47 protein-coding genes (2 of these 47 cut by a window edge) are annotated in these 57,671 nt (G+C 63.4%); 14 read left to right on the top strand and 33 right to left on the bottom strand.

Annotation, left to right across the window (positions count from 1 at the left end; translation table 11 throughout):
* The 4 genes from L0U81_RS07750 to nirB all read right to left on the bottom strand — a co-directional run.
* Positions 1-1,011, bottom strand: partial view of an MFS transporter gene (locus tag L0U81_RS07750; protein ID WP_233801413.1) — the 5' portion only. The gene continues 357 nt to the left of window position 1, outside the view; 1,011 of the gene's 1,368 nt are visible here — the first part of the coding sequence; the start codon lies at positions 1,009-1,011; its stop codon lies off the left edge, out of view.
* Between the two features lie 160 nt (positions 1,012-1,171).
* Positions 1,172-5,356 carry a bifunctional nitrate reductase/sulfite reductase flavoprotein subunit alpha gene (locus L0U81_RS07745; protein ID WP_233801411.1) on the bottom strand — a complete coding sequence of 1,395 codons (4,185 nt, stop codon included), beginning with the start codon at positions 5,354-5,356 and terminating at the stop codon, positions 1,172-1,174.
* A gap of 64 nt (positions 5,357-5,420) precedes the next feature.
* The gene (gene nirD, locus L0U81_RS07740; protein WP_233801409.1) at positions 5,421-5,786 is read right to left on the bottom strand and encodes a nitrite reductase small subunit NirD; all 366 of its coding nucleotides are present in this window, start codon (positions 5,784-5,786) and stop codon (positions 5,421-5,423) included.
* Between the two features lie 38 nt (positions 5,787-5,824).
* Positions 5,825-8,365 carry a nitrite reductase large subunit NirB gene (nirB, locus tag L0U81_RS07735; RefSeq protein WP_233801407.1) on the bottom strand — a complete coding sequence of 847 codons (2,541 nt, stop codon included), beginning with the start codon at positions 8,363-8,365 and terminating at the stop codon, positions 5,825-5,827.
* A 603-nt stretch (positions 8,366-8,968) separates the two neighbouring features.
* On the opposite strand from nirB, the gene cobA reads away from it, so the two are divergent.
* Positions 8,969-9,775, top strand: a complete 807-nt coding sequence (cobA, locus tag L0U81_RS07730) for a uroporphyrinogen-III C-methyltransferase (protein ID WP_233801405.1) — start codon at positions 8,969-8,971, stop codon at positions 9,773-9,775.
* 5 nt (positions 9,776-9,780) lie between these two features.
* Here the strand turns inward: cobA and L0U81_RS07725 are convergent, their stop codons facing one another.
* Complete coding sequence (locus L0U81_RS07725) at positions 9,781-10,662, bottom strand: MOSC domain-containing protein (RefSeq protein WP_233801403.1); 882 nt, start codon at positions 10,660-10,662, stop codon at positions 9,781-9,783.
* Positions 10,663-10,871: 209 nt separating this feature from the next.
* On the opposite strand from L0U81_RS07725, the gene L0U81_RS07720 reads away from it, so the two are divergent.
* Both L0U81_RS07720 and L0U81_RS07715 read left to right on the top strand, forming a co-directional pair.
* Positions 10,872-11,276, top strand: coding sequence for a heme-binding protein (locus L0U81_RS07720; protein ID WP_233801401.1), 405 nt, complete (start codon positions 10,872-10,874; stop codon positions 11,274-11,276).
* 80 nt (positions 11,277-11,356) lie between these two features.
* Positions 11,357-13,531 carry a malate synthase G gene (locus L0U81_RS07715; protein WP_233801399.1) on the top strand — a complete coding sequence of 725 codons (2,175 nt, stop codon included), beginning with the start codon at positions 11,357-11,359 and terminating at the stop codon, positions 13,529-13,531.
* A 78-nt stretch (positions 13,532-13,609) separates the two neighbouring features.
* On the opposite strand, the gene galU is transcribed toward L0U81_RS07715, so the two are convergent.
* Both galU and L0U81_RS07705 read right to left on the bottom strand, forming a co-directional pair.
* The gene (gene galU, locus L0U81_RS07710; protein ID WP_233801397.1) at positions 13,610-14,527 is read right to left on the bottom strand and encodes a UTP--glucose-1-phosphate uridylyltransferase GalU; all 918 of its coding nucleotides are present in this window, start codon (positions 14,525-14,527) and stop codon (positions 13,610-13,612) included.
* A gap of 284 nt (positions 14,528-14,811) precedes the next feature.
* Entirely contained in the window at positions 14,812-14,955 is a 144-nt protein-coding gene (locus L0U81_RS07705) for a hypothetical protein (protein ID WP_013089470.1), read from the bottom strand.
* Positions 14,956-15,213: 258 nt separating this feature from the next.
* Between L0U81_RS07705 and L0U81_RS07700 the strand changes: the two genes are divergently transcribed.
* A complete protein-coding gene (locus L0U81_RS07700; protein WP_233801395.1) occupies positions 15,214-16,461 on the top strand; it encodes an acyltransferase family protein in 1,248 nt (415 codons plus the stop codon).
* A 257-nt stretch (positions 16,462-16,718) separates the two neighbouring features.
* On the opposite strand, the gene L0U81_RS07695 is transcribed toward L0U81_RS07700, so the two are convergent.
* Both L0U81_RS07695 and L0U81_RS33670 read right to left on the bottom strand, forming a co-directional pair.
* Positions 16,719-17,204, bottom strand: a complete 486-nt coding sequence (locus L0U81_RS07695; RefSeq protein WP_233801393.1) for a lysozyme inhibitor LprI family protein — start codon at positions 17,202-17,204, stop codon at positions 16,719-16,721.
* A 373-nt stretch (positions 17,205-17,577) separates the two neighbouring features.
* The gene (locus tag L0U81_RS33670; RefSeq protein WP_326489815.1) at positions 17,578-17,778 is read right to left on the bottom strand and encodes a hypothetical protein; all 201 of its coding nucleotides are present in this window, start codon (positions 17,776-17,778) and stop codon (positions 17,578-17,580) included.
* Between the two features lie 636 nt (positions 17,779-18,414).
* On the opposite strand from L0U81_RS33670, the gene L0U81_RS07685 reads away from it, so the two are divergent.
* Positions 18,415-18,759, top strand: a complete 345-nt coding sequence (locus tag L0U81_RS07685; RefSeq protein ID WP_233801391.1) for a glycoside hydrolase family protein — start codon at positions 18,415-18,417, stop codon at positions 18,757-18,759.
* Positions 18,760-18,838: 79 nt separating this feature from the next.
* Positions 18,839-19,477 carry a lysozyme inhibitor LprI family protein gene (locus L0U81_RS07680; protein ID WP_233801389.1) on the top strand — a complete coding sequence of 213 codons (639 nt, stop codon included), beginning with the start codon at positions 18,839-18,841 and terminating at the stop codon, positions 19,475-19,477.
* 96 nt (positions 19,478-19,573) lie between these two features.
* Here L0U81_RS07680 and L0U81_RS07675 read toward each other — a convergent pair whose 3' ends face one another.
* The 3 genes from L0U81_RS07675 to L0U81_RS07665 form a co-directional block, all read right to left on the bottom strand.
* Positions 19,574-22,027: a glycosyltransferase family 4 protein gene (locus L0U81_RS07675; protein WP_233801387.1), complete on the bottom strand. Its 2,454-nt coding sequence runs from the start codon at positions 22,025-22,027 to the stop codon at positions 19,574-19,576.
* Complete coding sequence (locus tag L0U81_RS07670; protein WP_233801385.1) at positions 22,024-23,490, bottom strand: flippase; 1,467 nt, start codon at positions 23,488-23,490, stop codon at positions 22,024-22,026. The genes L0U81_RS07675 and L0U81_RS07670 overlap by 4 nt, the downstream gene beginning before the upstream one ends.
* 62 nt (positions 23,491-23,552) lie before the next feature.
* On the bottom strand, positions 23,553-25,754 hold the full coding sequence (locus L0U81_RS07665) for a hypothetical protein (protein ID WP_233801383.1): 2,202 nt from the start codon (positions 25,752-25,754) through the stop codon (positions 23,553-23,555).
* 39 nt (positions 25,755-25,793) lie between these two features.
* Here L0U81_RS07665 and L0U81_RS07660 point away from each other — a divergent pair, with 39 nt between their 5' ends.
* The 4 genes from L0U81_RS07660 (at position 25,794) to gmd (ending at position 29,290) form a co-directional block, all read left to right on the top strand.
* Positions 25,794-26,009 (top strand): hypothetical protein, encoded by a 216-nt coding sequence (locus tag L0U81_RS07660; RefSeq protein WP_233801381.1) that lies wholly within the window; start codon positions 25,794-25,796, stop codon positions 26,007-26,009.
* 354 nt (positions 26,010-26,363) lie between these two features.
* Positions 26,364-27,446: an acyltransferase family protein gene (locus L0U81_RS07655; RefSeq protein WP_233801379.1), complete on the top strand. Its 1,083-nt coding sequence runs from the start codon at positions 26,364-26,366 to the stop codon at positions 27,444-27,446.
* Positions 27,443-28,192 (top strand): SGNH/GDSL hydrolase family protein, encoded by a 750-nt coding sequence (locus L0U81_RS07650; protein WP_233801377.1) that lies wholly within the window; start codon positions 27,443-27,445, stop codon positions 28,190-28,192. Before L0U81_RS07655 ends, L0U81_RS07650 begins: the two co-directional genes overlap by 4 nt.
* A gap of 54 nt (positions 28,193-28,246) precedes the next feature.
* Entirely contained in the window at positions 28,247-29,290 is a 1,044-nt protein-coding gene (gene gmd, locus L0U81_RS07645) for a GDP-mannose 4,6-dehydratase (RefSeq protein WP_233801375.1), read from the top strand.
* A gap of 60 nt (positions 29,291-29,350) precedes the next feature.
* Here gmd and L0U81_RS07640 read toward each other — a convergent pair whose 3' ends face one another.
* The 15 genes from L0U81_RS07640 to L0U81_RS07570 form a co-directional block, all read right to left on the bottom strand.
* Entirely contained in the window at positions 29,351-29,716 is a 366-nt protein-coding gene (locus tag L0U81_RS07640; RefSeq protein WP_233801373.1) for a response regulator, read from the bottom strand.
* Positions 29,717-29,747: 31 nt separating this feature from the next.
* Positions 29,748-30,728 (bottom strand): chemotaxis protein CheX, encoded by a 981-nt coding sequence (locus L0U81_RS07635; RefSeq protein ID WP_233801371.1) that lies wholly within the window; start codon positions 30,726-30,728, stop codon positions 29,748-29,750.
* A gap of 27 nt (positions 30,729-30,755) precedes the next feature.
* Complete coding sequence (locus tag L0U81_RS07630; RefSeq protein ID WP_233801369.1) at positions 30,756-31,295, bottom strand: hypothetical protein; 540 nt, start codon at positions 31,293-31,295, stop codon at positions 30,756-30,758.
* A complete protein-coding gene (locus L0U81_RS07625; RefSeq protein ID WP_233801367.1) occupies positions 31,292-32,023 on the bottom strand; it encodes a methyl-accepting chemotaxis protein in 732 nt (243 codons plus the stop codon). Before L0U81_RS07625 ends, L0U81_RS07630 begins: the two co-directional genes overlap by 4 nt.
* Before the next feature lie 37 nt (positions 32,024-32,060).
* The gene (locus L0U81_RS07620; RefSeq protein WP_233801364.1) at positions 32,061-34,439 is read right to left on the bottom strand and encodes an ATP-binding protein; all 2,379 of its coding nucleotides are present in this window, start codon (positions 34,437-34,439) and stop codon (positions 32,061-32,063) included.
* A gap of 277 nt (positions 34,440-34,716) precedes the next feature.
* On the bottom strand, positions 34,717-35,883 hold the full coding sequence (locus L0U81_RS07615; RefSeq protein WP_233801362.1) for a glycosyltransferase family 4 protein: 1,167 nt from the start codon (positions 35,881-35,883) through the stop codon (positions 34,717-34,719).
* Positions 35,884-35,953: 70 nt separating this feature from the next.
* The gene (locus L0U81_RS07610; protein WP_233801360.1) at positions 35,954-37,183 is read right to left on the bottom strand and encodes a glycosyltransferase family 4 protein; all 1,230 of its coding nucleotides are present in this window, start codon (positions 37,181-37,183) and stop codon (positions 35,954-35,956) included.
* Positions 37,180-38,682 (bottom strand): glucose-6-phosphate isomerase, encoded by a 1,503-nt coding sequence (locus tag L0U81_RS07605; protein ID WP_233801358.1) that lies wholly within the window; start codon positions 38,680-38,682, stop codon positions 37,180-37,182. The genes L0U81_RS07610 and L0U81_RS07605 overlap by 4 nt, the downstream gene beginning before the upstream one ends.
* 3 nt (positions 38,683-38,685) lie before the next feature.
* On the bottom strand, positions 38,686-39,852 hold the full coding sequence (locus tag L0U81_RS07600) for a glycosyltransferase family 4 protein (protein ID WP_233801356.1): 1,167 nt from the start codon (positions 39,850-39,852) through the stop codon (positions 38,686-38,688).
* A gap of 49 nt (positions 39,853-39,901) precedes the next feature.
* Positions 39,902-40,825 carry a glycosyltransferase gene (locus L0U81_RS07595; RefSeq protein WP_233801354.1) on the bottom strand — a complete coding sequence of 308 codons (924 nt, stop codon included), beginning with the start codon at positions 40,823-40,825 and terminating at the stop codon, positions 39,902-39,904.
* Between the two features lie 32 nt (positions 40,826-40,857).
* Entirely contained in the window at positions 40,858-43,056 is a 2,199-nt protein-coding gene (locus tag L0U81_RS07590; protein WP_233804258.1) for a polysaccharide biosynthesis tyrosine autokinase, read from the bottom strand.
* A gap of 139 nt (positions 43,057-43,195) precedes the next feature.
* On the bottom strand, positions 43,196-44,401 hold the full coding sequence (locus L0U81_RS07585; RefSeq protein WP_233801352.1) for a polysaccharide biosynthesis/export family protein: 1,206 nt from the start codon (positions 44,399-44,401) through the stop codon (positions 43,196-43,198).
* On the bottom strand, positions 44,395-44,850 hold the full coding sequence (locus tag L0U81_RS07580; RefSeq protein WP_233801350.1) for an arsenate reductase/protein-tyrosine-phosphatase family protein: 456 nt from the start codon (positions 44,848-44,850) through the stop codon (positions 44,395-44,397). Before L0U81_RS07580 ends, L0U81_RS07585 begins: the two co-directional genes overlap by 7 nt.
* Positions 44,851-44,923: 73 nt before the next feature.
* Positions 44,924-46,354 (bottom strand): UDP-glucose dehydrogenase family protein, encoded by a 1,431-nt coding sequence (locus L0U81_RS07575; protein ID WP_233801347.1) that lies wholly within the window; start codon positions 46,352-46,354, stop codon positions 44,924-44,926.
* A gap of 81 nt (positions 46,355-46,435) precedes the next feature.
* Positions 46,436-47,827 (bottom strand): undecaprenyl-phosphate glucose phosphotransferase, encoded by a 1,392-nt coding sequence (locus tag L0U81_RS07570; RefSeq protein ID WP_233801345.1) that lies wholly within the window; start codon positions 47,825-47,827, stop codon positions 46,436-46,438.
* A 596-nt stretch (positions 47,828-48,423) separates the two neighbouring features.
* On the opposite strand from L0U81_RS07570, the gene L0U81_RS07565 reads away from it, so the two are divergent.
* Entirely contained in the window at positions 48,424-49,995 is a 1,572-nt protein-coding gene (locus L0U81_RS07565; protein WP_442793393.1) for a mannose-1-phosphate guanylyltransferase/mannose-6-phosphate isomerase, read from the top strand.
* A 57-nt stretch (positions 49,996-50,052) separates the two neighbouring features.
* On the opposite strand, the gene L0U81_RS07560 is transcribed toward L0U81_RS07565, so the two are convergent.
* A complete protein-coding gene (locus L0U81_RS07560; protein WP_233801343.1) occupies positions 50,053-51,300 on the bottom strand; it encodes a transposase in 1,248 nt (415 codons plus the stop codon).
* A gap of 572 nt (positions 51,301-51,872) precedes the next feature.
* The gene (locus tag L0U81_RS07555) at positions 51,873-52,172 is read right to left on the bottom strand and encodes a YciI-like protein (RefSeq protein WP_233801341.1); all 300 of its coding nucleotides are present in this window, start codon (positions 52,170-52,172) and stop codon (positions 51,873-51,875) included.
* Positions 52,173-52,624: 452 nt separating this feature from the next.
* Here L0U81_RS07555 and L0U81_RS07550 point away from each other — a divergent pair, with 452 nt between their 5' ends.
* A complete protein-coding gene (locus tag L0U81_RS07550) occupies positions 52,625-52,921 on the top strand; it encodes a PsiF family protein (protein ID WP_233801339.1) in 297 nt (98 codons plus the stop codon).
* Between the two features lie 234 nt (positions 52,922-53,155).
* Positions 53,156-53,605, top strand: a complete 450-nt coding sequence (locus L0U81_RS07545) for a hypothetical protein (protein ID WP_233801337.1) — start codon at positions 53,156-53,158, stop codon at positions 53,603-53,605.
* On the opposite strand, the gene L0U81_RS33520 is transcribed toward L0U81_RS07545, so the two are convergent.
* Positions 53,596-53,721, bottom strand: a complete 126-nt coding sequence (locus L0U81_RS33520; protein ID WP_267956606.1) for a hypothetical protein — start codon at positions 53,719-53,721, stop codon at positions 53,596-53,598. The genes L0U81_RS07545 and L0U81_RS33520 overlap by 10 nt on opposite strands.
* 114 nt (positions 53,722-53,835) lie before the next feature.
* Here L0U81_RS33520 and L0U81_RS07540 point away from each other — a divergent pair, with 114 nt between their 5' ends.
* Positions 53,836-54,423 carry a BPSL1445 family SYLF domain-containing lipoprotein gene (locus L0U81_RS07540; protein WP_233801335.1) on the top strand — a complete coding sequence of 196 codons (588 nt, stop codon included), beginning with the start codon at positions 53,836-53,838 and terminating at the stop codon, positions 54,421-54,423.
* Positions 54,424-54,546: 123 nt separating this feature from the next.
* Here L0U81_RS07540 and L0U81_RS07535 read toward each other — a convergent pair whose 3' ends face one another.
* From L0U81_RS07535 to L0U81_RS07525, 3 genes are all read right to left on the bottom strand, one after another.
* Positions 54,547-55,614, bottom strand: a complete 1,068-nt coding sequence (locus L0U81_RS07535) for a glycosyltransferase family 4 protein (RefSeq protein ID WP_233801333.1) — start codon at positions 55,612-55,614, stop codon at positions 54,547-54,549.
* Positions 55,615-55,836: 222 nt separating this feature from the next.
* A complete protein-coding gene (gene otsA / locus L0U81_RS07530; protein ID WP_233801331.1) occupies positions 55,837-57,249 on the bottom strand; it encodes an alpha,alpha-trehalose-phosphate synthase (UDP-forming) in 1,413 nt (470 codons plus the stop codon).
* Positions 57,250-57,335: 86 nt separating this feature from the next.
* Positions 57,336-57,671, bottom strand: partial view of a mechanosensitive ion channel family protein gene (locus L0U81_RS07525; protein WP_233801329.1) — the final stretch only. It continues 888 nt past the right edge of the window; 336 of the gene's 1,224 nt are visible here — the last part of the coding sequence; its start codon lies beyond the right edge, outside the window; it ends in the stop codon at positions 57,336-57,338.

The raw sequence follows: 57,671 nt of genomic DNA, 5'->3' as shown, positions 1-57,671 counted from the left end.
GATCGCGATCACCGCGAGAAGCACGGTCAGCGCGCGTACGCCCGACACGCGGTCGGCAACCAGCCCGCCGAGCGGACGCACAATCGCGCCGGTCGCGGCGAGCAGCGCCATGAACAGACCCGCGTCGATTTTCGACAGCTGGTACAGATTGGTGAGCAGCAGCGACACATACGAGGACATGCCGACGAAACCGCCGAACGTGATGCTATAGACGAGCATGATGACCCACGTATCGCGCTCGGCGAGCACCGAGCGGTAGCGTTGGGGCAGCACCGCGATCGCGAGCAGCGCGCCGACCACCGGCAACAGCAACACGCCGGTCTTGCCCGCGCCGAATAGCCCCGCTTCGACGAGCAGCACGAGCACGATCAGGCCCACGAACGTCGTCGCAAAGCTGCCGAAGGCGCGCAGCACGCTGCCGGTTTTGACGCCCGCGTCGTTGGCCCAGAAGTACAGCGTGATCGCAGCGATCGCGAGCAGCGGCAAGGCGCCGCCGGCCGCGAATTGCCAACCGTAGCGCGTCGCCAGTTGCGGGAACAGGAAGCCGTCGAGCACCGCCCCGATATTGCCGGCCGCGGCCAGCCCCAACACAAGCCCCTGCACTTTCGGCGGATAGTTGCTGCCGGCCATCGGCAGCGCGACCGCGAAGCTGGCGCCGCCCACGCCGAGGAACACGCCGAGCACCAGTAGCATTTCGTACGACGGCACCGCTTGCAGCAACGGCAGCACGATCGTCGGCACCGCCGATAGCAGCACGCCCATCAACGCGATGCGTTTGCCGTGCGCCGACTGATACAGATTGCCGAGCGTCACGCGCAGAATCGCCGCGGACAACACCGGCACCGCGACGAGCAGACCCTGCTGCGCGGGCGTCATCGTGATGCTCTTGCTGATGAACGGCGCGAGCGGCCCGTACAGCACCCAGACAGTGAAGCCCGTGTCGAAATACAGGAAGCAGGCGACGAGTGCGCGCCAGTCACCGCTCCGCAGAGATTGCATCACGTTTTTCATCAGATATCCTCACTAAACAAGTTGCCTGGTAATCCGGTTTCTGCGTTACTAATCTTTTGCACCGGCATGTCGCCCAGATTTTTTCATCAGGGTTCAACATGCAAGCGTCATGCCATCTCGCCGCTCATTTCGCTGCTTTCCAGCCGCATGAGTCCACGGCTCAATACACGTCGCGTGCATAGCGCTTTTCGCGCGTCAAACGACTCACGTATTCGTGTGCTTTCTCTTCGCTCATGCCGCCGTGTGTCGAGATCACATCCTTCAATGCCGCATCGACGTCGCGCGCCATCCGGTTTGCGTCGCCGCACACATAGAAATGCGCACCGTCTTCGAGCCATGCCCACAGTTGCGCACCGTGTTCGCGCATGCGGTCCTGCACGTAGATCTTGTCGGCCTGGTCGCGTGAGAACGCGACGTCGAGTCGGCTCAGCAGACCGCTCGCGCGCATCGCTTCGAGTTCGTCGCGATAGTAGAAGTCGGTCGCGGCATGCTGTTCGCCGAAGAACAGCCAGTTGCGTCCGCGTTCGCCACGTGCCTGCCGTTCGTGCAGAAAGCCGCGAAACGGTGCAACGCCGGTGCCTGGTCCGACCATGATCATCGGCGTGTCCGATTGATGAGGAGGACGAAAGTGTGCCGACTTCTGCACGAACACGGGCACGTCAATGTCGCCGGCGCGATCCGCGAGAAACGTGGACGACACGCCCTTGCGATGCCGTCGCCCATTGTTGTAACGCACCGCCGATACCGTCAGATGCACTTCGCCCAGATGTGCCTTGGGGCTCGATGCGATCGAATACAGACGCGGCTGCAGGCGCTTGAGCATGCCCGTCAGCTCGGCGGCCGTCAGGCTCACCGGGAATTCGTGCAACACATCGGCGAGCTGCTGTCCCCACAGCCATTGCTTCAGATCGGCCTTGCGTTCGGGCGCAAGCAGATCGCGCAGCGTGCTGTTACTGCTGCGAGCGGCAACGAGCCCGAGCGCTTCGGCGCTCGGCCGCGCGATCTCGTAGTGCTTGCCGAGCGCATCGGCGAGCCGCATCTCGCCGATGCCCGCTACGTGCACCGGCGCCTCTGCGTGCAGACCGCTCAGCGCGATCAGTTCGTCGACGAGTTCGGGGCAGTTGCTGGGCCACACGCCGAGCGCATCGCCGGCTTCGTATTCGAGGTTCGTCTCGCCCGTTTGCAGCGACACGCAGCGCGTATCCTTCGCGGTGCCCTGCCGGTTCAGGCGCAGATTGCCGACGACGCGCGACGCGGCCGGCCGCGCCTTCGTCGGCACAGCGCCCACCACCGCGTTGATCATGCCGCCCGGGGGCACCGCATGCAGCGCGACGTCCGCTTCCTTGATGCACACGATCACGCGTTCGAGCCACGCGTCGGCACTCTGTTGATATTCGCTATCGCAATCGACGCGCCCGATCAGACGCAGCGCGCCCTGCGCGGCGAGACGCTCGTCGAGACGGCGACCGTGACCGCAGAACTGATCGTAGTTGCGATCGCCGAGCGCAAGCACCGCGAAGCGCACGCCGTCGAGGCGCGGCGCCGTATCGGCGTTCAGTTGGGTCCAGAAATCCTGCGCGTTGTCGGGCGCATCGCCGTCGCCGAACGTGCTCGTCATCAGCAGCACGTATTGCGCTTTCGCGAGCGTCGCGAACGGAAAGTCGGCCATGCACGCGGTGCGGATCTCGAAGCCCGATTCCATCAGACGCGTCGCGTAACGCTCCGTCAGCGATTCGGTGTTGCCCGTTTGCGAGGCCCACAACAGCGTGACCTTCGGCCGTGCGCGCACGATGCGCACGCCGGATTCGCGTGATGCTTCCGCTTGCGCGACGCTCGGCAATGCAGTGGCTGAGCTCGGGACCGCTGTCGGGCTGCGGCTATACAGCCCGGCGAGCAGGCCATCGACAAAGAGCCGCTTCGCCGCATCGATCGGCGCGCTGTGCGGCAGCACCGGCACGCTGTCGAGGCCTTGTGTTTCGGCAGACCGCAGGCCATTGACGAAGCCCGCCAGATACGCGCGCTCAGCATCGCTGAGCGACGGCGCGACCACAGGCTCCGGCGACAATTGCAGCAAACTCGTGAGGGCTTCGATACGAGGCATGGCTTGATCCTTGGCGCTGAGCGTTAATGCCGCTGCGTCGGCAGGGGGAGAGAGTGCGTCGTGTTCATCGGGCGTGTCAGCGAGCCGATCGGTTCTCACCGGACTCAGCGCGACGGCGCAGACCTTCAGTTCGGGCTGCTGCGAAACCGGATCGACCGCGTCGTTGGTCACCGCATTGATGCACAGGTCGTCGCCGAACACGTCGTTCCAGTGCATCGGCGCGAAGCACTGGCCCGCACTCACGCGATCGGTGACGACGGCGGGCAGGATCGCGCGACCGCGCCGAGAACGGATCTCGACCGCGTCTTTCGCACGAATGCCGAGCTCGGCCGCGTCGTCCGGATGAACCTCGACGAACGGTCCGGGGTTCAGCTTGTTCAGCATCGCGACCTTGCCGGTCTTGGTCATCGTGTGCCATTGATGCTGCACGCGGCCCGTGTTCAGGACGATCGGGAACTCGCGATCGGGCAACTCGGCCGCCGGCGCATACGCGCGTGCGAAAAACTTCGCCCGGCCGCTGGCGGTCGGAAAAGCAAGGCGCGCCCGGCTGCCATCGCCGGATTCCCTAAGCGTCTGACTCACGCCGTCATTCAGGTAGCGAACCGGATTGCGGTCGGACGAATCGGCCGACGCGACCGGCCATTGCAACGGCGTGTCCTTCAGTCGGCGATGGCTCGCGCCGCGCAGGTCGTAGCCCGTCGCCGGGTTCGCCGCGCGCGTGAGTTCGGCGAACACTTCGTCGGCGCTCGCATAGCTGAACGCATCGGCAAAGCCCATTTCACACGCGATGCGCGCGATGATCTGCCAGTCGGGCAACGCCGCACCGGGCGGCTCGACCGCCTGCTGCATCAGCGTCAGATTGCGCTCCGAGTTAACCATCACGCCTTCGGCTTCGGCCCACAGCGCACCGGGCAACAGCACGTCGGCGTAGCGGTTCGTTTCGGTGTCGAGAAACGCGTCCTGCGCGATCACGAGGTCGGCCGCCCGCAAACCGGCGATCGCGGTCTGCCGGTTCGGGACCGTCGCCACCGGATTGGTGCAGATGATCCAGCACGCCTTGATGTCGCCCGCGGCCATGCGCGCGAACAGGTCGATCGTGCCGTTGCCCGCGTCTGCTTTCAGCGTTCCTGGTGCAATGCCCCACAGTTCTTCGACGAACGCCCGGTCTTCGGCGACCAGCGCCGAACGCTGCCCCGGCAGACCCGGGCCCATGTAGCCCATTTCCCGGCCGCCCATCGCGTTCGGCTGACCGGTCAGCGAGAACGGTCCGCTGCCGCGGCGGCAAATGCGGCCCGTTGCCAGATGCAGATTGCACAGCGCGTTCGTGTGCCACGTACCGTGCGTGCTCTGGTTAAGGCCCATCGTCCAGCAGCTCATCCAGTCTTTGGCCGACGCGATCATTTGCGCGGCGCGGCGGATGTCGTCGGCGGCGAGGCCCGTGATGCGGGCGACGTTCTCCGGCGTGTACTCCGCGAGGACCGCGGGCATCGCGTCCCAGCCTTCGGTGTGTTCAGCGATAAAGGCCGCATCCGTTGCGCCGTTTTCATGCAGCAGATGCAGCAGGCCGTTCAGCAGCGCGAGGTCGGTGCCGGGTTTGATTTGCAGGAACAGGTCGGCTTTCTCGGCGGTCGTGTTGCGGCGCGGATCGACGACGATCAGCTTCGCGCCCGCTTTCACGCGATCCATCATGCGCAGGAACAGAATCGGATGACAGTCGGCCATATTCGCGCCGCTGACGAAGAACAGATCCGCGTGATCGAAGTCTTCGTACGAGCCGGGCGGGCCGTCCGCGCCGAGCGACAGCTTGTAGCCGCTCGCCGCGCTTGCCATGCACAACCGTGAGTTCGCTTCGATATTGTTCGTGCCGATAAAGCCCTTCGCGAGCTTGTTGACCAGATACTGCGCTTCGAGCGACATCTGCCCCGACACATAAAACGACAGCGCATCGGGACCATGCTCGTCGAGCAGATGCCGCAGTCGCGCAGCCGCGCTGCTCAACGCCTGCGCCATCGGCAGCGGTACCGGGTCTTCGTCGCGCGCGTGACGCACGAACGCGCCTTCGAGACGGCCCGACCTGCGCAGCGCGACGTGAGCCGACTGCCCCTTCGTGCAAAGCCTGCCGAAGTTGGCCGGATGCTCCTTGTCGCCGGCGATCTTCACGACCTGGCCGTCCTCGACGTGCAGCACCATGCCGCAGCCGACGCCGCAATAAGGACACACGCTTTTTACGCTGGTAGCAGACATGCGCAAATGATCTGGTTAGGAATCGGAACGATGAAGCGCGGAACGATGAAGCGAGCCCGTTAGGTCAAACCGCGACCCACACCTGGCCGTTTTCGACGCGCGTGGCGAACGCGCTGACCGAATACGACGGCGTCTCGAGGCATTCGCCCGTGCGCAGATCGAAGTGATGCTTGTAGATCGGCGAGGCCACCACGACGCGCTCGCCGAGACTGCCGACCAGCCCGCGCGAGAGCACCGCCGCGTGCGAGCCCGGATCGAAGTTTTCGATCGCGTAGACTGTGGGCGCGACAGGCGACTCCGCTTCGCCGCCCTCCACGTGAAAGACGGCTACCTGTTCACCGTTGACGAGCGCGCAGACGCCGGTGTTCGGCACGATGTCGTCGATCGCGCAGATCGCGGTCCAGGCGCGAGGCAAGTGTTCGTTCTTCATGACTGGGCTCCTTTGAGTTAAGCGGGAATCGAATCAGATCAAACCGTCTCGACGACAACGGGAATCGCGATGCGCTGCACCTGCCGCTCGGCGGACGTCGCCGGCCGGATCTGTCCGCGCTCCTCGACGAACGCGACGTTGCTGTCGGACTCGCTGCTGTTGACGAAATGCCGGAAGCGCTTGCGTGTTTCGGGGTCGGTCACGGCCTTCTTCCATTCGCACTCGTACGTGTCGACCACCTGCTGCATCTCCACTTCGAGTTCCGCGGCGACGCCAAGACGGTCGTTGACGATCACGTCGATCAGATAGTCAAGGCCGCCTTCGAGGTTGTCGCGCCACACGCTGGTGCGTTGCAGCCTGTCGGCGGTGCGCACATAGAACATCAGGAAGCGGTCGATATAGCGCACGAGCGTGGCCTTATCGAGGTCCGCGGCGAGCAGTTCCGCGTGACGCGGCTTCATGCCGCCGTTGCCGCACACGTACAGGTTCCAGCCCTTCTCGGTGGCGATCACGCCGACATCCTTGCCCTGCGCTTCCGCGCATTCGCGTGTGCAGCCCGACACGCCGAACTTGATCTTGTGCGGCGTACGCAGGCCCTTGTAGCGATTCTCGAGTTCGACCGCGAGGCCGACCGAATCGCCGACGCCATAGCGGCACCACGTCGAACCGACGCACGACTTCACGGTGCGCAGCGATTTGCCATACGCGTGGCCCGATTCGAAACCGGCCGCGATCAGCTCTTCCCAGATCAATGGCAGCTGTTCGACGCGTGCGCCGAACAGATCGACGCGCTGACCGCCGGTGATCTTCGTATAGAGGCCGTATTTCTTCGCGACCTGTGCGACCGCGATCAGTCCGTCGGGCGTCACTTCGCCGCCCGCCATGCGGGGCACGACCGAATAGGTGCCGTCGCGCTGGATGTTCGCGAGGTAGTAGTCGTTGGTGTCCTGCAGCGACGCGTGCTCCTTCTTCAGCACGAATTCGTTCCAGCACGACGCGAGAATGCTCGCGACCGCGGGCTTGCAGATATCGCAACCGAGGCCGCGGCCATGCTTCGCGAGCAGCGCGCCGAAACTGCGCAGCCCCTCGACGCGCACGAGGTGGTACAGCTCCTGGCGCGAGTACGGGAAGTGCTCGCAGACGTGATTGTTCACCGCGAGGCCCTGCTTTTTCATCTCGGCCTTCATCACCTGCGTGACGAGCGGCACGCAACCGCCGCACGAGGTGCCCGCACTGGTCGCGCTCTTCAACGCGCCGATGTCGGTCGCGCCCGCGCAGACCGCTGCGCACAACGCGCCCTTCGACACGTTGTTGCACGAGCAGATCTGCGCGGCCGCGGGCAACGCCTCGACGCCGAGCGCCGGCTTCGCGTGACCGTCCGCCTGCGGCAGAATCAGGAATTCGGGGGACTCGGGCAGCTCGATGCGGTTCAGCATCATCTGCAGCAGCGTGCCGTATTCGCTCGCGTCGCCGACCATCACGCCGCCGAGCAGATACTTGCCGCAGTCGGAGACGACGAGCTTCTTGTAGATTTGCTTGCGTTCGTCGCTGAACTGATAGGTGCGGGCACCCGGCGTATTGCCGTGCGCGTCGCCGATGCTCGCGACGTCCACGCCCATCAGCTTCAGCTTGGTGCTCATGTCGGCGCCCGCGAATTCGGCGGTTTCGCCGAGCAACTGCTTCGCGACCACGCGCGCCATCTCGTAGCCGGGCGCGACGAGCCCGAACAGCTGGCCGTGCCATAGCGCGCATTCGCCGATCGCGTAGATGTGCGGATCGCTGGTGCGGCACGCGTCGTCGACCACGATGCCACCGCGCGCGCCGAGTTCGAGGCCGCACGCGCGCGCCAGATCGTCGCGCGGACGGATGCCGGCGGAGAACACGATCATGTCGGTGTCGAGATGGCTGCCGTCGGCGAACTGCATGCGGTGCGTGCCCGCTTCGCCGTCGACGATCGCCGTCGTGTTCTTCTGCGTGTGCACCGTGACGCCAAGCTCCTCGATCCGGCTGCGCAGGACGCGGCCACCACCGTCGTCGACCTGTACCGCCATCAGGCGCGGCGCGAATTCGACCACGTGCGTTTGCAGACCCATGTCGCGCAGCGCCTTCGCGCATTCGAGCCCGAGCAGGCCGCCGCCGACGACCGTGCCTGTTTTTGAGCGCGCGCCGCATTCGCGCATCGCTTCGAGATCGTCGATAGTTCGGTACACGAAGCAATCGCCGCGCTCGCGACCGGGCACCGGCGGCACGAACGGATAAGAGCCGGTTGCGAACACGAGGCGGTCGTACGACAGCGTTTCGCCGTTCGAGACCGTCACCGTGCGTGCGTCGCGATCGACCGTGACGGCCCGCGCGTTCAGTTTCAGTTGCACGCCGTGGCGCTCGAAAAAGCCAGGTTCGACGAGCGACAGATCGTCGGCGGTCTTGCCCGCGAAAAACTCGGACAGATGCACACGATCGTAGGCCGGTCGCGATTCTTCGCACAGCACCGTGATGTCAAGATCGTCCGCAGCCTGTTGCGCGAGGCTCTCGATCAGTTTGTGGCCGACCATCCCGTGACCGATAACGATGATTTTCATGAGCGCGCTGTCCTCTGGTGTCTGGCGAAAGCGGTTGCGGAAATAAAAACGGCGTCCCGCGAACCCAGCCGAGGGCTGAATCCGGGGGACGCCGTTGTCCTGTTTGGTGCTGCGGGGCGCGTGCAGTTGTGTTGCATGCGCGACGGACCTACGTTGGTCCGATGGCAACGCTTATCGCAAAGGCTGTGCCAATTGAGAGAAATGCGCTGCAAAGCGCTGTGCGGTGGGGCTTTGCGGCACGTCGCGCCGCTTCGCGCCGCACGCCGCGCGCGACGCGTTTTGATGCGGCAAAGCACAAGGATGGTGCGACGCAGCACTGTGGACGTGCGAGACGGGAGCACACGCAGGTACGGTCGAAACCGCGTTTTCCGCGTGAATCGCACCGCGTGGCAACGACTTGCGCACCTTCATTCGAGCGATGGCGCGGTCCTTGCGTTGACCCTGCACAACATCATCGCGGCAACGTCGTCGCGATGAGAAGACTCAACGCGTCATACGCGTCAATATGCAATGCAATGGACAACGGCGTCCCCTCGTGATCACCACGAGCGGACGCCGTTTTCGTTTCGAGCCGCGGGAAACAGACAGCACAAGGACACGCACATGAACACCACCACCACCACCGGCAAGGTCACGCTGCTGAGCGCAGGCCCGGGCGACCTCGATCTGCTGACGCTGAAGGCCGTCAAGGCGCTCGCTGCCGCCGACGTCGTGCTTCTCGACGATCTCGCGAATCCCGAGATCGTCACGCTCGCTCCACAAGCGCGCGTGATTCGCGTCGGCAAACGCGGTGGCTGCCGTTCGACGCCACAGGCGTTCATCGAACGGCTGATGCGGCGTTATGCGCTTAAGGGATTGCACGTGGTGCGCGTCAAAGGCGGCGAAGCGCTGCTATTCGGCCGCGCGGGCGAGGAACTCGCGATGCTGCGCGATGCAGGCCTCGCGGTCGATATCGTCAGCGGCATCTCGTCGGGCTTCGCGGCCGCGGCGGGGCTCGGCATGTCGCTCACGCATCGGCGGCATTGCCACGGCGTGAGCTTCGTCACCGCGCACACGGAAGATCACGGCGAGCCGGACTGGGCCGCGCTCGCCGCGACGCGCACGACGCTCGCGATCTATATGGGCATGCGCCGCGTCGACAGCATCGCCACGGCGTTGCTCGCGCATCTGCCGGCCGATACGCCGGCCGCGGTCGTGCAATGGGCGGGCGGCAGCGACGAGCGGCGCCTGTTGACGCGGCTCGATCGGCTCGCCGCCGATGCGCTGGGCGCGGGCTTCGGCAGTCCGGCGGTGATTCTGGTGGGCAGTGCGGTTGGCGAGAGTGCTGAAGCGCCTTGCTGGGAACGCGAACCTCACGGTGCTCAAGGGGGTGATACGCTGCCCGCGCCAGCCATTGCGCGAGCAGCCTGACAGGCTCAGTCGCCGAACCCCAACTCCGCGTCGACCTGCTGCCCGACTCGCAGCCAGGCTCCCGCCCCGCTGGCCACTAGCGCGTTGTTGCCGAACGTGACTGCGCCGTTGAAGCGTTCGCTCACGCGATAGCCGAGCATCGTGTCAGTCGGCTCATTAGGCCAGTCGGGATCGGGCGCGCCGCGTGCCTGATCGATGGTCGGCATCGGGCAGCGCGAGCACAGCTTGACCAGACGCAACTCGACGCGCGCGCTTGCTTCCGCGTTCGCGTCGACAGCGAGCGTCTCGACATAGTCCTCTTCATACGCATCGAGACCGGCGAGCACGATGTTGGGCCGAAAGCGATCGATCTTGATCGACGGCGCCCCCTTGCCGTTCAGGCGCGCGTTCAGATCGTCGAGCGAGGCCTGGCCGACCACCAGCAGCGGAAAGGCATCGGCAAAAAACGTCGTGGCGCCGCCCGTGCTGTCCGTATAGCCGGGATCGACGATGCGTTCACGCTCGGGATCGAAGCGCAGCAGGCGCGCGGGCAGACCGAGGAACTCCGTGAACCACGCGGCGGTTTCTTCACCGGTATCGAGCCCGTAGGCCGCGTCGCTCCAGACCTCCGTATCGACCCTCGGCGCCGCGGCGAGCCGCGCGGCATCGAGCGGCGTGCGCAGCTCGCGCATGCCCGGCGCACGCACGATCAGATCCTGCTCGCCGAGTTCAACCTTGATCAGGGCCATGCGCGGATACGCGCGCTGCGTGAACATCGCGCCTTCGGGATCGGTAATCATCCAGTTGCGGTCGTATTCGAGGCCCGTCGCCAGCAGGCGCGCCTCACCCAGCGCGATGCCCGCGCAGGATTTGATCGGATAGACGAATAGTTCGCTGATGGTGGGCATGATCTGAGGTCTCTCGGGAACGCAGTTTTGGGTGAAGACACGATTGTAAAGCTCTGCGCGTGCGCGGTTCCAGCACTGGCTTCGCGTAGAACGGAGACGGTCGACCCGTGACGCCGCCGTTTCGTCCTGGGGGTGCCTGGAAGTAGAATCGACGGATCTGATAGAAGCCGTAGAAGCCACTCACCCATCACCGAGACAGGAAACTCATTATGCTGAGCAAACCCGTGTTGACCGTCACCGAGACGACCCGCATTGTCGATGCAGCCCGCGCGGAAGCCGAGAAAAACAAATGGCCTGTCGCGATCGTGGTTGCCGACGACGGCGGTCATCCGCTCGCGGTGCTGCGTCTGGACGGCGCGGCGCCCTCCACCTCGTATATCGCCACCGAGAAAGCCCGCACCGCGGCACTCGGCCGGCGCGAAACCAAGGTTTATGAAGACATGATCAACAACGGCCGCACCGCGTTCCTCAGCGCGCCGCTGCAGGGCACGCTCGAAGGCGGCGTGCCGGTGATCGTCGACGGCCAGGTGGTCGGCGCGGTCGGCGTGTCGGGCGTCAAGTCGGAGCAGGATGCGCAGATCGCGAAGGCCGGCATTCACGCGCTCGGCATTTGAGGCGCCGAGCGCGCAAGCAACTCCGTGGCACAACGCGGACCGGTGCCCCCTCACCGGTCCAATAACAGATGGAGCAGTCGATGACTCAGATGAACCCGCGCGGCGGACTGCAGGTCGCCGCCAACCTCGACCAGTTCGTCGAAACCGAAGCCCTGCCCGGCACCGGAATCGACAGCGCCGCCTTCTGGTCGGGTTTCGACGCCCTCGTGCACGAACTGGCGCCAAAAAACCGTGCGTTGCTCGCCGAGCGCGACCGCCTGCAAAGCGAACTCGACAACTGGCACCGGGCCAATCCCGGCCCGGTGCGGGATCTGCGCGCATTCCGGGCGTTTCTCGAAGACATCGGCTACATCGTGCCCGCGCCCGCCAGCGTCAAAGCCACGACCGACCACGTGGACAGCGAAATCGCCGAGCAGGCTGGCCCGCAGCTCGTCGTGCCGCTGTCGAACCAGCGTTATGCGCTGAACGCCGCGAACGCGCGCTGGGGCAGCCTGTACGACGCGTTGTACGGGACCGATGCGATTCCCGAGACCGCTGGCGCGGAAAAGCAGAAAGGCTTCAACCCTGTGCGCGGCGCCGCGGTAATCGCGTATGCGCGCAAGTTCCTCGACCAGGCCGCGCCGCTCGCGAACGGCTCGCATGCGGATGCGACGCGCTATAGCGTCGAGAACGGCCAACTGGTCGTCGCGCTGAAGAGCGGCACGAGCGCGCTCGCCACGCCGGCGCAGTTCGTCGGCTATCAGGGTGACCCGATCGCTCCGTCGGTGGTGCTCGTCAAGCACAACGGCCTGCACGTCGAGATCCAGATCGATGCGAACGATCCGATCGGCAAGACCGACGCCGCCGATGTGAAGGACGTCGTCGTCGAAGCGGCGGTCAGCACGATCATCGATTGCGAGGACTCGGTCGCGGCCGTCGATGCCGACGACAAGGTGCAGCTCTATCGCAACTGGCTCGGCCTGATGAACGGCGACCTGACCGAAGAGGTCACGAAGAACGGCAAGACCTTCACGCGCCGGCTCAACGCCGACCGTGAGTACACTGCTGCGGACGGCAAATCGCAGCTCAAGCTGCATGGCCGCTCACTGCTGTTCATCCGCAACGTCGGCCATCTGATGACGAACCCCGCCGTGCTGACCCAGGACGGCCACGAGATTCCGGAAGGCATTCTCGATGCGGTCATCACGACGCTGTGCGCGCTGCGCGACCGCCAGAACAAACTGAACTCGCGCACCGGCTCGATCTATATCGTGAAGCCGAAGATGCACGGTCCGGCCGAAGTCGCGTTCGCGAGCGAGCTGTTCGCCCGCGTCGAAGACCTGCTGAAGCTGCCGCGCAACACGATCAAGATGGGCATCATGGACGAGGAGCGCCGCACCAGCGTGAACCTGCTCGCCTGTATCGCCGAAGCGTCGGCGCGCGTCGCCTTCATCAACACGGGCTTCCTCGATCGCACCGGCGACGAAATGCACTCGGCGATGGAAGCCGGCCCGATGATACGCAAGGGCGACATGAAGTCGAGCAAGTGGATCACGTCGTACGAGCGCAGCAACGTGCTGGTCGGCTTGAGCGCGGGGCTGCGCGGCCGCTCGCAGATCGGCAAGGGCATGTGGGCGATGCCCGATCTCATGCACGCGATGCTCGAGCAGAAGATCGCGCACCCGAAGGCCGGCGCGAACACCGCGTGGGTGCCCTCGCCGACCGCCGCGACGCTGCACGCGCTGCACTACCACCAGGTCGACGTGCAGGCGGTCCAGCAGGAGCTCGAACGGACGGACTACGCGAAGGTGCGCGACGAACTGCTCGATGGCCTGCTGACGATTCCGGTCGTCGAAAAGGCGCAATGGAACGACGACGAAATCCGCGCCGAAGTCGACAACAACGCACAGGGCATTCTTGGCTACGTGGTGCGCTGGATCGACCAGGGCGTCGGCTGCTCGAAGGTGCCGGACATTCACAACGTCGGCCTGATGGAAGACCGCGCGACGCTGCGCATTTCGAGCCAGCACATCGCCAACTGGCTGTATCACGGCGTGATTGAACGCGAGCTCGTCGAGGAGACGTTCAAGCGCATGGCGAGGGTGGTCGATGCGCAGAACGCGGGCGATCCGCTCTACCAGCCGATGGCGCCGGGCTTCGACACGATCGCGTTCAAGGCCGCGCAGGCGCTTGTATTCGAGGGGCGTCAGCAGCCGAGCGGTTATACAGAACCGCTGCTGCACAAGTTCCGGCTCGAAGTGAAGAAGCGGGGCTGAGGCCGCCGGGGGGGCGGCTCAAACGACAACGGGCGCCGCGTCACGCGGCGCCCGTTCTTCATTCAGGGCCTTGTCACTTTACGCGGCTTCAGCCGTCAATTGCCCCGGCTCGACGCCTGACGCTTCGGTCTGCATATACGCCTGCAGATACGCCTCGAATTCCGCCTTCACCTCGGGATGGCGCAGCGCAAATTCGACGGTCGCCTTCAGGTAACCGAGCTTGCTGCCGCAATCGAAGCGCGTGCCAAAGTAGCGGTACGCGAGCACCTGCTCTTCGGCCAGCAGCGACTGCACCGCGTCGGTCAGTTGCAACTCGCCGCCCGCGCCCGGCTTCAGCGCGCGAATATGCTTGAAGATCGTCGGCATCAGCACGTAGCGGCCCACCACGCCGAGGTTCGACGGCGCCTTGTCCGGCGCCGGCTTCTCGACGATGCCCGACATCTTGATCACGTTGTCCTCCCACTCGCGGCCGTCGACCACGCCGTACGAGCGGCTGTCCTCGCGCGCGATCGTTTCGACGCCGATCACCGAGCTGTGATAGTGGTTGAACGTATCGACGAGCTGGCTCATCACCGGCTTCGTGCTATGCAGCAGGTCGTCGGCGAGAATCACCGCGAACGGGCTGTCGCCCACCAGTTTTTCGGCGCACAGCACCGCATGGCCGAGACCGAGCGCTTCGGCCTGGCGCACGTAAAAGCAATCGACATTGGCCGGCTTGATGCTGCGCACGAGATCGAGCAGCTTCTGCTTGTTGCGCGCTTCGAGCTCGGATTCGATCTCGTAGGATTTGTCGAAGTGATCTTCGATCGCGCGCTTGCTGCGGCCCGTCACGAAGATCATCTCGGTGATGCCGGCGGCGATCGCTTCTTCAACCGCGTACTGGATCAGCGGCTTGTCGACGATCGGCAGCATTTCCTTCGGACTTGCCTTGGTAGCCGGCAGGAATCGTGTCCCGAGGCCCGCTACGGGAAACACGGCTTTGGTGACTTTCAGCATGGTAGGCATTCCCACATCGGTTAGAAATTGGTGTGTTCGCGGACCTGGCGGCCGATCGATGCCGGCGCAAGACTAGCAAAAAAACTGCGAGATTCACGCAAGCGTTTTTCTCCAATTTAATTCGAATAATTCGACCCATTAATATGTGGGCCATATCTCTGAAAATTGAGGAAATTATTACATGTATCGCATAAAACAATGATCAACAAATCCGAAAGTCTTACCTTTCGGGCGGCCGCCGAGTCGCCCTGCCCGGCGACCTGACGACCGAGTCCGGCATCGCGTCATTCCTGTTCGTCGACCGGCGGCAGCTTGCCCGGGTTCATGCGAAAGCGCCGGATCGGCTCGTTGCGCAAGGCATCGCGGTAGGCGGAGGCGGCCACCAGGATCAGCAGTACGGCCACGCCGGCGAGTAAATGCAGGTTCATGACTTCACCTCAGGTCAGAGAATCCGTGCCTTAAATTAGCACGACAAAAGCGACAAATAATTCGACGTTGCATATGCCAACGCACAATTACAATTCGTCACACAATTGAGGTTTTAATTAATTTGAAATGCAATTTTTTATTCATTTTTTGAAGCTGTGGTGCTCTAGCATGGATGCGTCGCGGGTGCGCGAGGCGCCCGGCCAGATGCATATTCCGCTTCGATCTTTTCTCATTTCCGATTCAGATAAGGACCGCGTATGAGCGACCCCGCACTGGATGCCGCTGGCTCATCCCTGCCCCTTTCTCCGCTGTCACGGCTGGAGAAAGCCACTGCTGCGGCGCATGCGCGCAGCGATGCGCGTATCGATAGCGCGGGTAAGGAATACGTGATCGATGCGATGCGAGGCTTCGCTGCGCTGCTGGTCGCCTATTTTCATTGCCGCCAGATCGCGTGGGTGGGCATGCAGGCGTTTCATCAGAGCGTCGGACATTCGTTGAGCCTGAGCGCCCTCGCCGCGTATCTGACGTTTCCGATCGCGTGGGGCTCGGCCGGTGTGCCACTTTTCTTCGTGATCAGCGGCTACTGTATTCATCGCGGCGGCGCGCTGCGGCTCGCGGACAATCCCGCTTACCGGCTCGATGCGGGCAACTTCTGGTTGCGGCGCTTCGCGCGCATCTATCCGGTGCTGCTCGCGGCGCTCGTGCTGACGTTCGCGCTCGATTCGTTGAGCCTGCAATTGCCGCCCGTCAGTCACAAGATTCGCGACATCGGCTGGCAGCCGTTTCTGGTCAACCTGTTCTCGCTGCAGGGCGTGGCGGGAAAAACGTATGGCTCGAACGGCGCGTTGTGGACGCTGTCGCTCGAAGTGCAGTTCTATGCGATCTACCCGCTGCTATTTGCGCTGCGGCGACGCATCGGCATGAATACCGCGCTGGCGCTCGTCGCCGCGATCAACGTCGCGTCCGCATACGTTCTCGAACGCCACGATCTGCAGTTCTTCACGTCGTACTGGTTCTCGTGGATGCTCGGCGCGTGGATCGCCGACACGAAAGCGCGCAGCGCGCGCGACGCGCGTGCGCCCGCTTTGCTTTTTGTGCTCGCGGCGGTATTGATTGCGGGCGGCTGCTTCGCGTTTCATTTCGGCCAGTACGGTGCGTTCCAGATCTGGGCGCTCGGTTTCGCGTGCTATCTGTACAAGGCGCTCGATGCGCGTGATGGCTCGCGACGTGAAGCGAGCGGTCTGCTCGCGCTGCTTCGCGCCGGCTCGGATGCGATGGCGCGCTTGCTGTCCCGCTGCGGTGACTTCAGCTTCTCGCTGTATCTGATCCATCTGCCGATCTTCGTAATGCTGTCGTCGTGGCTGTTCCGCTCGTCGCTGCAGATGTCGATCTGGCCGTCGTTCGGCTATATGCTGGTTGCCGTGCCGGCCGCCTATGTGTTCTATCGGGTCGTCGAGCTGCCCGCGATGAAGTGGTCGGCGAGCCTCAAGCCTAAAAGGCGCTGACAGAACCTGGACATCGAGCCATGCCCACCGTATCCACGGCGGCATGGTGAGACGAGAAATCGGCAACGAGCTATGGGCGGCGCTGAAGCCGTTGAGTTCCGTGTTCACGCTGTCGCCCTGAGGGGGCTCTCCTCGCACAAAGCTGACGAGCACACAGCATCGAACAGCATCCTCTGTGTTCTGCAAAGAGACTCTTGCCTGTGTGCCTTGGCTTTGCGGGGCCCCGCCGAAGCGAGGCCTTTCTCGCGAACTGCCAATCAATTCTTTAGCAGTTCCTCTAGCTCTTTTACACGGCTATCTGTGATATTCGCCATACATTCCCAAAAGAATATCTCGCGTTCAGCTGCTTCGCCCATCGCGTAGGCTTCGCTATAACATTCGTTGTCACGATACGATGCCCACGCGCTTTGCGCCTTTTCGAAGTAAGGCGACGCTAGCGGATCGCCACTAGCCTTAAGTGACTTGTCGCCTCTCTCATTCATCAACCGTACTGCCTTAAGTTTTTTTTCGAGTTGGCTATTCGCCTTGTTGAACTTCAAATGCGAGCATTGTGCTAAATCTTCGTTATTCGCGTGCTCGCCAGAGTCACAAATCCGCGTAACTTCAGCAGCAGATCGCCCGGGAAAGTACGCTTCGGGCGATTTGAAGTAGTGGTAATCGAATTCCCCGGAGTAGACGGTCTTCGCGCTCGCAACGATCGGGAGCAGCGTGAGCATACATAGAATTTTAGTGCGATGAATCATAGACCCCCGCCTCAAACATTTCGGCCTCGCGGTGGCGACGTCTAAACAATCCTTTAACGGGATGCCTCTTTGATGTTGCATACCGCATCGATACGCATTCGTGCAGGGCACTAGTCATGTCAGGTCTGTAATGGGAATTGCGATGATGGACGAATCGTTATACCGATTCACGATGTCCGAGGTAGACGAGTAGACGTTGCGCGCCGTTTGTTCCGCATCGCTGAGTACGTCCTAACGAATCAGTAACACCGTGGATTAGCGACCTTCGCAACTCGATGGTGTAGGACGTGCTGCCGGGCGGCGAGCCGTTCGCATCGCGAAGCGTGAACCGTTGCTTGTACCGCTTAGGGGCGCGCTCGCGACAATTGCACGCTCATGCGTAGCCCAAGGCCTCGGCCAGGTGGTGACCGGTTGAATACGAACGAAGCTTCTCCAGCGGAAAGAATTCGCCGGTTTCGACATTCAAAGCCATTGCGGACGGCATTGGCGGGAAAGCGGAGAAGGTTGAATATGTGATCCGGCAAAGATGGCACTGTTCCTTGCCTCCGTTGCCTTTCTGTTTCTGCTGCCCCATTTGGCCTCTCCTTATCTACCAGACAACATCGGACGAATTAACCATTCTGACGAATCACAGTCAACAAATTTAAATTGAGATAAAGCCGTTTTGACGAATATTGACGATAAGTGTCAATTTCTGTCAAAACTAACTTATATCGAGTTAAAGATATTGACATCAGCTCGTTTAGATGATTAATTCGCTCGTCGCTTCCTTCAAACTCAGAAAAGTTTCAATGGGGTCACAGAAATTGAAGATTACCGGGACATGTATGGCGAGCGAGGAGAATTGCCTGCTCTGCCGCGTGACATATTCAATATTCTCCACTTATCCACCAATGCCGTACGCAATGGCTTTGAATGTCGAAACCGGCAATTTATTTCCGTTTGATACGCTTCGCTCGTATTCAACTGGACGGGAGATGGTCGAGGCCTTGGGCACCGCATGGGCGTGTCAGTGCAGCAGAGGCTGGTTCCATCAGCAATTCGTGCTCCACGATAGTCAGGGGAAGGTACTTAGCGATACCTACTACACAGTTCGATTTTCCGACAGTCGCCTCGCACATGGCACGACTGACGGGGAAGGGCGAACCCGGCGATACCGGACTAACGACGCGCGACAAATTGTCATCTACCTTGGTCACAAGGATGCGTAATGCCTGATGCACTTGGAACAGCACTAACAAACACAGACCCGAATTCATCCGTGACAGTCCAATCGGATAGGCTCGGCAAACCGTGGCAAATTTCCGAACAGGGATTGCAATTTATAGCCATATGGGAAAGTGGAATTATGAACGGAAAATTTAAAGGTCGACGAGTAGTAGACGGTTTCGTCTTGACCGTCTACGACGATGGCTACGGCATTCCGACAGTAGGATTAGGCCACCGTGTCAATCCCGGCGACAATCTCAGGATTGGCGATACGGTATCTGTTGGGCGGTGTCAGGAGTACATGCGCCAAACATTGGCGGAATTCGAAGGGGTCATTAACCGGTAAATTAAGGTCACCCTATTTCAATATGAATATGACGCCATTGTTTCTGTTATATGGAATACTGGTCCATACCACGCAAAGCATGACCGATGGCCTGAAACTCGTGTTGCGCACGTTACAAAGGTTCTTAACAGTGGAGACTATCGCGGCATGCCCGATACAATACGCGGGTTTCTTGCGGGGCGAGTTGGTAATCGCCGGGAAAGCGAGGCGCGACTCTTTGCAACCGGAGTGTATGATGCGCGTCATTAGTTCATTTTTTATGCTTATATTTTTCGCGCCTGTAGTTTTTGCGGATTCAATCTATTCTGGTGAATTCGATTATTCAAAAGCTCATTCTTATAAAGCATATTTTTTGAACAAAACCGATTCGGAAATCGCAATTTATTGCAAGAGAGATTCAATGAGCACGGAGGATTTGTGGCAGTGCTCTCACTTCTACTTTGAGAAATCCGACGAAAGTCTAACCAGGCTTGTTTCGGAAATTTCCAGGAAACTTCAAAATAACGATATGGATTTAAAGGCGAACGGCGAACCACCTGCCCTACCTTATTTCGAAGCGGCCCAGCAACATTGGAAGGCGTTTCGCGATAACGAGTGTTACTCCGATACGTACTCGCTAGGTCAGGCGTCAATGCGTTATATGGTTTTTTGGGACTGCATGACCCGAATAACAAAAGACAGGTTCAATGAGCTCACCAGGCCTGACGCTGACGAATAACGGCAAAAAAAGAGCGAAGGTCTTTCGACCTTCGCTCAGTTGCGCCACACAAGGACTGATCAAACCCCTGGCTACCTTCGGATAAAAAGCACCGCTTTACCCCGTTGCCACCCCCTTCAGAATCCCCGCCACCCCATCCACATAGCTACGCGTACCAAACCGCTCCTGCGCGGTCCGATATCCGTTCGTAACTAGCTTGTCGCGCAAGCCGTCGTTCGAGCGCAATTCGGCGAGCGTATCGGCGAGCGCATGCGCATCGCCCGGCGTGCACAGCACGCCGTTTTCATAGTCGTCGATGATTTCGAGCACACCGCCCGCGCGCGACGCCACGACCGGCCGCTGCGCGAGCATCCCCTCGACGATCACGCGGCCGAACGGCTCCGGAGTGATCGACGTATGCACGACCGCATCAACCGCGCACATGCACGCGGGGATATCGTGCTGAAAGCCCAGAAAATGCACACGCGAACCAAGCTTGTGCGCGGCGACGAACGCACGCAGCTCGATCTCGTACTGATCTTCGCCAAACAACGGCGCGCCGACCAGCACCGCATGCATCTGCGGATTGAGCACCATCGCTTCGAGCAGCACATGCTGCCCCTTCCAACGCGCGAGCCGGCTGAACGAGCCGACGAGGAACGCGTCGCGCGGCAGATTCAGGCGCTCGCGCAGCACCGCTTGCGGCACCGTGCGCAATGCATCGAAAGGCTCCGCGGCAATCCCATTGAACACGACGTCGATGCGTCTGCTGTCGAACCGCGTGAGTTTCGCGAACGCTTGCGCCGATGCCGCAGAATTGGCGATCACATGCGTGAGGCCCAGCCGCGCGCACCACTTGATGATCGCGAGCTGCTTGCCGCCGAAATGCTCGGCGCTGACGATATCGCGCAGATGCCAGACCACCGGGCGTCTCGCGAGCTTGCCCGCCAGTGCGCCAATCACCATCGCGCGCTGCGTGTTCGCATAGATCACGTCCACCTTGCGCGCGCGTTTCGCGGTTTCGCGCACGAGCGATATCAGCCCTTTCAACGCCTGGCCTTTCGGCAGCGAACCGCCCTGCTTGCGCACGTTTTTCAGCGCGCCCGCATCGAGTACGGTGACTTCGACGCCGGTCTTCGCGAGCGCGGTGTTAAACGGCCCATCGTCGAACAGCACGACCTCGATGCGCGAGCGCAGCGCCTTGACGATTTCGAGCAATGACAGTTCGGCGCCGCCGAGCACGCCGCTCTGATCTACGGCGAGAATGCGCGGCACGTTCGTGGCGCTCTGGTCGGCCGACCGATACGGAACGTATGCCGGCAGCGTCGCCGTGCGCAGTGCGGGCACCGACGCCCGCACATGCGCGAAGAAGCGTTCGCGGAAATGCCCCGCCGAAAACTGCTCGGCGTTGGCGCGGCAATTCTCGGGCAGGAGCCGGTGCGCAAGCTCGTCGAAGCGATTGACCGCCCCGACGATCGAATCGGTGTTCTGTTCATCGAAGAACATGCCGGTTGGCTTCGGCTCGGACAGATCACGCACGGTTTCGAGCGCTCCGCCCTTGCCGTATGCAATGACCGGCGTACCGCAGGCCTGCGCCTCGACCACCGAAATGCCGAAGTCCTCCTCGGCCGCGAACACGAAAGCCTTCGCGCGGCTCATGCGGTCCTTCAGCACCTTGAACGGCTGATAGCCCATGATCTCGACGTTCGGTCCTGCCTTGGCGCGAATCTTCGCCATGTCGGGTCCGTCGCCGATCACGACGAGCTTGCGCCCGGGCATGCGCGCAAACGCCTCGACGATCAGATCGATCTTCTTGTACGGCACCATGCGCGACGCGGTCAGATAAAAGTCTTCCTTCTGCGTGCACAGCGAAAAAGCCTCGACGTCGACCGGTGGAAAGATCACCTGCGCGTCGCGCTGATACACCTTTTTTATCCGTCGCGCGATGAACGCCGAGTTCGCCACGAAGCCGTCGACCGAATTCGAGGTGCGGATATCCCAATTGCGCATGTAATGCAGAATCAGCCGCGCGAGCGCCGACTTCGGTCCGTTGGTCAGCTTCGACTGCTGCAGATACTGGTGCTGCAAATCCCACGCATAGCGGATCGGCGAATGCACGTAGCTGATATGCACCTGGTCAGGGCCCGTCAGAATGCCCTTCGCGACCGCATGGCTGCTCGAGATCACGACGTCGTACGCGGACACGTCGAGCTGCTCGATGGCGAGCGGCATCAGCGGCAGATACGAGCGGTACTTGCTGCGGGCGAGCGGCAGCCTCTGGATGAACGACGTCGTCACCGGCTTGCCGCGCAGGAAGCTGCGGTCGTCGAGAAAGTCCACGAGGCTGAACAGGTCCGCATCCGGAAAGCAGGCGATGATCTGCTCGAGCACTTTCTCCGCGCCCGCATAGGTGACGAGCCAGTCGTGCACGATCGCGATGCGCACGTCTTTGCTCGCGCGTAGCGCGGTGCGACGCGGTGCCGGCTGCACGCCGGGCACGCTCGTGAGTTCGTCGAGCGCGCTGCGCGTCGCGGGCCTCAACAGGGTTTTTTCAAGGACGTCGTGATTCATGCGCTTTTCCTCGGATTCAGTCGCAACAGCAGTGAACGCGCAAGATTGCGCAAGGCGGGCGTCATCGTGAGCGACCACGCGACGTTCGCACCGACCATCAACACGCCCGCGGCGATCGCAAGCGCGAGGCTCGGCAGGAAACTCGCGAGCCACAGGCTGGCGAGCAGAAAGGCGAGATGGGCGAGCATGTCGAGCACGATCTGGCGCGCGCGGATCGCGGCGAAATGCAGCAGCACCGCGTAGTCGAACAGTGCGCGAGCGGCGACCGCGACCGCCGCGCCCGTCAGCCCGAAATGCGTGATGCCGAGCCACAACGCGCCGGCGAAAAACGGCAACTCGACGAGGCCGACGCGCGCGGCGGTAGCGGGATTGACCTGCGACTGGATCAGGATGCGGGTCACGTTGGCCTGGCCTACGAGCCACACGGCGACGATCATGATGCGACCCACGGGCGCCGCGACCGTCGCGATCTCGCTGCCGACCCACAGATGCAGGAACGGTTCGAGCACCAGCATGGCGACGAGCGCGACCGGCGTGAACACACCGTTAAGGAATTCGAGCGACTGCTGCGTGATCGTGTCGGCATCCGCGCGGCCGACCGCGGACAAGCGCGGAAACAGCGTACGCACCATCGCGGTCGGCACGATGTTCAGGCGCGTGACGAGATTCTGCGGCACCGTGTAGTACGTGACGAAACGCGCGCCGAGCCGCGAGCCGAGCATCACGCGATCGAGCGAATCGGCGACCATCGTCGTCACGCTCGCAATCAGCATCCAGCCGCCAAAGTTGAACAACCCCTTCGCGACGCCGAGCTGCGGCGGCAGAATGCTGCGTATTTCAAGCACTTTCAGCGCCGAGCGGCCAAGCAGCGCCGCTGCGAGAATCCGCGCAATCACCGCCGCGGCGAGCACGTTCTGCAAGTTCGCGCCGAGCCACATCGCGGCACCGAGCGGCAGCAGCTGGAACAGGAACGTGCCGATCGTCTGGTTCGTGTTGTAGACGCCGAAGCGTTCCGCGCCGTTGATCGCGCCCGCGAATACCCACGACACATTCGCGAGCGGAATCGCGACCGCGAGCCACGGCAGCGCCATATAAACCTCGTGCTGCAGCTCGGGCGACACCTTCGTGAAATACGCGGTGTAGAGGAAGGCGCCGAAGTAGATGATCAGACCGCCGATCACGCCGGTTGTCAGATTGAGCCAGGTCGCGCTCCAGAACACGCGCGCGCTCTCGTGCTGATCGCCCGACGCGCGCGCTTTCGAAATATGGTTCTGCGCGGCCATGCTCATGCCGAGATCGAGAATCCCGAAGTAGCCGATCAGCGTCCACACGAGACTGATCACGCCGTAGCGCTCGACGCCGAGCAGCCGGATATACGACGGCACGGTCACGAGCGACACGAACGTCGGCAGCACGAGCCCGAAAAAATTGATCGCTACGTTCCTGAGAATGCCTTTGTCCATCGAATCCCTTGGGTTTTGCGGTTAGGTTGCGTGCGCGGCCGCCTCATTGACGTCGGCGGCCATCAGGGCTTCCAGCGGTACATCAGCACCTTGCCGCGCGCGTCTTCCTCGACGAACACCAGGTACTCGCCATCGGTGCGTTTTGCGGCGCTGATTCCGTTCGGCACGTCGACCCAGCCCGACGCGCGCCCTACTTCGGGGCCCGGCCGGATCACGCCGAGTTCCTTGCCGCTGTCCTTGTCCCACACGTGCACCGCGCCGACCGGCTCGACGCCGAACACGTATTGCCCCTCGACGGTGAGGCCGATGATCGTCGCGATGGGCTTGCTCTGGGTCTGCCACGGCAAGAGAATCGTGTAGCGCTGCACCGGCTTGCCGCTCGACCATTTGTCATAGCGCACCAGCACGCGCCCCACTTCTTTCCAGAAGCCCTGCGCGGTCGGCATGTCGGCCGTGTAGCCGCTCACGTACATCGTGTCGGTCTCGGGTTCGTAGATGGCGCGATGCAGCTCGGTGAACGGTGGCGGCACCGGGTACTGGGTCAGGCTCGAATACGAGTAGACCGGGTTGCCCTTCGCATCGAGTCCGCCGAAACGAAACCGGTAGATGCCCTTCGCATCGCGTGTGCGCCAGATGTCGCCTTCCGTATCGACCCACCAGCCCCAGCCGCCCGCGAGCTTCGTGCCGCTCGTGTTCAGCGTAAATTCGTCGCGATCGAAGCGGCCGTCGCCATTCGTATCGCGCCAGATCCAGTCACCGCCCGGCGGCGCATTGGGCACCTTCGCGACCGCGCGCTCGCGGCCTGCGATAAGGCCGGAAGGAATCGCGGTCTCGCCGTCGTGCTGCGGATCGAAGCGATAGATCTTCAGATGGTCCGCATACATGTCGGTCAGATAGAGGAACGTGCGCCCCTTGAGCCGCCGCGCGATCGGCAGGCCCGGATACTGGTCGGTGTGAAACACCGGATCGTCGGGGTATCTGAAGCGATTCGACAGAAATCCCGCATATTTCCAGTCCTGTCCCGGCGGCTTCGACAGATCGAGTTCGAAACGCTTGTTGCCGCTATAAACGCTGTCGGGCCTGGCCGGATCGATCCACGCGCCGTCGACGAACAGCAGCCCCTCGACCCCCCAGTTGCGCTTGCCGTTCGGCGCATAGCTTTCGAGCGTCGCGCCGAGACCCGCGCCGATCGGCTCGTAACGCGGACCGATGCCGTTGGTCGACACATAGACATTGCCGCGCGCATCGACACCGACGCCGGTCAACCCATTGAAGCGCAACGGCCCCGGCTTGCCCGCGACGCCGCTGAAAATGCCGCCGCGCTCGCCGAGCGTGCCCGACTCCGCGTAACGGCCGTCATGCTTCGTGAAGAACAGCACCTGCTGGCGCGGACCGTTGTCGGCGATCAGGATGCGGCCTTGTGCATCGACGGCGACGTCGACCGCGACCGTATCGGCCGGCAGCGTGAAGTTCTCGTCGAGGCGCTGGCCCGTCGCCGTGTAATGCTCGATGCCCGGCGCGCGTTCGCTGCGTGCGCCGCTCAGCACCCACAATGTGCCGTCGGGCGCGAGCGCGATACGTCCCGGCTCGTGCACGCTCCACGTCGCCTTCTGCTGCATCGACTCGGCATCGTAGACTTCGATGCGATTGCGCGCGGTATTGGCCGCGAACAGCGTCGTGTCGTTCGCGGCGAGCCCGCCGATCGCCGCGTCCGTGCCGGTCGGCACTTCGTTCATCATCAGAAAACCGGCCGCGAGCTGCGCCTGCGGATCCGCGCTTTTCGCGGCGGGCTGAAACGGCGCGACGCGTTTCGGATCGCTGATCAGGCGCCGCGATATGCCGAACCATTGCTGGCCCTTCTCGGGCCACACGCCCGGCTCGACCAGATGCCCCTTCTCATTGCCGACTGCGATCGCGACAAACGCGTACTTGTGATTGACCGCGACCGCATTGCCCCCGGCGTTGCCCCAGCCGTGCGTGCCGCCCGCGAAGCCGAGCATCTTGCCGTCCTGGTAGACGCTCGCTTCGGCGCCGCTTTCATCCCACGGCGCGTTCGTATATACCTTGCCATCGGGCGTGACCGCGATCGCGGTGATATTGATCTGTGTCCACGTACCATCGCCAAAGCCGAAGCTGTTGCCGATCCATGACGTCTTCGCGTTCAACGCGGTTTCGGCGCAAACCGGCCTCACGGCCGATGCCGCGATCAGTGCGGCACCGCACGCGGTTAGCGCGAACCAGGTTCTGAACGTGAAACGGGGCAAGGCGGATCCTCCAGTCGATGTCCGGTCAACGCGATGCGCGTGGACCTGCGCCCGCGCGGGGTGAAATTCGGTGATGTGGCAAAGCGAATCGAAGCGCAACTGATTGAAGTGCAGCGCCTGAAACCACCCGAGCGAGCAAGTGGACGTGCGGCCACGATGCGCGGCCCGGCTGGACAGCCTTCCACACGGCTACGTTACGCGGAAAAAATGCAACGACGAAAATCAAAAATAATTCAAAAATATTCGTCGACTTAAACGTCAATAAAGAAACGTTTTTGAAAATCGATAAAAACGCGATCCAGGCCGGCGTCCGCTTCTGGTGCATCCGTTCCGCCTTCTTTACCGATGCGATATCACGCAATCCGCATTTATTACGGCGCACCCGATTCCCCCAGCATAAGCATATAAATCCCGCGTGAATGGCTAAAGAAATACCCTGTTTCAATCTGATTCATTTAGCCAATTGATACTGGTTTTTTCGCGAATTTCTTTTCCCTAGAATCGATTGCACCTCCGTTGCGACGCGAAGCGCGCGCCTGTTCGTCAGTCATCGCTTGCGAACCGCGCGGCCCTTCGCCCGGCCCATCCGCTTTACACCATGGACGGTTCATGACAGCCAGCGCATTGCCCCTCGCGCCCTCCCATTCCCGCATCGTGCAACTCGATGGCCTGCGCGCGATCGCCGTGCTCGCCGTGTTCGCGCAACACGCGCTGAAAGCGCCGCTGTGGATGGGCGTCGATCTGTTTTTCGTACTGAGCGGATTTCTGATCAGCGGCATCCTGCTCGATCGCAAGTCGCGTCAGCAGTCGTATTTCCGCTATTTCTATGCACGCCGCGCGCGCCGGATTCTGCCGCCGTACCTGCTGTTGATGGTCGTGTCGTCGGTGCTGTTCGGCCTCGCGTGGGCGCAGCACTGGTACTGGTACGCGTTTTTCGCGACCAATATCGGCGATGCGCTCAATCAAAGCGGTCACGACAGCCTCAATGTGCTGTGGTCGCTCGCGGTCGAAGAGCAGTTCTATATCTTCTGGCCGTTCGTGATCCTGCTCGTGCCGGAGCGTCTGCTTGGGCTAGTAGCGGCGGCGCTGATCGTGCTGGTGCCGCTGCTGCGCGCGCTCGCGACGCCGTGGTTCGATTCGTTCTGGCCGATCTATTACCTGACGCCGTTCCGCATGGATCTGCTCGCGGCTGGCGCGTTGCTCGCGGTTGCCGTGCGGCGCGATCGCAATGCGCTCGAACCGTTCAAGGGACTCGCGGTGCTCGGCGCGCTGGCCGCGCTCGCGGTGCTGGCGTGGCTGCATCTGCACTTCCCGCGTTTTCGCGCGGCGAATACGCCGCTGTCGAATGCGGGACTTTATAGCGTGTCGTTGGTGCTGTGTACGTCGATCGTCGTGCTCGCGCTGCAAAGCAAGGGCATCGTGAAGCGCTTCCTGTGCAATCGCGTGCTCGTTTATATCGGCACCATCAGCTACACGATCTATCTGATCCACCTGAGCGTGCTGTACATGGTGTGGCCGCTGCATCTGAATCGCTATCTGAGCGCCGCGATCGCGCTCACGATCACGCTGGTGTACGCGAGCATCACGTGGTTCGCCTTCGAAAAGCGCCTGATTTTCGGCGCGCGCGGTGCGAGAACGACAGCCAGCGCCGGTGCGCACGTTGCGCGGCCAGCGCCGCAAAGCCGCGCATGAGCCGGCGGGCTGCTACTGCTGCCTGCGTGCTCGGCGTCGTGTCGGCGCTGACGCTGCTCGCGCCGGCAACGAGCGCGGCCACGGCTGAAACGCGAATGTCATCGCCCACGCAAGTGCTGATCGACGCCTACGGCGATTCGACCACGCTCGGCATCACCTGCGGCGACGGCCACTGCGCTCCTCAGACAGGCAACGCCGTGACGTATCTCCAGTTGGCTTTGCAGGCGCACGACGGCGAGCGCGTGCGCGTCACGAACTACGGTGTCGGCGGCACGATGGCCACGCAGTTGCGCGACGGCACCGGCAATCGGCGCGCGGGCCCGACGGCGGGCCTGCCGTGGCGCGAACGCCTCGCGGCGTCGCCCGCGCGGATCGTGCTGATCAACTACGGCATCAACGAAGTGATGCAGAACCAGACGCCCGAGCAGTTCTACACGGCCGAAACGACGCTCGTAGAAACCGCGCGCGCGCTTGGCAAGGAGCCGGTTTTGCAGACCTCGAACCCGATGCCCGACAACCGGCTCAATGCGAGGCTCGCCGCGATGGTCGCGATGACGCGGCGCGTCGCCGCCGAGCAGCAGGTGCCGCTCGTCGATCAGTACGCCTATGTGAGCAGCCTGCCGGACTGGAAGACGCTGATGTCGGACGGCGCGCATCCAAAGCCGGATCTGTACCGGCTGAAGGCCGAACAGGATTATCGGGTCGTCGAACCGCTGGTGCGGCGGCTGCTGGACAACCCGCATTGAGCGAATTTTTTAGACGCGTTCTGCTTTTTCCATTAACAAACTAGAAGGCAAGCTATGAGCCAACCACGCAAAGCGATCATCACCGGCGTATCCGGACAGGACGGCGCCTATCTGACCCGGCTGCTGCTCGACAAGGGCTATCACGTGACCGGCACCTATCGGCGCACCAGTTCGGTCAACTTCTGGCGCATGCGTGAGCTTGGTGTGCTCGATCATCCGAATCTGCGTCTGGTCGAACACGACCTGACCGACCTCGGCTCGACGCTGCGCCTGCTCGACGGCACCCAGGCCGACGAGTTGTACAACCTCGCCGCGCAGAGCTTCGTCGGCGTGTCGTTCGATCAGCCCGCGACCACCGCCGAAGTGACCGGCATCGGCGCGCTCAATCTGCTCGAAGGGCTGCGTATCCTGAGCCCGAAGACGCGCTTTTACCAGGCGTCGACCTCCGAGATGTTCGGCCTCGTGCAAGCGGTGCCGCAACGCGAGAGCACGCCGTTCTATCCGCGCAGCCCGTATGGCGTCGCCAAGCTGTTCGCGCACTGGTCGACGATCAACTATCGCGAGTCGTACAACCTGTTCGCGAGCAGCGGCATTCTGTTCAATCACGAATCACCGCTACGTGGCCGCGAATTCGTCACGCGCAAGATTACCGACACGGTCGCGAAGATCAAGCTCGGCAAGCAGGACGTGCTCGAACTCGGCAACCTGAGCGCGCAGCGCGACTGGGGCTTTGCGCTGGAATATGTCGAAGGCATGTGGCGCATGTTGCAGGCCGACGCGCCCGACACCTTCGTGCTCGCGACCGGCCGCACCGAAACCGTTCGCGATTTCGTGCGCATGGCGTTCACGGCGGCGGGCTTCCAGCTCGAATGGTCGGGCAAGGATGAGCGCGAGACCGGTATCGACGTCGCGACCGGCAAGACGCTCGTGCGCGTGAATCCGAAGTTCTATCGGCCGGCCGAAGTGGACCTGCTGATCGGCTGCTCGGACAAGGCGCGCGATACGCTCGGCTGGCAGCCGCAGACCTCGCTCGAACAGCTGTGCCAGATGATGGTGCAGGCGGACATCGCGCGCAACGATCATCACGAAACGTTCTGACGCGGCATCCGTGTGCGGCGGCGTTCGCCGCGCACGGCCCCGCCGAAGCATCGCCGGCGATCAGACCGCCAGTTTTCTGAACGTTTCGAGCACCGCGTCGCCTTTGAACGGCTTGACGATCCAGCCCTTCACGCCGGCTGCCTTGCCGCGCTCTTTCATCGCCGGGCTGCTTTCGGTCGTCAGCATGATCACGTTGACGGTCTTGTTCGCGAGTTCGCCGCGGATTTTTTCGACCATTGTCAGGCCGTCCATGTTCGGCATATTCACGTCGCTGACGATCAGGCGGATACCGGAATCCGTCTTCAGTTTGGCAAGGCCGTCCTTGCCATCGATGGCCGTTGCGACATCGAGACCGTTTCTCGCCAGGAAACCCGCGACTTCGTCGCGTACCGTGCTCGAATCGTCCACCACGAGAATCTTTGCCATACTCATTCCCCTGCGTCACTGACGCGTTCTATCAAAACATTTCCAGTTCACCGGACTCGACGAGATCGTCGAGATCCACCGTGTTTTCAGAAAAATCTTCAGGCGACCAGCTCAGGTTGAAAACGAAGCGCTGGTCGATCGACACCGACTGCCCGCTCGCCTCGTCGTTCAATCGATATTGAAACCGCAACTGCGGATTGTCCGAGCCGAACGAGATGTAGCGATGCTTGTGATTGACCAGCAGAGGCACCTGCACCTGGTTCGCTTCGCGAGCGTTCTGCTGAACGAGGAACCGGTCCTTGAACGCCCCCCAGATCAGATTGGTCAATTCGCCGAGCACGTTGTTGAGGTCGCGAAAGCCTGCTCGCGCCGCATCCATGCCGATCTGGCGTGCCGCGCGATCGCGTTCGATCATGCCGAGCAGCGGCTCCTCTTCGGCCTGCATCAACATATAACCGCGGCACCATGTGCCTTCGAGCGGAATCAGGCTGAATACCTCGCCGAAGATGATGCGATCCCGCACGACACTGGGCGTGTCCCGTTGCACCGTGACGCCGTCGAACAACGTGGCTAGCCGCGCTTGCGTGATCTCCGCGATACCGCGCACGAGCGCGTTCGGGAAGTCGAGGCTGAAGATGTATCGCTCGACGGCCGCGCGCAATGCCGTCATGTCCGCGGCACCGAAATTCGCGCACGCCGCGTTCGTCAACGTGCGCGGGAGCGAATCGGCCGGCGCGTTGCCGCTCGAGCGCAGGATCACCGGCAATTCGGGGCGCAAGGTGTTGATCCGCGCCGCGACCGTTGCGGCCTGCTCGACCGAGCCACCGTAGTCGTCCGCCAGCAGAACGCCGCCGAGATCGATATTGCTGGCCAGTACCGAGGCGAGGCGGCTGCTCTCGCGCACCTTCAGTGCAATCAGGTTGTGCTCGTCGAAAAAGAGCTTCAGCAATTGCGCGTGTGCTGGACAGTCGTCGAGCACGAGCAGCTTGCTAACGGGCTTGCTGGTATTCATGTATTTCAGTCTGCAAATGCAGTGTTGCTAGAAGAGTTCGAGTTCGCCTTCAGCCTCGTCTGCCGTGGCGAGATCAGCTTTGAAATCGAGCGGTGCCTGAGCGCACAGACATAAGGTGACGCCCAGGCGGACCGCCCCGCCGATCATCAGCTCGTACGCCCATACATGATCAGGCCGCAATTCGTCCAGATACTCGACACAGGTGCTATTCAACTCATACGGCGTCGACATGCCGAGATCGGGGAAATAATTCACCAGTTGCTGATTCATGTAGCCGCAGCACAGATTGCCGAGCTCCATCAGCGTTTCCGACAGCGAACGGGTCGTGTTGCCGCTCGCGTAGTACGCGTGCGTCGCATCGTCCTTGCTGAAGTGCAGCACGAACAGCAGACGGAAACCGATCGACGAGATCGTCAGTGCCACCGCGCAAGGTCCGGCCGGATGATCGTGATCCCATCTCGGCACCGCGGTGATATCGCATGGGTCGCCCTGCGTGGCGGGCAGTCGTGCGCGAGCCGCGTGACAGAAAATGTCCGCGATGCTTTGCTTCGCCTGATCGGTAATCACGCTGCGACCTGTTCGAGCCGGGATTGCAATTGCGTGGCCAGCACTTCGACGCCGCCGAGCGACGCGGTGATCATCTTGCCGCCGGCCTGAATATCCTGGAACGTAGCAGCCGTCGTCAGATCATTGCGATGCAGACTCTCTTGATAGCTCTTCGACAACTCCTGCGAGCGCGATGCCAGTGAGCGCACTTCGCCCGCGACGATCGAAAAGCCACGGCCCGCCGTGCCGGCGCGCGCCGCTTCGATCGACGCATTCAGCGAAACGATCAGGACGTGCTGCACAATCGACGACAGTTCCTGATTCTTCTTATGCATGTCGCGGTTCTGCGACATCAGCGAAATCATCTGCTCGTGCCAGCGCTCGAACGTGATGGTCAGCGTCTTCAGACGGGCCGCTTCCTGCGCGATCCGCGCGGCATGCTGCAACCATTCGTCGTTTCGCGCGGTCGTGGCATCGAGCGACGCCTGCAACGCGTCGCGATCTTGCGCGCACTGCCCGGCCTGCGCGCGTAGATCGGCGAGCATCGCTTCGAGGGTGGCGCGCTCGCTGTTTGCCTGCGCGAGAAGCCCGTTCGCTTCGTGCAGCTGCTTGTCGAGGGCCTGCCGCGCGAGCGCGCCGGCACGCTGCGCTTCTTCGCCAACGCGAACCTTCCGCCGATAATAAATTCCTGCGGTCAGTGCGGCGACGATGCCACCGACCCCTGCCGCCAGAAGATAACTTTCAAGCACGACCTGCTCCCATCGCTTTCATCAACTCACCGGGCCATTAGCCCGCGACCGCATCCGCGTCACGCTCCCGCGCTTCATTGGCCGACGCGTCCAGACTGTCCACAGCCCAATCCTCGGGGAACGACACGACGGTCTGAAAGCCGCGATAGTCGGCGCCGCGACGCTCGTCGGTGAAACGCAGTTCGATGCGGCCATGCTCGCGCCGCACGAAGTCCCGCACGGCGTCCATGCCCACTCCGCGGCCTGAAATTTCGCTGACGGTCTGCGCCGTCGAGAAGCCGGAACGGAAGATCAACTCGGCAATCGCTTCGTCGCTCAGCTCGGCATGGGCGTCGATCCAGCCGCGTTCGATCGCGGCAGCACGGATTTTCGCGAGCGCGAGACCGCGGCCGTCGTCGCTGAGGGTGATCTGCAGCGCGTGATTGTCGACGCCCACTTCCAGCTCGATGACGCCGGCTGCGGGCTTGCCCTTCGCGAGACGCTCGGCGGCAGGCTCGATGCCGTGGTCGACCGAATTGCGCAGCAGATGCGTGAACACGTGGCGCAATGTGCCGCTGACCTCGCTGCGCACGCGGTAGCCGTTGTTGTCGATGCTGACCACCGGCGCTTGCTTGCCGAGTTCGGCCGCCAGCGACGGCAGCGATTCGAGCACGCCCGCGAGCGCTTCGTAGATCGATTCGGTGCCGAGCAAACGCAACTCACGCTGCAACGAGTCGCGCATCGACACCAGTGCTTGCGGGTCGGCCGGATCGGCGCTGTCGAGCAGGTCCAGCTGCTTCTGGATCAACTCGCGATCGACCATCAGGTAGCCATCCACCGCGCCGCGCCGGCCCGGACCCTTGCGGCCAAGGCTCACTTCGTTGATCGTCGCGTAGGTCTCGAGCGCCGCCTTCACACGGTGCAGATCCTCGATCAGAAGCTGCTGGTCCCACGCTTCGCTGCTGTTCGCGCGGCGCAATGCCTCGTAGCGCTGTTCGGTTTCGTGCACGATGCCGGTCAGATGCTGCAGGCTGTACGTGCGCGCATTGCCCTTGACGGTGTGCATGTTGCGGAACAGCTCGGCGACGGCTTCGTGACTCGGCTCGTGATGCTGACGGATGATCCGCTCGTTCTCGCTGATAAAGCCGGTTGCGCTTTCGACGAAGTGATGGAACTTCTCCTGGCTCACCGCGAGGATCTCGCCGATCATTTCCAGACGGCGTTTCTGTTCGCCGGCCTCGGCGGCCAGCGCGCGAAGTTCGGTCACGTCACGCACGCACAGCATCAGGCGCAGCACGACGTCGTTTTCGTCGGTGATGGCCGACCAGCTCAGATCGAGCGTCTTCACGCGGCCATCGGCCATCGGCTTTGCAATCTCGTTGACGAGCAGGTGCTGATTGAACTCGAAGTTCATGCCGTCTTCGCCGATGCATGCCTGTAATGCCGCTTCGATCTGCGCGAGCGTATCGCTGCTGAGATCGGTGCCGCCAAACACGAGATCGAGCAACGGACGGCCCGCGATATCCCGCGTCTCGAAGATCGCCTCGAGATACGCCGAGTACTCCGGATGCACGACCACGCCTTCGACCACCGTCAGAATCCCCTGCTGCATGTTTTGCAGCATCGCCTGGATATCGGCGGTCTTCTGCTTCAGTTGCAGCGAGCTTTGCTGGATCTTCTCGATCATGCCGTTGAACGCGACGATCGAATGGCCGATCTCGTCCATGCGGCCGACCGGCACGCGGCGCGTGAAGTCCTGGCTCGTCGCGATCTCGCTCATCTCCACTTGCATACGGCTCAGCGGACGCGTGATCTGGCGATACAGCAGCGCGCTGATCAACACGAGCACGACGATGGCCGCGCCGGTGGCGGCGCCGATCGCCGTCGTCGTGGTGGCGAGCGCGCTGTTCAGCGTGTCGATCGCGGCGTCCTTCTGACGGTTCTTCTCGATGCGCAGCGTCTCGACGATGCCTTCGAGTTCATCACGGTATTGCGCGACGTTCGCGAACAGATAGGCTTGCGCCAGTTCGTTCTTGCCGTCGGCCTTCATCTTCGCGGTGTCGTTGACCGCGTTGAAATAGTTCGCGAGGCTCTCGCGTGCCTGGCTCACGAGTCCGGTTTGCGCCTGACCTTGCGCGGCCTTCGCCTGCACGTCGAGCGCCGCCTGTAGTGCGGTTTCCTTGCTCTTCAGAAGATCCTGGGCCTGCGAGACCATGTTCGCGTCAGGCGCATAGACGAGCGTCATCATCGCGAGCTGGACGTCCTTGACCTGCGACACGAGGTCGGCCGACGCGAGCGCGCTCGGCACGACGCCCTGGGTAACCTGCCTGACGTTGACGGCGCTGCTGCGGGTCTGAAGCACAGCGTATCCCCCAATGGCGGATAGCGCGACCAGCATCAGAATGACGAGAAGCGTAATGCGGTGACGGATGGTCATCTGAGAATCCCCGGGAACTGGAACTACAAGGTCTCCCGCATTCAGCGGGACGCCCGTGTGTATTTGTGCTTTCGGGCGCGGGGATTATCGTCGCGGATGTGTGACGCGAACGTGACGAAATGGACGCAAAACGCCACGTTCCAAGGATTTACAAAATAACGCCGGAATATCGCGCCTAAGGGCTGATCCGGTCTCAAGTTCGAAGTGAAAGTGCCGTTATTAATGGCGCATTTTTTTCGCGGGCCTGCGGCGACATCAACGCGAGGCCCGCGACGCTTCAATGCAGCGCGTCCCCCGCAATCGCCTCGGCATAGACTGCGGCGACCCGCTTCGCGATCACCGCATTATCGAAGTGCTCGCGCGCATAGCGGCGGCACGCATCCGCATCGGGCAGCTTCAGCGTGCCGTTCAGCGCGCCGGTTAGACCCGCGGCGATCGCCTGCGCGCCGGTCTGCGGCAACACCAGATCCGGCGACAATCCGGCTACCGCCTCCGGCAACCCGCCGACCGGCGTCACCAGCACCGGCGTGCCCGATGCCAGCGATTCGACCGTGATCAGCCCGAAGCCTTCCAGCGCGACGGTCGGCACGACGCTGATATTGGCCGCGCGATACAGTGCCGCCAGATGCTGATCGGGCACGAAACCGAGCAGCCTCACGTTGTGCCCGAGCCCCGCGTCGTCGATACGCGCCTGTAGCTCGCCTTCGAGCCGGCCCTTGCCCGCGATCAGCAGCAGCACGTCGGGCGCGCTGCGTTTCATCAGCTTCACCGCGTCGATCAGGTCTTCGAGGCCCATGCGCCGCACGAGGCGCCGCACTGCGAGCACGATCGGCCGATCCTGCGGCAATTGCAACCGCAAACGCGCCTCGGCCTGCGTGAGCGGCAGATTGAACTGCTCGACGTCGACGCAGCCCGGCACCACGCGCACGCGTTCCGGCGAGATGCCGTAACGCGTCGTGAGGATCTTGCCGAACGCGTCGGACAGCACGATCAGCCGCGACGAGCGCGCGTACACCGACTGCTCCAGATATCGCTTCGCGCGCTGGCCGAGCGAATCGGCGCCTTCGACGTGGCTCTCGTCGGCCCACGGCCCCTGAAAATGCGAGACCTGCGGAATGCCGCGCGTCACGTCGAGACCCGGAAACGTATAGAGCGCGAAGTGCGACGAAATCACGTCGGGCCGCGACGTGCGAATTTCATGACGCAACGCGCGGCGTGCCGCCATCAGCCGCAACGGCAGCGATTGGGCGGCGGGGCCGAAGCCGTTGATCGCGCCGTTGGTATCGGCCGCGACTTTTGGCGAGCCGGCGACGACGCCGCGCACCGCGACGCCCGCGCCCGGCAGCGCGCCCACCAGCGAGTAGTACATGCGGTCGAGGCCGCCCGCGCGTTCGGGAAACCAGTGCATCCCGATCTGCAGTGATTTGATTGAGCCAGTCGTCATGAAGGTGTGCCCCTGTGCGTTGCTTGCGGATTGTTGTGATGGCGATGCGTGGATTGCGCGGTCCGCGCGGTCATTCCGCGCTCTTCTGTCCGGCGAGATGGTTCAGCGTCAGCGCGTCGTTCTGCGCGACGGCCTGCGTTTCCGTCTGACTGCGCCGGCGGTTTTCCTGCTGCCCGGCCAGCTGCCGGTACAGCGCGATGTATTGCGCGGCCATGCGCGCCCAGCCGAAGCCGGTCGCGAGCTCGCTCGCGGCCTCGCCCATCGCGCGGCGCGCGGTGTCGTCGCCGGCCAGTTGCGCGACCGCTTGAGCGAGAGCTTGCGGGTCGTCGGGATCGTCGAGCACGATGCCGCACTCGGGCGTGATGATCTCGGCGCCGCCCGCCGTGCGCGCGGTCACGACGGGCAGCCCCGCCGCCATCGCTTCGAGCAGCGACAGGCTCATCGCTTCGTAGCGCGACGGGAACACGAAGGCATCGACCGAATGCATCAGCACCGGCATCTCCTTCACGAGTCCGAGAAAATGCACGCGATGCGCGATGCCGAGCGCTTTCGCCTCGTCCGGATACGGGCTGCCCGGCAGAAAACCGGCCACCGCAATCTGCACGTGCTCGGGCAGATGCTTCAAAGCGGCGAGCACGGTGCCCAGATTCTTGCGCGGTGTGCGCAAATCGCCGACGAACAGCAGCAGGAACGCATCGGCCGGCAAGCCGAACTTTGCGCGGTCCCCGCTCGCCACGGCGAAGCCCTGCGTGTCGACGCCGTTGTAGATCACGTCCACGCGGTTGCGCGGCGTGAGGCCGATCGCGCGGATTTCGTCGGCGACCTTCTGCGACACGGCGGTAATCACCTTCGAGCGCCGGTACGCCCAGCGCTCGAGCAACGCGTTGCAGCGCGTATAGACCGACTGGTACGCGGACCACGCGCCCTTGGTGAGGCCGAACGGGTAGTACTTGCTCGCGAACCAGCCGCTATGCACGAAGTGCGAGGTATTGACGTCCGCGTGCATCCACGTGATGAAGCCGTTCACGTGCAGCACGTCGTAGTCGCGGCGATGCGCACGCAGCCACAGCGCGCTCTTGAGCGCGAAGACCTGCTGGCGCAGCAGATTGGTCGGCCACCAGCGGCCGATCTTCACCGGCGCCCAGCGCACGTTCGGATGCGCGAGCAGCTCGGGCGCCACGTGCGACGCGACCAGCGTCACGCGGATGTTCTCGTCGAGCGCCGCGCGCGCGATCTCGTGGTTGACGCGCCCCTGGCCGTCGTTATGGCGCACTACGTGCGTGACAATGGCAACTCTCAATGCGTGCCTCCGTGGAGAAATAGCGTGCGTGCGCGGTTCATTTTTTCGTAGTGGACCGCGGAAAGAATCGAAAAAGCGCTCATGAAAAGTAGCAGGCCGCCGGTGCCGACCAGCGAGTTCGTGAACACGAGCATCGCGAAGATCGCGAGACACAGGCTCATGCACGCGGAGACGAACTTGTCGTCGCGCAGCCTGAACGAGGCGAGCACCGCGCGCGTCAGCAGCCACACGATGCCGGACATGTAGAGCAGCGTGCCGGGCCAGCCGAGCACGAACGGAATGTTCATCACGCCGCTGTCGAAGTTGCCGTACTGGCCGAGCTGGCCGCCGTCGTTGGAGAGTTTCGTCGACGTGCCGGTCGCGCCCATGCCTTCGCCGGAGACGTCGGTAAACGCGGTCTTCGCGAAGGTCGCATAGAACTCGTTACGCGCGGCATAGCTCTGATCGTCGTGCAGATTGACGATCGTGTTGAGCCGCGCCTGCATCCGTTCGGCCACCGGGCCGACCGCGAGCAGCGGCACGCACAAGCCCGCGAGCAGCACCGCGCTCGCGACGATGCGCACGCGCACCTTGTTGTTCGACTTGACGAGCTGGATCAGGAGCGCGATGACCCAGCCGCCCCACGTCGAGCGCACGAGGCTCAGCGCGAACGAGAAGAAGCCGAGCGCCGCGGCGATCCAGCGCACGCGGTGCTGCGCGGCCATCACGAAGACCATCGCGCCCATCATCGCGAACGCGAACGGTCCCGACGAATTCATCGTGCTGAACACGCGTACCCCCATCGGCACCGGGTCGCCCTGCGAGTTCATCTGCGAGCCGAGCATCCATAGCACGTCCCACGGCGGCATGATGAAAAACTGGATCAGCCCGTAGCCGCCCATTACCAGCATGCCCCAGATGAACGTGCTCACGATCGCGTCGCGATACTGCGGATAATGGCGCGTGTGCGCCATGATGTGAAAGCCGATCAGGATCGGATAGAGCCAGTTGCAGAGGTCGTAGGTGGCCGCGAGCGGCCCGCTCGACATCACGCCGATCAGGAACGCGTAGACGAGGCCGAGCAGGATCAGCAGCACGGGCAAACCGCGGCGCTGCGCGAGCAGCCGGTAATAGCGCAGCAGCGACAGGCCGCTGATCATGGTGACCGCGAGCGGGGCAACCTGAATGAGGCTCGTCGGCGTGAATCCGCCCTTCGACCAGTCGGCGAGACGCCGCACTTCGGGGCTCAGGAACCACAGCCACCACATGAAGCCGATGTAGCGCGCGGGGCTCTTGAAGTAGAGCCACAAGCCCGTCAGGATCGCGAGCGCCGGAAACCCGAACGTGAGCACCGTGCCCTGATGCGCGACGATCAGCACCGCGGTGATCAGCCACAGCAATAGCGGCGGCAGCCATTCCTGCGGGCCGCCGGACAGCAGTCCGCCCGCGGACTTTTTTGCGCGGCCGGCGTCGGCGGCGCCGCTCGGCGGCAGCGGGCTCGCGCGCGGAATCGTCGACATCGCTTACAGCCCTCCGCCGGATTCGCGCGCCCGAGCCTGCGCGGCTGGTTGCTGGTGCGTGGCCGCGTCGGCGTTCACGCTCGCCTGCCCCCGCGCACTGAGCATTTCGCGCGTGATGCGCACATGCTGCATCGCGTAGTGCTGCGTGGTCAGATCGCGCGCGAGCAAGCCAGCCGCGGCCGCCTGCGCCTGGCGCAGCGCCTCGTGCGGCTCGGCAGCGAACCGGTCGACCGCAGCGCGCAACGCCTGCGGATCGAACGGCGGCACGTAGGCGGCTTCCCCGCCGGGAAAATAATCCCGCAGCGCGCCGACGTCGGTCGCGACCATCGGCTTGCCGACCGCCGCCGCTTCGAGCATCACCGTGATGCCCGACGCGTGCGAGTTCGGCCGCAACGGCACGACGATCACGTCGGCCCAGTCGTACAGCTCGTGCTGCTTTTTGATGCCCGAGAACAGCGCGATCTCGACGTTCGACGCGCGCAGCGACGCCGGGATGCGCCGCCGCGTCGCGAGCTTCACCGTATAGCGCGGATCGTTGCCGAATGCCTTGATCAGCGTTTCCCAGTCGCGGTCGCGATCGTTGCCGATCGCCGCGATGCGCAACGGCGTGCGCGGCGTCCATTGGGTCGGCGGGTTGACCGGGAAATCGCGCGTGTTCAGGCCGTACAGCAGCGGCGTCGCGTCGCGCTGAAAATAGTCCTGGCACAGCACGGCGTTTTCGCTCGCGAGCGTCGTCAGACGATCCGCGCGCTTCATCAGCTGGCGATACAGCCATCTGCGCGCCATGCCGTACGACGGCCACTTGTCGAGCAGCCACACGCTTTGCGCGAGCAGCAGCGGCGACGCGCCCGGTCCCGCCTTGCGGCCGCACAGCAGCAGCATCAGCGCAGCGGACAGCCACTCCTGCTCGGTATGCGTCCAGATCACGTCCGAGCGCAGCATCTCCGCGCGATTGCGCCAGCTATGAATGAAATCGAAGCCGAGCGCGGCCTTCAGCGCGCGACGCACGAGTCGCACGGGCCGGCTTTCGCGCGCGTCCTGCGAATAGGTCAGCGCGAATGCTTCGGACTGCGCATGGTGATAGCCGTACAGACAGCCGATGTCGTCGCCCTTGCGATAAAAGCGCGGATCGGCGCCATAAAACAGATGAACATGAACCTTCGTACTCATGCGGACACTCCGCTGTGCCGGTGGAAAAAGGCCTCGTGGCTCATACGCGTCACGACAACGCGCGACGCGCCTCGTGCGCGCCGTCGCGCACCGCGCGCCAGCGCGACAGCTGCAGCGGCGCCCGGCGCGACAGCAGCGCGAGCGCCGCATGCGTGAGACCCGGATACAGCCGCGTGCCGACGAGGGTCCACCACCACCACGCGGTTTCGCGGCGCAGCGGCGGCAACTGGTCGCGCAGGATAAGGTGGAAGTTGAACGCGGCGTTGCGCAGCGCGGCCATCGTCTGCGCGTCGCGTTTGTCGTCGTCGAAACGTTCGGCCGGGAAATGATCGACCGCGACTTCCGGGTCGTACACGAGCTTCCAGCCCGCGTTCTTTACCGCGAGGCTGAACGCCATGTCGTTGTGCACCTGCGCGCCCGCGCCGCGCAGACGCGCGTCGAAGCGGATCGTGCGCACCGCGTCGTGCCGGTAGCTCATGTTGGCGCCCTTCAGGATGTCGACCTCGCGCGCGGCACCGACGCCCAGATGATGATTGCCGATGATCTTGCCGTGCGCGGTCACCTTGCCGACCAGCGGCCGTTCGCCGTTGAGCACGCGGCCTTTTTCGTGCACCCAGTCGCGCCCGCCCAGCGCGCCGAGGCGCGCGTCGGCTTCGAACGCGGCGGCGATGCGCTCGACCCAGTCGCGGTGCGGTGCGGCGTCGTCGTCGGTGATGGCGATTACGTCGCCGCTCGCGGCATCGAGCCCGCGATTCAGGGCCGCGACCTGGCCGGGCACGTCGACCGGCGCGATCACGAGCGGCAGGCTGCCGCGGGTAGACGGATCGCGCAGGCACGCATGGGTCGCGTCGTCGTCGACGCGTGCGACCACGATCACTTCGTCGGGCGCGCGCGATTGCCGCGCGAGCGCCGCGAGGCAGCGCGCGAGATCGGCCGGGCGGCGATAAGTCGGTACCAGTACCGTGACTTTCATCGTGATGTCCTCTCTATGGTCCCGCGCTCGCGTCACGCGCTCAGGTATGCCTGCGTCGCCGCGTAGCCGCGGTCGTAGCCGACGCGCGAGCGCGGCGGCATGCCGTTGAAGATGCCGCCCTGGACATGCACGCCCGCCGCGCGCAGCCGCTTCAGCGCATCGGCAATCTCGATCTCGCTGTGCATGCCCGAGCGCATCACGAAGAACGTCGAACCCGCATATGCGCCGATGATCGATGCATCGGTCACCGCGAGCACCGGCGGCGTATCGATCAGGATCACGTCGTAGCGTTTCGCGAGGCCGTCGAGGTACTGCGGCAAACGCGGCGACATCAGCAGCTCGGACGGATTCGGCGGACGACGGCCGCACGAGATGAAGCTCAGGTTCTCGATGCTCGAAGCGCGAATCGCTTCCTCCAGCGAGATCTGGCCGCTCAGCAGTTCGGACAGGCCGTTTTCCTGCACACCGCCCACCTGCCGTTCGAGCGCGCCGCGCCGCAGGTCGCCGTCGATCAACAGCACGCGCTTGCCCGAATGCGCGAGCAGCATCGCGAGGTTCACGCTGAGGAAGCTCTTGCCGACGCCGGCCATCGGGCCCGTCAGCATCACGATGCGGTTGCGCGCGTCCATCAGCGTGAACTGCATCGCGGTGCGCAGGCTGCGCATACTTTCGATCGTCACGTCCTTCGGCCGCGCATTCGCGAGCACCGGACGCAGCCGTTCGCCGCCGCGCACGTAGCTGTTTTCGAGCTGCACCTGCTCGGCGCTGTGCGGCACGAGACCGAACACCGGCAGATGGAACGCGCGCTCGACGTGATCGGGGTCGTCGATCCCCTTGAACAGATTGCGACGCACGAACACGAAGCCGGTACCCGCGATCAGCCCGAGAATCACGGCTGCAGAGATGATCAGCAGCTTCTTCGGCTTGACCGGCGCGCCGGGGCGCAGCGCGGCGTCGACGATATGCACGTTGCCGCCCGTGCCGGCCTTCTGCACCGACAGTTCCTGCACGCGATTGAGCAGCAGCACGTAGATGTCTTCGGCGACCTTCGCGTCGCGCTGCAACTGCACGGCCTTCACTTCGGTGGCCGGCAGATCGCGGAAACGGTCGGCGTATTTGGCGCGCTCCGCCTGCAGCTCGGCCATCTGCTGACGCGCGGCGACGAGCGTCGGATGGTCGTCGCCATAGCGCTCGACGAGCTGCGTCATCTGCAGGCGCAAGGCGGCGATCTGCTGCTCGTACTGCACGCTGCCTTCGAGGTAGACCTTCGCCTCGTCGCTCGCGTTGATCGAACCGGACTGACGCTGATACGCGGTCAGCGCCGCTTCCGCGCGTTCGAGGTCGGCCTTCAGGCGCGGCTCCTCGCTCTTCAGGAAGTCGAGCATCTTGCTCGCGTCGGCCTGCTTGTTCGACACGTGCTGCCGCAGATACGACTGTGCAAGCGCATTGGCGACGAGCGCCGCATGCTCGGGACTCTTGTCCTCCAGCGAGATCTGGATCACGCCGGTCTGCTTGCCCTGCTCCTGAACCGTGATCGCCGACTGGAACGCGGTGATCGCGTCGAGGTCGTTCGCGCGCACGACGGTGAACTCCTGGCCCGGCCGCGCGACCAGCGTATTGACCAGCATCGTCACGCCGCCGCCCTGCGCCTGCTGGCCGACCTGGCCGCGCAGCAGCAGCGAGCCGTTCGGCGCGAACAGTTCATAGTGCTGCGCGTCGATCACCCGCAGCAGCAGTTTCTCGCCTTCGAGCGACGGCGTCACGTCGATCGAATCGACGTCGACGTTTTCGCCGCCCCATGCGTACGACGTGAGCCCAAGCCATGGTCGCGCGGGCTGGCCCGGGGTCGCCAGGCGCGCGGCGATGTTGCCGAGCAGCGGAATCGTCTTCGGCGTGACGCTGATATTGAGCTTCAGCTGCTGCACGACCGGGCCGACCACGCCGCGGCTCTTGATGATTTCGATTTCGGCGTCGGTCGGCAGCGACGTCGAGCCGCTCGTGATCGTGGCGCCCGTCTGCGTCTGTGTGAGTGCCTGCGACGTGTTGTCGGACTGCTCGACGCGTACGTGCGCATCGGCCGAATAGATCGGCTTGGCGAGGTAGCAGTACGCGACCGCCATCGTGATGATGATCGCGGCGATGGCGAGCAGCCACCAGATGTCGTCGAGAATCACCTGCACCAGTTGTCCGAGGACGACGTCTTCTTCTTCGGTCTTGATCGGACCAGCCATGTGTGGAGAGAGTTGATTGCTCACAGTTCGATCCCGTGTCGTTGGCTTCGGCTTTCGCGTCAGCGGTACTTCTGCTTTCGTTGCACATCCCGCGCCGCCCGCATGCCAGCGGCGCGGAACGCGCTTTCAGCCCGGACGCTCAGCGCGTGAGCTGCTTCAGATAGAACAGCGTCTGCACGCTAGGCAGTATCTGATTCAACACGCGGTTGAACGTGGTCGACGCGGCGGTGCCCACATACACGACGTCAAGCGGCTGCAACTGGAACTGCGAGGACAGCATGATCGAGTCCGGCTGCGTCATGTCGAGGCGGAACACCTCGGGTGTGGTCGGATGCTCGCGCATGCCGCGCATCACGTAGATCTGCCGTGGATTGGCGTCGGTGTTCAGAATCCCGCCACCCTGCGTGAGCGCGTCGGCGATCGTCATGCGGCCACGGATGATCGGCACCTGGATCGGCGTCTTCACTTCACCCATCACGAAGATGCGGCTGTCGGTGCGGTCCGGCACGTTGACCACGTCGCCGTTCTGCAGCATCACGTCCTGCCTGGTGTCGCCCTGATCGAGCATGCGATCGGCGTCGAGTACATAGAGCTTGTGGTTGCGCGTGAGGCGCACGCGCTGGATGTCGGCGTCCGCGTTGGTGCCGCCCGAGCGCGTGATCGCGTCGACCAGCGTGAGCGGCACGTCGCTGACCGCGAGCGGTCCCGGCTGCTTCACTTCGCCCGTGACCTGCACCTTCTGGCTGCGATACGAGAGCACGCGCACGTCGACCTGCGGATTGCGGATGTAGCGCACAAGACCTGCGGCGAGTTGATCGCGCAACTCGGTCGTTGTCTTGCCCGCGGCCTTGATGCGGCCGACGAACGGGAAAAAGATCGTGCCGTCGGCGGCGATGGTCTGGCCGTACGGATCGGCCTGGCCCGGCAAGGCAGCCGTGTACGGCTGCTGCAATGCGCCTGCGATCGTCTGCGTGGTGTTGCCGCCCGAGGACAACGTACTGCCCTGCGGTGTGGTCAGCTCGGGGTGATCCCACACGGTGATGCCGAGAATGTCCTGCGGCGCGAGGTGGTACACGTACTGCGACCGGTCGGGCAGCGCCGACGGCGGCAGCGGCTGCGGTTGTTCGGCGGCGGCCTTCGCCTGCGCCATGATCAGGTTGCCGTCGATCAGATGAACCGGATAGGTTTCGCTCGGCGCCTGATCGTTGTCTTTGAGCCGCGACGTGTCGAGATAATTGCCCGGTGCGGTCGCGCAGGCCGACAGAAAAGACGTCAGCAGAAGCGAGGCGGCGAGCTTCGCGCGCAAGCTCGCGGATGAGTGTGCAACGAGGGTTTTCTTCAGCATATTTTCTTCAGCCATCCCATGACCAGATGTTCGATGAGCACGAGACTCTCCCTGTAATCGTCTTCCGCGCCGCCGTGCGGATCGGCGACGTCCGAATCGGCTTCCCACTTGCCGAGCGGATAAACCTTGCCGCGCGCGGCCGGATCGAGTGCTTCGACCTCGCCCACCTGCGCTCGCTCGCTTACCAGCACGAGATCGGCCCCGCGCACGAGCGAGCGGTCGAGACGGCGCGCGTGGTGGGTGCCGGCGGCGACGCCGCGCTCCGCGAGCAGGCGCCGCATCACCGGGTCCATGCCGTTGCCGTTCACCGCGCGAATGCCCGCCGAATGAAACGCGATCGGCGCGGCGCGTCCACGCGGCGCGCGCGCCTGGCTCGCCTTGAACAGCATCTCGGCGGCGGGCGAGCGGCACACGTTGGCGTGGCACACGATCAGAACGTTGTCGAACATGGCAGGCTCCTTCGTGGCGCGGTGCTCGGCTTGCATCGTTCGGGCGGTCGGTTCTGCGGCAATCGCGGCGGCCTCAGCGGCCGGCCATTTCCGCCGCCGGCAGCAAACCGTGCGCACCGACCCGAGCCGGTGCATTGCGCAGCGCGTGCCGCCGGCCGATCGCGTGATACTCGATGCCGAGTTCGAGCAGCACGTCCGGCTCGTACAGATTGCGGCCGTCGAAGATCAACGGCGTCTTCAGCATGCGCTTGAGCGCATCGAAGTCCGGGCTCTTGAAAACTTTCCATTCGGTGAGGATCACGAGCGAATCGACGCCGCTTACCGCTTCCATTTCGTCGTTGACGAACGAAAGGCGCGCATGCTGCTGCGGCACGTCCTTCAGATCGAGCGCGAACACGCGCTTCGCTTCGTCGATCGAGACCGGGTCGTAGGCCTTCACGCGCGCGCCACGGCGCAGCAGCCCCGCGATCAGCTCGCGGCTCGGCGCCGCGCGCATGTCGTCGGTGTTCGGCTTGAACGCGAGGCCCCACACGCCGAATGTGCGGCCCGACAGATCCTCGCCGAGACGCGCGACGATCTTCTGCGCGAGGATCTGCTTCTGCGCGTCGTTGACCGCTTCCACCGCTTCGAGAATGCGCAGGTTCGCACCCTGATCGGCCGCGGTGCGGATCAGCGCCTGCACGTCTTTCGGAAAGCACGAGCCGCCATAGCCGCAACCCGCGTAGAGGAAGTCATAGCCGATGCGCGGATCGGAGCCGATGCCACGGCGCACCGCCTCGATGTCGGCGCCGACACGATCGGCCAGATTCGCGAGTTCGTTCATGTACGAGATGCGCGTCGCGAGCATCGCGTTGGCCGCGTACTTGGTGAATTCGGCGGAACGCACGTCCATATACAGCGTGCGCTCGCGATTGCGGTTGAACGGCGCATACAGGCGCTTCATCAGCTCGCGTGCCTTTTCGCCGGGCACGTCTTCGTCGCAGCCGAGCACGATGCGATCGGGCCGCGTGAAGTCCTCGACAGCCGCGCCCTCCTTCAGGAACTCCGGATTCGACACGACCGAGAACATATGCTCCGCCCCGCGCTCGGCCAGCTCGGCGGCGACCACTTCGCGCACGCGCGAGGCGGTGCCGACCGGCACCGTCGATTTGTCGACGATCACCTTGAAGCCGTTCATGTGGCGGCCGATGTTGCGCGCGGCCGCGAGCACGTATTGCAGATCGGCGGAGCCGTCCTCGTCGGACGGCGTGCCGACCGCGATGAACTGGATGTCGCCGTGCGCAACCGCGGCCTCGACGTCGGTGGAAAACGTCAGGCGCTTTGCGCGGCGATTGCGCGCGATGATCTCCTGCAGACCCGGTTCGTGGATCGGCACGCCGCCGTTGTTGAGCACGTCGATCTTGCGCTCGTCGACGTCGAGACAGAACACGTCATGGCCGATGTCGGCCAGACACGCGCCGGTCACGAGGCCGACATAGCCGCTACCGATGATCGTCAGGTTCATGGATTGCACCTCGATAAATGAAGTTGATTCAGGAATGCGCTCGCGCGATGCGTGGCATCAGCGCGGCCCGGCGCGCCACGTTCAATAGGCATTGCTGCCCGCGAAGCCCTTCCACATCGTCAGCACGACGATCTTGATGTCGAGCCAGAAGGTCCAGTGCTGCATGTAGTACAGATCGAGCTTCACGCGGCCCATCATCTTTTCGATGCGATCGGTTTCGCCGCGATAACCGTTGATCTGTGCCCAGCCGGTGATGCCCGGCTTGATCCGGTAGCGGTGCATGTAGCCCTTCACCAGATCCTTGTAGATGTCGTCGTGTTCGAGCGCATGCGGACGGGGACCTACCACCGACATCTCGCCGCGCAGCACGTTGATGAACTGCGGCAGCTCGTCGAGGCTCGTGCGGCGCAGAAACGCGCCGACCGCGGTGATGCGCGGATCGCGCCGCGTCGCCTGGGTGATCTTGCCGGCCGCTTCGGTGTGGACCTTCATCGAGCGGAACTTGAAGATTTCGAACTCGTGGCCGTCGATGCCCTTGCGTCGCTGGCGAAAAAATATCGGTCCCGGCGAACTGAGCTTCACCATCAGCGCGATCACGAGCATCAGCGGCGCGAGCGCGGTCAGCGCGCCCAGCGCGAACACACTGTCGAAAACGCGCTTGGGCAGCACCCGCAGATCGGTGATCGGCGAGGCGGCCAGATTGATCGCAGGCACGCCGAGCAACTCGACCATCGGCTGATTGAACAGCGTCAGGCTGCCGACGTCCGGGATGAAGCGGATGTTCACGAAGTCGTTGCGCAGATCCATCACGTAGCGATGGATCGCCTTCTCCTTCGAGATCGGCAGCGCAAGCCACAACTCGCGGATCGCGCGCTGCCGCACGAGCTGGATCATGCGCTGATAGTCGCGCTCGACCGGCACGCCCGCGATCGCGGGCGGCGCGTTTTCGTCGTGGTTGATCGTGCTGTCCTCGTCGAACACGACCACGGGCGTGAAACCCGCTTCGGGACGGCCGCGCATCTGCTCGATCAGGAAGCGTCCGTACGGCGCGCCGCCAACGATCGCGACCGCGCGCTGATTGAAGCCCTCGCGGCGCAGCCCGCGCAGGATCGAATAGACGACCACCTTCGTGACGACCAGCAGCGCGATCGACGCGAGCGCCCAGTACACGAGCCAAAGCCGCGACAGGCTGTCCGAGCGATGCACGCTGAAGCTGATCAGCACGCCGATCACTTCGACCATCAGCCAGCCGCCCGTCACACGCGAGAGCAGATCGTAGAGCGGCTTGCCGCGCCACGACTGATAGATGCCGAGCGCAGGGAAGAACACCACCACGAGCAGGCAGCCGAACGCGAGCGACATGCTTTGCATCTCGTCGAGCCAGACCACTCTGCCGCTATGCACAGCCGCGGCCAGCAGCGCGCCGAGCGCGACCATGGCGATATCGATGATTCTCGCTAGAACGCTCAGCATGCGCAGCCTCTCTGTTCGCCAGTCAAGTGCGATCCGTCGGTTGGTTGAAATGGGTGCTGCACCGGTGTTCCGTCATTGCGCTTTTTATTTCCCATCTGCCTGTTGCCTGAATGAGACCGAATGCCCAGACCGGAAAAATCTGATTCCGAATGAGTGAATACCCTTGTACATGCCTCAATAAAGCGGGATTAAAATTCACGCGACAAGGCCGCAAAATATCTCAAATTGTATCGGTCAAAATTTCGCTATTTTTTCGGCATTTTGTCCGGTAATTGTTGCCGCGACCTCGATCAACAGAGCCTTCCGGATGCTCAATTTGAGCCCTTCTTCAACGCAGCTTCCGCTTTCATGCAAGCTTCGTCTGCGAGACATGCGCGGCTTGCGTGCTGCCATTCTTGCCGATCATTAAGCGGAAAAAAATGCCTGCCTATTTTTTTGAAGTAATTTTTATTTTTGAATAAGTTGGCCGGTCATTTTTTCGTGCCTTTCGAATAAATTCGATGCGCTTTTTATTCGGATTGTATTTAACGCGCTTTTATTGATTCTGAACTTCGTGATAAAACTCGACGCACTCATCCAGTCCCGAGGAGATCACCATGTCAGCTACGGCTCCGGTCACGCCCAACGGCACCCGGCCCACCCCCGCGCAATCGCCCATGTCCTCAACCGCGACCAGCGTCAAACTCAAGGTTCATCCCGTGATTCTCGCGGGCGGCTCAGGCACCCGTCTGTGGCCGATGTCGCGCGAGCAGCATCCGAAGCAGCTGATCGGCCTGCTCGGCGAAGAGTCGCTGCTGCAAGCGACGACCCGCCGTCTCGACCTGCTCGAAGCCGGTTACCCGCTCGCCGGCCAGCTCGTGGTCGTGGCCAATGAAGAACAACGCTTCACGACGGCCGAACAGTTGCGCACAAGTGGCAAGCCAAGCCGGCTGATACTCGAACCCGTGGGCCGTGACACCGGACCCGCGTTGACGGTGGCTGCCTTGTCCGTCGCCGCGGAAGACCAGGACGGCATTATGGTCGTGATGCCCGCCGATCACGCGGTCGCCGACACTGAAGGTTTTCACGCGGCGGTCGCCGCCGGCGTGCAGCATGCGGAGGCCGGCCATATCGTCACGATGGGTATCGTGCCGACGCGTCCGGAAACCGGCTACGGCTATATCCGCATCGGCGCGCCGCTCGGCCTTGCCGACACACCGGGTGTTACGGATGCCGAATCAACGGCTCGCCTCGTCGCTCACCGGCTCGACCGCTTCGTCGAAAAGCCGCATCTGGAACTCGCGCAACGCTATGTCGAATCGCGCGAGTACTGGTGGAACAGCGGTATCTTCATCATGCGCGCCTCGACGTGGCTCAAAGCGATCCGCCATTTCCAGCCGGCCATTTACGAAGCGTGCGAGGCGGCCTTCACAGGCGGCAAGTCGGACGGCGACTTCTTCCGGCTGCAACGTGATGCGTTCAGCGCCTCGCCGTCGAATTCGATCGACTACGCGGTGATGGAGCAGCTCGGCAGCGATCAGAGCATCGCGCCCGGCGTGGTCGTGCCGCTAGAGGCCGGCTGGTCCGACGTCGGCTCGTGGGACGCGATCTGGGACATCTCCGAGAAGGACGCTGATCGCAACGTGAGCCGCGGACGCGTGATGTTCGAAGGCGCGAACTCGACCTTTGCGCATTCCGATGGACGCCTGATCGCCTGCGTCGGTACGCAGGATCTCGTCGTCGTCGAGACCGCCGATGCGATTCTCGTCGCCGACAGGTCGCGCGTGCAGGACGTCAAAAAGATCGTCAACCGGATTCGCGAAGACGGCGGGCTCGAAGCGGCCAACCATCGCAAGGTGCATCGCCCGTGGGGCAACTACGATTCCGTCGATACCGGCGAGCGCTTTCAGGTCAAGCGCATCGTCGTGAAACCGGGCGCCCGGCTCTCGCTGCAGATGCATCATCACCGCGCGGAGCACTGGATCGTCGTGCGCGGCACCGCGCTCGTCACGCGCGGCGACGAACGCCTTCTCGTCTCCGAAAACGAATCGGCCTATATTCCGCTCGGCGTCACGCACCGCCTCGAAAACCCGGGCAAGATGCCGCTCGAAATGATCGAGGTGCAGTCGGGCTCGTACCTCGGCGAAGACGATATCGTGCGCTTCGACGATACGTACGGACGGCAGTGACGCACGATCGATCGCAACCTGGGGCCGCGTGAAGCGGCCGCGGGAACTGCCGGGCGCTCATCCCACGTACGAGATGAGCTCCTTGTAGGCGGGCGAAAAGCGCTCCGTGGCGCTGCTTTCGGTCGTCACCGCGGGTGTGCCTGCGCCCCCCGTGCTCGCGGAGTCGGACGGATAGCGGCGCACCGGTGCGCGCAGTGCATGCAATGACGGATTCAGCGGCGCGTGCAACGGCGCGCCGTGATTTCCCCCGTGATTCGCCATGCTATTGATCGACGTGGGTTCCGACACATGATGCAAGCCAGGCAACGGACGGCCCGCCGATCGCTGCGCAGGGTTGGCCGACATGGGTTCGGCGCTTGCATGGGTCTGCGTCGCGGCCGCCGCATCGGTTGCGCTCTCGCGATCGATCCACTGACGCCCCCAGTCAAGCGCGAACTGCTGCGCGTGCTGAGCATCCGCGAAGCGCGGACCGACGAGGCCGGAGCGCTCGACGCGCTTGCCGTCCCTGATGATCTCCGCCGACGCGCGATACATCGCGCCCGGCACTTCCTCGACCAACACGTAGATCACATAACCGCGCGAATCGGCGACTTCCATGCCGCGCGGCGCGAGGCTCATCGATAGCGACGGGCGCGGTTCGTCGGCTGCGGCCTGTGCATCAGGCGCGGGCAGCGTGACATTCGTCACGCTCATCGTATCCACCTGCTCCGCGGCCGCTGCGGCGTGCGTCACCGCCCCCGCCGCGGACGCCGCCTGCGCGGGTGCCGTCTGGGCGGACCCCGCATGGGCGGTCCCCGCATGGGCGGACCCCGCCTGCTGAAGCCCGGACAACTGGCGCGTGATGTCGGCGATCGGATCGGCCGTGCGCCATTGGCTCAGCGCGCTGGCGACGCCCGGCGCCTGCCACGACTCGGGACTCTTCCATGACACGCCGCGCAGACCGTTGTCGTCGCGCGGGCTCGGGGTTTGCGCAACCGGTGCCACGGGTCTGGCCGTAACGGGCGGCGCCGGTTGGGGAATGTACGCGAACGTGCGGCCGCGCTGCGACAACAGGCGGACCATCTCGAGCAGCGTGCCGTTCAATTGCCATTCTTCAAAGCGGCGGCGGCACGTTGGACCGGACGGATAGCGGCCCGGCAGCTTCGACCACGGCTCGCCGGTGGTCAGAATCCACAGCACGGCATTCGTCACGATGCGCGGTTCGGCGCGCGGCCGGCCACGCCGGTTCAGACGGACGGCCGGTTCGTCGGAGACAAGCGGCGCGAGCAACGCCCATTCGTCGTTGTTCAGTTCATCGAAAAACATTGGATTTTCTCCACGCGGCCTGGCCTGGCAGCGGCGTTGAGCCTGCCACGGATTCTCACGATCCGCGTGCGGCCCTCGGTTGCACAAATTTGTTTTGTCCGTTCGCCTTGTCGGAACAGTCCGCCCACACGTGGTGCGGCTCATCCCTATTGCGAAGCACAAAACGAGGTCTCACTCGTGCATGGGAAAATTTGTGCACGAAGCATACCATCCCAACCTTTGCATGAATACACTTTAGACATCTGTTACGGAATGAAACAATCTTGTCCGTTTCGCTGCGTCGATTCACGTATTGCTGTAACAGAAGCTGCCGCTTATCCGGCGTCGGATCGGTCTATTGCAAAGCACAACACCGCGTAACCTGACGGAATAGCGTTTCGAAATGCGATTTCCGAATCAGCATGCATTTCAATGCGTTTTGATAGTTGGCCGATCATCGATATCGAGCGTCGGCGCAAAGACGGCGATGCGCATGTGCGGTCGCATGGAAGCAACGGCCGGCGCGCATGCGAGCGCCGCGCATGCGCCAAGTTCGAGGCGTTACAGGTACGACGAAGTCGCTTCGAGCGATGTTATACGCGCACCGGTTTCGATGCGTGCTCGCCGACCACCGTGATCCATTCGCGCACGCGCCAACGCGTGACGAGTCCGGAGAGCACGTACGGATCCGCCCTGGCAAAGGCTTCCGCGACCGCCGGCGACGCACCGCAAAAGAGCAGCACCGCACCGTCCGTTGGCTCCGCGAGCGCGCCGGCCAGCAGGAGTTCGCCGCGCCCGGCGGCGGCCCATGCAAGCTTCAGATGTGCGTCGCGGTACTCGCCGCGTCGCTCCAGATAGTCGGGTACCAGCTCGTACATCAACAGGTAATGCATGCCAACTCTCCTCGCGAGGATGAAGATTGACCCGCAGCGGCATCCGTCTGATCGCGCATTCGCATAACGGAATCCACCGAATTTACTGACTATTTTTTATTCACTTGCATTCGCAGCAATGCAAGAATTATCAATTCATTTAAGTCACATATCCAAATAGCGTAAACTGGAATTTCGTTTCGTTACGTTTGAAATAGCCGAGCCAATTAATCTGCATTGCATAAGAAAATTCGCGCGCCCGTTCATTCGACTGTTTCAAACGCCGCGTCGGCGGGGCCGCCGCCCGGTTCGGGGAAAACGAGCGCAGACCGCTGTCAACCAGAATGCATTTTCGCCCGTTCTCGCAGACGGCGTTTGCCATAATGGATGCGCAGAGGGGTCACTGAATGCCGTCGTCACCCGCGCGCATGAGCGACCAGACAACGTTTTCATCACTACCGATGGAGTGTCCCATGAAGATTCAATCCGCTATCGCTACGCTGGTGTTGGGCGCGGTACTCGTATCGCCGGCCTTCGCGGAGAACAGTCAGCAGACCAAAATGGCCGACTGCAACAAGCAGGCCGGCGACAAGAAAGGCGACGAGCGCAAGGCGTTCATGCAGACCTGTCTGTCCGCGAAACCGGCCGCCGCAGCGCCGATGAGCCAGCAGGACAAGATGAAGATGTGCAACAAGCAGGCGGGCGACAAGAAGGGCGACGAGCGCAAGGCATTCATGAAGACCTGTCTGTCGTCGGCGCCGGCCAACTGAGCGCGGGCCTCGCCATCCCCCTCGCCGGCGCCCTCTGATCAACGCGGCGCCGGCGCATCGTTTCACCCGCAATGCGCATCGATCGAGCCCCCCTCCTTCGCAGTCCACCCGCCGGAACGCACCGTTTTCTTCTATGATGGCTGCGGAGACGGCCCACCCTCATATATAGAATTAATCAACTACGCGGGCCGCCATCTTGTCGTTGATGCTACTGAGCATCGATTGGAGGCAAGGATGGTATCGAAGCATAAAAACCGCTGGTTAAGGCGGTGGTTGCTTGTCATCGTCTTCTGGGCCGTGCCCGTGGCGATCGTCGCGGTCAACGAGATCCGCGAGGAAATGTCGTACAACGCCGTCGATCTCGACCGCGCGCTGACCACCTGGAATTTCACCACCACGCAGCGCGCGGCCGGCGCGCCCGCGCATTGCCACGGCAAGCCCGACGAGGCGAAAGCCGCCGGCTGCCCGGCCGATGTGCTGGCCGCCAACGCGCCGCGCCAGCAGGACGCGATCAATGAATACAGCGTGCGCCGCTCGACGCTGTTCGCTTATCTGTGGCACGCGTTCGTCGGCTATTGGGTCGTGCCGGCGGCGATCCTGTTCGCGATCGGCGCGATCATCGGCATGGTGCGCCGCGCGCTGCGGCGCCCGCCCGCGGTTAAAAGTCCGGCGAATCACGGGTGAGAGGCGGCCGTGCCGCATGCACTCTTTTGCAAATCGCTGCATCGAAACAACACTTTCATTTTCATGTCGATGGCCCGCCGCGCGACGCGAAAATCAGCCTCAAAGCCTTGTTCCATAAGGCTTTTCGCGTGATTGCACGGCGCTCCTTATGAACCGGCCTGTGTTATAACTCAAAGGCAACCGGGCGACACCACGACGGTTGCGCCCCGGATCCATGACGGAGAACAACGATGCAAAGACGACACTTCATCTTGAAGACGACCGCTGCGCTTGCTTTCGGAGGCCTTGCACTCGCCGGGTGCACGACGACGGGCAGCACGCCGGACAATCCCCACATCGACGCCTCGAAACGACAGTCGATCGACGCGAGCGTCGACGGCACGTTGTCCAAGCTGTTCACGACCGTGCCGGGCTCGCGCGAGCTGGTGTCGAAGGCGCGCGGCGTGCTGGTGTTCCCGTCGGTGCTGCAGGCGGGCTTCATCGTCGGCGGACAGTACGGCGAGGGTGCATTGCGCGTGGGCGGCACGACAGTCGGTTACTACAGCACCGCGACGGGTTCGCTCGGCCTGCAGGCGGGTGCGCAGTCGAAGGCGATCATCTTCCTGTTCATGACGCAGGATTCGCTCGACAAATTCCGCAACGCGGACGGCTGGGCGGTCGGCGCCGATGCGTCCGTCGCGCTCGTGAAGGTCGGCGCGAACGGTGCGATCGACACGACCACGGCCACCGCGCCGGTGCAGGTGTTCGTGCTGACCAACACGGGCTTGATGGCCGACCTGTCGCTGCAAGGCACCAAGGTCACGCGGCTGAAGATCTGAGCACGCTGCTCGCGTGCATCCCGATGCGCGCAGGCGTGGCTCCGTAGCTCAGGCTCCAATAAAAAAACGGCGGTGCGCATCGCGCACCGCCGTCCTTCTTCGCCACTCTGCAACGATCAGGCGTCAGCCGCCCGACGAATCGATCACCTTGAACCTCGAGCGCTTCTGCGCGCGAATCACCGACTGATACACCTCCACATATTCCCGCGCCATCCGGTGCGATGTGAAGCGCTCCTCGAAGCGCCGCCGCACGCCCGCGCGCGGCACCAGGTGCAGGCGGTTGACGGCCGCCACCGCGCCGATCTCGTCCTCGACGATAAACCCGGTCAAGCCCTCTTCGATCACTTCGGGCACCGAGCCGCGATTGAACGCGATCACCGGCGTGCCGCATGCCATCGCCTCGATCATCACGAGACCGAACGGCTCCGGCCAGTCGATCGGAAACAGCAGCGCATGCGCGCCCGACAGAAACTCGGCTTTCTGATGATCGGCAATCTCGCCGATGTACTCGACGTACGGCAGGTCGAGCAACGGCCGGATATCGCGCTCGAAGTATTCGCGGTCGGCCGCATCGACCTTGGCGGCGATGCGGATCGGCAAGCCGCAGCGGCCCGCGATGCGGATCGCCGTATCGACGCGTTTTTCCGGCGAAATCCGGCCGAGAAACGCGAGGTACTTCTGCTCGACCGGTCGCGGCGTATAGAGCTGCTCCGGCAAGCCGTGATAGACGGTGGTGAGCCAGCGCGCCTGCGGCAGCGGGTGACGCTGCGCATTTGAAATCGAAATCACGGGCGCGGTGTTGAACGTGTCGAATACCGGTTGCTGCTCGGGCAGGTCGAGCCGGCCGTGCATCGTCGTGACGAACGGCGTGTCCTGCCGCTTGAACACCGAGAACGAGTAGTAGTCGAGGTGAAAATGCAGCACGTCGAAATCTTCGGCCTGGCGGCGCACGAGTTCCATCAGCAGCATATGCGGCGCGATGCGGTCGCGAATGCCCGGATCGAGGCGCAGCGCGCGCGGCCACACCGCTTCGAGCTTCGCGCTCGTGACCGAGTCGCCGCTCGCGAATAGCGTCACGTCATGGCCCTGCTCGACCAGCGCTTCAGTGATGTACGACACGACGCGCTCAGTGCCGCCGTAAAGCTTCGGCGGCACCGATTCGGTCAGCGGGGCGATCTGCGCAATCTTCATATTGTGTCTCCGTAAGCCGACGGCTGGCGCGCGAACCGCAGCGCCGTCGGCGATGCCGAGTATGACAGCGCCATGACGTTGGATCAATGCACGTCGCGCTTGAGCGTCGGGTGCATCGTCGCTAGGGGCAGTATTGCCTGGTATCTGCGCAAAAGCCGCAGGTCTTGCAATTGCTCGGTACTGTTACATGCGGCTTACGTCCGGTGACAGACGGCGGCGCCATCACTTGTGGCCGCCGCCCTCGCCCGAGGTGCGCTCGGGCACGCTGCGCAAATCGTGGAGGAAAGTATCACGCCACACGCCGAGATCGTTCTTGCGCAGCGTGGCCATGTCGATCTCGTGGCGCCGCTGGCGCGCATCGAGCGGCATCTGCAGCGCGCGTTGCAGGGCCTCGCACATGCCGATCGCGTCGTGCGGATTGACGAGCAGCGCGCCTGAGAGCTCGGCGGCCGCGCCCGCGAAAATCGACAGCACGAGCACGCCGGGATCGTCGGGATTCTGCGCGGCGACGTACTCCTTCGCGACGAGGTTCATGCCGTCGTGCAACGGCGTGACGAAGCCGATCTGCGACTCGCGAAACAGCGACATCAGCTTCCAGCGGTCGTACTGCTGGTTCAGATAGCGGATCGGCGTGTAGTCGAGCCCCGAGTAGCGGCCGTTGATGCGCCCTGCTTCGTATTCGAGATCCTGGCGGATCTTCTGATAGGTCGCGACGTCCGAGCGCGTCGGCGGCGCGATCTGCACGAGCGTGACGTTGCCGCGCCATTCGGGCGAGCGTTCGAGCAGCAGCTCGAACGCGCGAAAACGCTCGACTAGCCCCTTCGAATAATCGAGCCGGTCGACGCTCATGATCAGCTTCCGCCCTTCGAGGCTCTGCTTCAGGTCGAGCACGTGCTGACGGCTTTCGTAGCGTTTCGCCTGCTCGGCGATTTCGTCGGGGAACACGCCGATGCGGTAGACGCCGGTGCGCAGCTGACGGCCGAACGCCTCGACGATACCGTGCGCGCTCACCGTGCCGCGGGCGTGACGCGTCACGTAGTCGTGAAACGCCTGCTGGTCGGTGACGGTCTGGAACCCGAGCAGGTCGTAGCACGACAGCGACTTCACGAGCTCTTCGTGCGGCGGAATATTGAGCAGAAGCTGCGGCGCGGGAAACGGAATATGCAGGAAGAAACCGATCCGGTTCGTCACGCCCTCACTGCGCAGCGCCTCGGCGAACGGGATCAGATGGTAGTCGTGAATCCAGATGACGTCGTCGGGTTCTAGCAGCTTCACCAGCTTGTGCGCGAGCCATGCGTTGACGCGCCGGTAGCCCGCGTATTCCGCGCGCTCGTAGCGCGCGAGGTCGTTGCGGTAGTGGAACACCGGCCACAGGGTCGCGTTCGAGAAGCCGCGGTAGTACTGGTCGTAGTCCTTGCGTGTGAGGCCGACGGTCGCGAAGGTCACCGCGCCGTCCTGTTCCAGCATCGGCCCCGCGTTGGCGACTGTTTCACTGACCACGTCGCCGCTCCAGCCGAACCAGACGCCGCCGGTATCCTTCAGCGCGCTGAATACGCCAACAGCGAGTCCGCCCGCCGATCCCCTGGTCTCCGTCGGCGTCGCGACGCGATTCGACACGACGATCAGTCGGCCCATATTGCATGTCCTCCGTAGTTCCTGGCGCGCACCCAACGACAGCAATCTGCATGCCCGCACATCGATTCGCGACGCGCGACGCGCAACTAAGCCTGCTCTTTCGTCTTCTGCTCGGCCTCGGCCGTCCCAGGCCGGCCGATGCGGCTCGCCACCGGATCGGCTTCGGTATGCGCGGCGGTGCTGCCGGCCGGCGCCTGCCGGCTGCGCGGCACCCAGTCGATCGGACCTTCGCCGCCAGTCTCCGGCTCCGCCGACACCTCGGCGCGCGCACGCGGCAGGTATTCGGGGTAATGCCTGTGAATGAAATCGAGCAATCCTTCTCGCACGCGGCAGCGCAGGTCCCACGCGAGGCCGGAATCGGGCGCGCTCACGAGCGCGCGCAGTTGCATCGCGCGCTCGGTGCAGTCCGTCACCTGCAGCAC

Source organism: Paraburkholderia sp. HP33-1 (assembly GCF_021390595.1).
Classification (GTDB): domain Bacteria; phylum Pseudomonadota; class Gammaproteobacteria; order Burkholderiales; family Burkholderiaceae; genus Paraburkholderia.
This window is presented reverse-complemented; position numbering and strand designations above follow the sequence as displayed.

What these genes read in the sequence shown, in the direction of transcription:
- L0U81_RS07745 (WP_233801411.1), bottom strand. Translation starts at nt 5,356, where the DNA reads ATGTCTGCTACCAGCGTAAAAAGCGTGTGTCCTTATTGCGGCGTCGGC.
- nirD (WP_233801409.1), bottom strand. Translation starts at nt 5,786, where the DNA reads ATGAAGAACGAACACTTGCCTCGCGCCTGGACCGCGATCTGCGCGATC.
- nirB (WP_233801407.1), bottom strand. Translation starts at nt 8,365, where the DNA reads ATGAAAATCATCGTTATCGGTCACGGGATGGTCGGCCACAAACTGATC.
- cobA (WP_233801405.1), top strand. Translation starts at nt 8,969, where the DNA reads ATGAACACCACCACCACCACCGGCAAGGTCACGCTGCTGAGCGCAGGC.
- L0U81_RS07725 (WP_233801403.1), bottom strand. Translation starts at nt 10,662, where the DNA reads ATGCCCACCATCAGCGAACTATTCGTCTATCCGATCAAATCCTGCGCG.
- L0U81_RS07720 (WP_233801401.1), top strand. Translation starts at nt 10,872, where the DNA reads ATGCTGAGCAAACCCGTGTTGACCGTCACCGAGACGACCCGCATTGTC.
- L0U81_RS07715 (WP_233801399.1), top strand. Translation starts at nt 11,357, where the DNA reads ATGACTCAGATGAACCCGCGCGGCGGACTGCAGGTCGCCGCCAACCTC.
- galU (WP_233801397.1), bottom strand. Translation starts at nt 14,527, where the DNA reads ATGCTGAAAGTCACCAAAGCCGTGTTTCCCGTAGCGGGCCTCGGGACA.
- L0U81_RS07705 (WP_013089470.1), bottom strand. Translation starts at nt 14,955, where the DNA reads ATGAACCTGCATTTACTCGCCGGCGTGGCCGTACTGCTGATCCTGGTG.
- L0U81_RS07700 (WP_233801395.1), top strand. Translation starts at nt 15,214, where the DNA reads ATGAGCGACCCCGCACTGGATGCCGCTGGCTCATCCCTGCCCCTTTCT.
- L0U81_RS07695 (WP_233801393.1), bottom strand. Translation starts at nt 17,204, where the DNA reads ATGATTCATCGCACTAAAATTCTATGTATGCTCACGCTGCTCCCGATC.
- L0U81_RS33670 (WP_326489815.1), bottom strand. Translation starts at nt 17,778, where the DNA reads ATGGGGCAGCAGAAACAGAAAGGCAACGGAGGCAAGGAACAGTGCCAT.
- L0U81_RS07685 (WP_233801391.1), top strand. Translation starts at nt 18,415, where the DNA reads ATGCCTGATGCACTTGGAACAGCACTAACAAACACAGACCCGAATTCA.
- L0U81_RS07680 (WP_233801389.1), top strand. Translation starts at nt 18,839, where the DNA reads ATGACCGATGGCCTGAAACTCGTGTTGCGCACGTTACAAAGGTTCTTA.
- L0U81_RS07675 (WP_233801387.1), bottom strand. Translation starts at nt 22,027, where the DNA reads ATGAATCACGACGTCCTTGAAAAAACCCTGTTGAGGCCCGCGACGCGC.
- L0U81_RS07670 (WP_233801385.1), bottom strand. Translation starts at nt 23,490, where the DNA reads ATGGACAAAGGCATTCTCAGGAACGTAGCGATCAATTTTTTCGGGCTC.
- L0U81_RS07655 (WP_233801379.1), top strand. Translation starts at nt 26,364, where the DNA reads ATGACAGCCAGCGCATTGCCCCTCGCGCCCTCCCATTCCCGCATCGTG.
- L0U81_RS07650 (WP_233801377.1), top strand. Translation starts at nt 27,443, where the DNA reads ATGAGCCGGCGGGCTGCTACTGCTGCCTGCGTGCTCGGCGTCGTGTCG.
- gmd (WP_233801375.1), top strand. Translation starts at nt 28,247, where the DNA reads ATGAGCCAACCACGCAAAGCGATCATCACCGGCGTATCCGGACAGGAC.
- L0U81_RS07640 (WP_233801373.1), bottom strand. Translation starts at nt 29,716, where the DNA reads ATGGCAAAGATTCTCGTGGTGGACGATTCGAGCACGGTACGCGACGAA.
- L0U81_RS07635 (WP_233801371.1), bottom strand. Translation starts at nt 30,728, where the DNA reads ATGAATACCAGCAAGCCCGTTAGCAAGCTGCTCGTGCTCGACGACTGT.
- L0U81_RS07620 (WP_233801364.1), bottom strand. Translation starts at nt 34,439, where the DNA reads ATGACCATCCGTCACCGCATTACGCTTCTCGTCATTCTGATGCTGGTC.
- L0U81_RS07615 (WP_233801362.1), bottom strand. Translation starts at nt 35,883, where the DNA reads ATGACGACTGGCTCAATCAAATCACTGCAGATCGGGATGCACTGGTTT.
- L0U81_RS07605 (WP_233801358.1), bottom strand. Translation starts at nt 38,682, where the DNA reads ATGTCGACGATTCCGCGCGCGAGCCCGCTGCCGCCGAGCGGCGCCGCC.
- L0U81_RS07600 (WP_233801356.1), bottom strand. Translation starts at nt 39,852, where the DNA reads ATGAGTACGAAGGTTCATGTTCATCTGTTTTATGGCGCCGATCCGCGC.
- L0U81_RS07595 (WP_233801354.1), bottom strand. Translation starts at nt 40,825, where the DNA reads ATGAAAGTCACGGTACTGGTACCGACTTATCGCCGCCCGGCCGATCTC.
- L0U81_RS07590 (WP_233804258.1), bottom strand. Translation starts at nt 43,056, where the DNA reads ATGGCTGGTCCGATCAAGACCGAAGAAGAAGACGTCGTCCTCGGACAA.
- L0U81_RS07585 (WP_233801352.1), bottom strand. Translation starts at nt 44,401, where the DNA reads ATGCTGAAGAAAACCCTCGTTGCACACTCATCCGCGAGCTTGCGCGCG.
- L0U81_RS07580 (WP_233801350.1), bottom strand. Translation starts at nt 44,850, where the DNA reads ATGTTCGACAACGTTCTGATCGTGTGCCACGCCAACGTGTGCCGCTCG.
- L0U81_RS07575 (WP_233801347.1), bottom strand. Translation starts at nt 46,354, where the DNA reads ATGAACCTGACGATCATCGGTAGCGGCTATGTCGGCCTCGTGACCGGC.
- L0U81_RS07570 (WP_233801345.1), bottom strand. Translation starts at nt 47,827, where the DNA reads ATGCTGAGCGTTCTAGCGAGAATCATCGATATCGCCATGGTCGCGCTC.
- L0U81_RS07565 (WP_442793393.1), top strand. Translation starts at nt 48,424, where the DNA reads ATGTCAGCTACGGCTCCGGTCACGCCCAACGGCACCCGGCCCACCCCC.
- L0U81_RS07560 (WP_233801343.1), bottom strand. Translation starts at nt 51,300, where the DNA reads ATGTTTTTCGATGAACTGAACAACGACGAATGGGCGTTGCTCGCGCCG.
- L0U81_RS07555 (WP_233801341.1), bottom strand. Translation starts at nt 52,172, where the DNA reads ATGCATTACCTGTTGATGTACGAGCTGGTACCCGACTATCTGGAGCGA.
- L0U81_RS07550 (WP_233801339.1), top strand. Translation starts at nt 52,625, where the DNA reads ATGAAGATTCAATCCGCTATCGCTACGCTGGTGTTGGGCGCGGTACTC.
- L0U81_RS07545 (WP_233801337.1), top strand. Translation starts at nt 53,156, where the DNA reads ATGGTATCGAAGCATAAAAACCGCTGGTTAAGGCGGTGGTTGCTTGTC.
- L0U81_RS33520 (WP_267956606.1), bottom strand. Translation starts at nt 53,721, where the DNA reads ATGGAACAAGGCTTTGAGGCTGATTTTCGCGTCGCGCGGCGGGCCATC.
- L0U81_RS07540 (WP_233801335.1), top strand. Translation starts at nt 53,836, where the DNA reads ATGCAAAGACGACACTTCATCTTGAAGACGACCGCTGCGCTTGCTTTC.
- L0U81_RS07535 (WP_233801333.1), bottom strand. Translation starts at nt 55,614, where the DNA reads ATGAAGATTGCGCAGATCGCCCCGCTGACCGAATCGGTGCCGCCGAAG.
- otsA (WP_233801331.1), bottom strand. Translation starts at nt 57,249, where the DNA reads ATGGGCCGACTGATCGTCGTGTCGAATCGCGTCGCGACGCCGACGGAG.